The sequence below is a fragment of the Sphingobacterium sp. BIGb0116 genome, assembly GCF_024808035.1.
GTDB classification, from domain to species: domain Bacteria; phylum Bacteroidota; class Bacteroidia; order Sphingobacteriales; family Sphingobacteriaceae; genus Sphingobacterium; species Sphingobacterium paramultivorum.
The window spans coordinates 115343-173013 of sequence record NZ_JANUDT010000004.1; the positions used below are offsets into that span (position 1 = coordinate 115343).

A 57671-nucleotide genomic window follows, 5' to 3' on the forward strand; every position below is an offset into this window, starting at 1 on the left:
GCTCCTGAGCCAGATATGTATCTTTTGTATCATTGATTTATAATGGTTAGTTTAAAATTTACTTGCGTTCTTTACTTTCCCTTTCTCGTAAAGAATATGAGTTTAAAATAGGTCTGCTTCAATAGGCTTGGATTTTTAATTTAAATTTTGTGATACATACTATCTCATTGCTGCAAATGCATGCGCAATGCCGATGGCAAGACTTCGTTTTCGTTCTTATTGACGAAACCTAAAATTCCGTTGCGCCTTGCTATTGATTTTTGTAAAGTTCGGATTACCCTGCGTGAGCCTAATCACGTGGTCGGGAGGAATTTTCATACACATATTTTGCTTTTTTAAAATTGGTTAAGACAAAACTATAATCATCACCAATTCGTAGGGTTCGTTTTTGTACGAAAATGGTTTGATTTTGTACAAAAGGCAAAAACATGTGTTTTTCGCTGTAAAATGGAGGTTAGAAGCGCTTTATTATTCTTTTTTTATACACATTAGATGATCTAGGATAACGGTATCGCTTGGTTGCACATCGATAGCTTCACCCCGACCTTTATAAATGATATCGCGGAAACTGGCCTGCGAGATACCTTTGGCTTTTATAGGTTGATGACTGATTAAATTTCGTACAAATAAGCCCTGCACATGCTCGCCATACTCGACCACCAAACCTTGTTTTGCTAGCGGACTGATGACCATATTCTCGATAAAAACATGACTTATACGGAGCTTACCCACAGGCATAATCCGTATGGATCGGTGTGAAATTGAATAGAAGTCCTGCCAGTTCTGGAGATAAATAGTTGAAATGTTGTCGATTTCGCCCCTATAAATCGAACCACTTACCACATTTACATTTTCTTCACCTGCTCCCACTCCGGTATCTGTCAACCCTATATTAATAAAGTCGTCACCGCTTTTACCTTTGCAATTCGCAATAATAATATTTTTACAGCCAAAACGTATGCCCATGCCGTCTTGGTTCAAAATCTGTTTGTCTACTCCATCAACAGTTACTGCCTGCCTTACGTTAAAAGTAATATCGCTTACCTTACCGTTTGTACAGCGTTCCAATACCAGTCCATGCCCATGATAATCCTTTAATGTAATGCCGCTAACCTCAAATACATCAGTGTGAGCCAATATGATGGCGTGGTTCCGCCATCCACCTTTTTGGTTCTCTCCGGGCTTACCTGCATCTGTACCATAAGATTCTCCAAATCCGCTGGGATTTAAGGACAAGATTTTATTATGGTCACCGGTAGCTCTGGGATGATCAGCTCCTTCTAAAAGAACATTTCCTTTTCCAATAATCCGGATATTCTTTGTGGGTGCTATATCTTTAATTGCCAGCCCTGCATTTGCAGAACGGATAAAATTATCCCGGCATTTATCCGATAGCTTAATGGTACAGTTATTCAATTCAAGTTCAAAATCGCCCGGAAGCAAAATGGCCTGATCGATGAGCCAGACACTTTTTTTTGTTACCGCATCGTATTTAGGGATCACTACTTTCCCAGTCGACTTTTTTGCTTCATTTATGGCTTTTTGTATACGTTCTGACTGGGAACCACTCTTGTATTTATTGGGGCTGATCGAAGTCTCATCTACCTTTTGGGCGACAGCCGCTGTCAGATAAATTACGTTAAACAAGCAAAAGCAATATGTAAGCAGAAGCGTTTTTCTAAAAATTGTCATTTTCATGATCGTTAGTATTTCAAAAATATAGAATGGCCTTTCACCTATCTGAAAGGGTATATCGGTCAACTATTGGCTGTATTTTTATTTCTTTCCACTCGAAACCTTTTTCTTAAACTCTGAAGGGCTCAGTTCAAACTGTTTTTTGAAACAGACGCTAAAGTATTTGGCATTGTTAAACCCGGTTTGGTAAGCAACTTCCGCTATCGTCAAATCCGATTTTTCTAACAGATAAGCACTTCTTTTCAGCCGCATATTCAAAATAAATTCTTTGATGGACATTCCCACAATATCATGTATTTTTTGATAAAGAATGGTTCTGCCTACGTTCATATCAGCCACAAAATCTTCTACGGAATAACTGGCATTGTCAATATTTTCTTCAATTACCTGAATGGCCTTAATCAGCAGTTCCTCGTCCATGGAGGTAACGGTTACATTGGAGGGATCTACCTGAATGTGTTTGCTGTATTTTTCTTTTAGTTCCCGCTGATTTCTTAGAATGGTTTCCGTCTGTTGCAACAGGTAGTCGACATGAAACGGTTTATCAATAAACACATTAGCGCCATATTCCAATGCTTTTATTTTATGCTGGTTGTCATCTCCCGTACCCGAAATCATAATAATAGGAATATGGCTCGTCTTAAAATTTTGTCTAAGGCTACGGCATACTTCCAAGCCAGTGCGATTTGGCATGATCAAATCGGTAATAATAAGTTGCGGATAAATTTTTTCGGCTTTAATTAAGCCCTCTTCCCCGTCACTCGCCGTGTATACATTATATTTTTCGGCCAGACGCTGCTCCAGATAGACACGCAGCTGTTGGTCATCTTCAATGAGCAGGATATTATCTGTCTTTTTTATAGGGATCGATCCTGTTTCTGGGGCTGCAGTATCCTGCGTAATAATATCGTCGATTTCAGAAACGGTGTAATCATACACATTAGGCTGCATGTCGCCTGCCCCGGCCTGTTTCCTTAACGGTAGTGAAAGGGTAAATGAAATTTTATCGGTCTTATTGACCATCCATATTTTACCCTCCAGCACATCTACCAGTTCTTTCACAATAGCAAGTCCAAGTCCTGAACTTTCTTCAAAAGTTGGCCGATGAGAAGATAAGCGGTTGAAAGAAGTGTAAAGTGTCGCGATCTGTTCTTCAGAAAAACAATCACCGGTATTTATAACTTCAATGGAGATGTATTCGACTTCCGTTGGATTTAACGAAGGAAACCGTTCTTTTTCTTCTGCTGTTGCACTATAGATACGTACGCCCACATACCCATTATCTGGTGTATATTTTAGGGCATTGGAGAACAGATTAGTCAATATTTTTTCGATAACATCGTAATCAAAGGCAACATATAAATTGTCCTTGTACGCGGAAATATTGGTTTCAACACCTTTTTTATTGGCATAGAGCTCAAACAGGCTAAATATATCCCCTACAAAATTGATAAAATCACCGACCTGCGGATTGAGCGTAATTTTTTGGCTTTCTATTTCGCGAAAGCGCAGCAATTGGCTAATCATCCGCTGTATTCTGGATACATTTTTCTCTATTAAATCCATGTATACCAAAGCGGTATCATTGGCCACAATAGTGTCTTTGAGTTGTTTAAGCGGCTGTAAAACCAAGGTTAGCGGTGTTTTTAAATCGTGTGAGATATTGGTAAAGAAGTCGGTACGCGCCTGGTTCAGCTCTTGCATATTCTGTTCTTTTAAACGCTCGAGTGCTAATCGCTCTTTAAACACTCTTTTATTGCTGTAATATCTCATTATGAAAAAGAGCAGAGCAGAAACAAGTGCTGCATAGCAGCAATAAGCCCACCAGGACAAGAAAAATGGTGGATCGACATGGATATATAATCGTGATATTTGATCGCCCCATAGCCCATCATTGTTGGAAGCCTTGATTTCAAAGATATAATCTCCGCCAGAAAGGTTGAGAAACTGTACAGATTTCTGGTTGGCATGACTGATTTGCCAGTCTTCACCAAGCCCCAACATCCGGTAAGCGAACTGGTTCTTCTCTGCGGATAGATAACTATTTGCCGAAAACTTAATTTCTACATTGGACTGGTTACTGGAGAGCCTTATCTTGTCTTCTTTTTGATTGGAAAGACTGCCAATGTCTTTCGTTAAAACTGATGAGCCATCCGCTGGTTTCACGAGTTTATTGTTGACCAGAAATCCTGTAAAAAAAACTTTGGGTTTTTGCAGATTTTTATTGAGGTACGCCGGATCGAAAAGTAGAAATCCATTGGTACCACCAAACAGCATTTCACCCCTAGAAGTTTTGTAAGCGGCATGAATATAAAATGAACCAATGTTATTTTCCTGATAAAATCTGGCTTTCTCAAATTTACTGGATTTCCAATTGAAACAAAAAAGACCATCACTGGTACTTAACCAGATATTTTTCGTGGCAGCATCTTCTAATATGCCAAATACCATTTTCGCCGGGAATCCGTTACTTACACTATAGTTGACATATGTCCCATCTCTTTTGAGTACATTTACGCCTTTACCCAATGTCCCCAACCATACTTCGCCATTTGAAGTCACTGTATAACTACACAGGTAATTTGCTGAATAGGAAGCATCTTTGAGCGCGTAGTGTTTCAATACCTTTAACGTATGGGGATTTACAACAAAAAATCCTTGATGGCTAATTAAACAGAGCTGATCTTCGTTATTCACATATAATGCTTCGACTTCGAGTTTCATTTTTTTGCCCTGCGCATCAAGGACGCTCACCATCTCTATAGGACCTAGCGGCTTCTTTCGATATAAAAATGATTTATCGGGATCTGTCATCCACCAGATGCCTTCCTTATCGTTTACAAAATCATAAACGGTGAGTGGTTGCTGGCTCTCCGGAGAGCGGAAATTGAAACTGCTGAAATGCTGATTGTCCACATCATAACTACCAATACCGCCGTTATAGGCTGAAATCAACAGTTTTTTGCTCGTTCGGTCAAATTTCAGGCGTTTAATCATATGGGGACTCGACGAACTACCCTTCGATTTTTCTGGAGGGTTAAACTGATCCTTTTTTCTATTCCAGTAATTCAGGCTCCCCCCCTCGGTACCGATCCATATATTTCCCAGATGATCTTCCTGAAAACTACTGACTATGGGGTGATTGAGTCCCCCTGGGCTGGGCTTGAAGTAACGTACTCGGGAATCGTAAAGCGAGCAATAAGCTATTTTACCACCGTAAGTACCTATCCAGGCCCCTTGGTCCGGATCCTGATAAATTGTCCATATCGAGTTATTCGGTAATGAATAAGCATCGTTCAAGTTCATTTGCAAGGCGCTGCTGCTTTCATTGGATGGATCATAAAGATACAATCCAGCTTGCGTAGCCACCCAGATCACCCCGGTTTGGTCCAAATATAATTTTTTGGTTAACACGGCTGAATTTCCCATTATGCTTACTGGGATCTTCTGTTTTAAGTTACCTGTTAAATCTGTTACATGGATTCCCCCTCGTTGTGTTAAAAAGTAATATTCCCCCCCGTACGCGACCGCATCGTTCACCTGATTTGTCGTACTACCAAAATCCGCAAACTGGATTAGGCGTTTTTTCGTCATTTCAACTTGATACACGACAGCGCCTTGGCTTAGAAACACCTGATCTTTAGCACTCAATATATTTTGGAAAGACTTGTTTTTGGGCAATAAAAAGCTTTCTGTCTGTTTATTTTGCGGATTATAGCGTAGTATGCTATTGTCTGACAGCATGTAAACCTGACCATCGCTATGTACACAAAGCGAACGGATCATTCCGGGAACCACGACATGAAAAGAAAACCGTTCGTAATCGAATTTTAATAAGCCTTGCCCAGAAGCTAGAAACAGATTTCCCTTTTTATCCCGAATTAAAGAACCATAACCCCATTTTTGCGTTGGTTTGATCGCAGAGACGATATCATTTAACTGATAAAAACTATTGCCATCGTACATGAAGAGCGCATCGGGCCCCGTGTACCAAATACGCCCTAAACTATCTTTTGCGATGCTCTGTATACCGCCATAATAGGAAGTTTCGGGCATCAGATGAAACCTATACCTCGAAAGATCGATACCGAGAACACATTGTCCCCAAAAAACGACGAAACAAATTATCAGACTGTATTTATTCATTTACCGATGCTACTAAAGCTGTTTAAATTTCTATCCAAGATTTACGCGTGCCAGGTTCAATCAAAATACCCTGCTGCTAATTGTTGATCAGTGGTTCTATAACCTTCGATTATCATACTATTAGGCAATGAGCTTCGTCGAAATTCTGGCCTTAGCTCTTTTTCAGCTGTTCAGATCCATGCGAAGCCAACAGTACCAATTTACTTAAAAACAGGCGTTGGGGACAAACTTATCTTCTTTTGCTGATTATTTTTGAGTTCGAAGATTACAAGTTCATTTTTTCCGGGTATTAAATCCTCCGAAGGAATTAATATCGACTGCTGTTTTTCTTCCTCCCAGTAAGATCCCAAATATTTTTGATTTAACCAGACCTCGCCCATTCCCCATCCTGTCATATTAAGATACTTGTTTCCGGACAGATTGTGTTCGAAGTGACCTTTGTAAAAACCGGGGCTGTCATTAACTGATCTTTGTTCAAAAACCAAATCCTTCAGTGGATAATTACGCACCGTTAAGGGGATCATTTTCCAGTCTTGAAGGTCGTTTCCGTCTAAAGTAATGGTGCCAAATATCCCTTTTGAATTATCTGTAATTTCTGGTCCGTAAGTGATCCGGCCAATATTCTCGACATAAAATTGAAGTAAGTGTTTGCCTGGATGTGTTTTGATGGCTAGTTTTTTACTCTTATCTGTCAGGCTACCCTGTACCTTACCGTCGACATAGACCACGGCATAATCGCGTACGTTTTCCAATTCCAGCTCTTCGCTTTCGGCATCAGTGTTTATCTCGGTCTGATAAAGTACATAGCCCGATTCGATGTCCAAATCATTCAAAGATAATGCATTTTCCGCCTCGACAGCCTTATTATAAACCTGGTTTACAGACGCTTTCTCTTCTAACCTAATTTCCTGTGCCATGAGGGGCTGCCCCCAAAAAACAGTCATCACAGATAATATCATTGTTCTTACCATTGTGTAAATCTTTCTTATTTCTCTAAAAATGATTGAATAAAAGTTTCGTCCACGGCCACTTGCGGCGAGAATTTCTCACTTTTTACATAATTATCGATACTGTACAACAATTGTTGGGTAGCGGGACGGTTATCCATATCATTTTTGGTATCCAATGCCAGTACCAGCAATTTCCCGCCGTGCAGTTTGGCTTCGAAACCTATACCCAATTTCTGGTTGTTGTCGTAGCTGTCGATGACCTGTATAAATGGACGCAGTTGTTGTGGTGCATGTTGCATTTCGATTACTTTTGCATGGTTCAGGATATCCCACCACTGCCAATCGGTATGGTATGAAGTAAGAAAATCATTAAACATGGCCTGCTTATGATGAACCAGGTTGCCGATGGTCATCGGTGCCCATGCAAACATAATGGGGTTCCAAAAATGATTGTGAAACAGTGACTTTCGACCTTTCACCTGGTCTGGAGAAGGATAAAGAACCACGGTTTTACCCTGGGCCAACTGCCTTTTTGCAACATCATCGTAGACATCGGTGTACAATACATTAGCTGTAGACTGCATCAGATGTTGATGTTTTGGGTATACCCAAATGTCCCAGCTATTCTTAATGCTATCGTTCACCGCAAGATGAACCGTAACTTTTTGGGTGCTGATGTTTTTTAGGGAAATCTCAAATTCACCTACCGGCGATACATTTTCGTTGGCAATGGTTTGCTTTTTCAGTGTTCCCTTTTTCAATACGTTGCCAGCGGTATCGGTCAACCACCATTTAATTTTCGCATTTTCAAGTGCAGAATTGCTAAAGTTATATACCTCGGCTTTTCCCCTAAATGTTTCTGTGTTGAAAAAACTGCTTTTATCGTAGCGCAGTAGAGCGACCGTTGGCGCGCAAAACTCGCTGAATTTTTCTGCTGTAACCAATCCTTTCGAATCCCAGAAAGGATCGAAGATCCCCACGGGCGCGTACCCTTGTCCCGGAAAGTCATTCATCGACAAAAGCTGAAATCCGGCAGATTTACCTGATCGCAACAGGGCTTCGATCACGGCTTTGTACTCCAGCACGGTTAACGCACCAGATGCTCTGAAGAAATCCTTTGCTTGGTCCAACATGCCATTTTTTTGTAATAGATCGCTAAATACTTCAAAATTGCGGGCCTCTACGGGACTGTTGGCATATTTCTTTATTTCATCAAAATTTGGATAAATACAGCGTTGTCCTGACTCGTGTGAAATGACGGGCACATCTACATCAGATTCCAAATTCTTGTCCCAATCGGTACCGGGCAGACCTTCGTACACCTTCACCGGTCCTTTATTGGTTTGCTGCGAAACGTAATATTGATCCGATTTAACCCGTGTTCTTGCCGTAGAACCGCTATAAAGATGACGGGGATCAGCTTTTCTGCCTTCGGCAGTCAACTCCTCGATAAAGTCGAAATTCCCAGTAATTTCATTTCCGTTGCAGTACAGAACAAAAGAAGGGTGGTTGCCATATTCTTTTAAAATAGCTTTAATTTCCCTACGGAAGAAGTTATATCTAGACTCGTCGGGTTCGGCATCTTTGCCCCACATAGGCATTTCCACTTCAAAATATATTCCATGTTTGTCTGCCATGCGAAAGGCCGCCGCCGGCGGGCACCATGAATGGAATCGTAAATGGTTCATGCCATACGCCTTCATCAGCACCATGATTCGTTCCCAAGAGGCATCGTCGAGCGGAGCATGGCCTGTTTTTGGAAACACTGCATTTTCTACATTGCCTCTTAAATGGATGGGACGATTATTGAGCAGTACATGGTTTTTTCCTTGTTTTACTTCACGCATACCAAAGGTTGTCGCTTTTTCATGTCGGTAGCTGTTTTTGTCGTCGGAGGTATTCAGTTGACAATTTATACGATAGAGGTTTGGGTTAAACTCATCCCACAATTTGATATGCTTACCTAATGGAATAGTGGTCTCTACGAAGGTCACCGAATCGGTACTTACCAGTGCAACTTCATCCTTAAGACTGTAGTTTGTTCCCTCGATGACGAAAGACACTTTGCCCTTTATCTGTTTTTTGGTCGCATTATTTACCCGTAATTTTACTTTTATGGACTGATCGGCTATATTTGGATATACCTGAAGATCTTCCAGATAAACTGGGTCTATGGCCAGCAGTTTTATTTCTCCTAGAATACCGTTCCAGTTAATCTGCGTAAATTCAGTATGCGCATGGTTCCATTTGTGTGTATTATACTGAAACCGGTTATCGATACAAATGGTCATGCGATGCTTCTTTCCGGGCTTTACAAATGAGCTCAGATCGTGGTTGTGGGGCACACTTACATAATCGATACTGCTGACTTCCTTGGTATCTACAAAAACTGAACTCAACCAGTGGGTACGCTCAAAGTATAGGAATATTTTTTTCCCTTTCCATTCGGCAGGGATTTCAATATCACGTTGGTACCATGCCGGTCCCATGTATTCGTATTTTCGGGTCAGGCGATCGATATATTTATAGGGATTTTTATATCCTATCTGATAATCATCGGTAATACCGGGAAGCTTAATTGTTTCTTGCAAAAGATGATTATAGCGGGGGGACAGCGATCCTCTACGGAAATCCATCACGTCCGTCTGGAACCCCCAAGTGCCTGATAAATCGATAGCATCTTGAGCCTTTAACAAGGATGCCAGCAGGAAAAACCCCATTAGGCACATCATTTTAAAGTATTTATAGATGCTTGTCCTGTATTCATCCATTTTGTGTTTCGATAGTTTAGGTGCTTTCATTCTTTTCAGTATATTATTTTTGTAGGCATCGAAAAAATAGTGTCACTGTGATACTCCTCTTTAAGCTCGGTTTCGTAATTGAAGTCTTATTTATTATCATAATAATGCTTCATCAGAAACCAGGCTTTCTTTCGGTAGCCTTGGTCTGAGATCAATCCTTTGCGGTTCCAGCCATCTTGGTTGGTCGGATGAAAACGGAACGGCGAACGGAAATCAAATAGCACCCAAGGTGAAGTTCCGCGCAGGTTTGGAATATGCTTAAACATTTCGAGGTTGTTTTTGTACAAAGTCGCTTGGTAATCTTCACTCCATGAACTGACGACATCCTTTTCGCCCGTTTTGCCATACAGCGCCTCGCCTCCAAATTCAGAAATAATTAAGGGCTGGCCTTTTGCCACATCCCATACTGCTTTATCAGGAGAAACTGGCCAGGAATGGTACCAGCCTAAATATTTGTTGACAGCTACGACGTCCAATTCTTTCGTAAAAGGATCATCCATAACAAAGGTTTCCTTCTCCTTATTGAAACGAACAAGATCAAAAGCAGCGGTTATAAGCCTGGTCGTGTCAATGGCTCTGCATGTAGCAATCAAATGCCTGATAAAAGCATTTCTAGGCTCGGATGGTTGGGTTTCATTGGCTACGCCCCAAAAAGCGAGTGCGCAACGATTTTTGTCTCGAGCAACCATTTCCCGCATCATTTTACCGGCTTTCTCTTTGGTCGATTCATTTTCAAAATTGATGCCTTGCCAAATGGGAATTTCTTCCCACAACAAGAAACCCATTTTTTCGGCCATTCTCACGATATATTCATTTTGTGGATAATGTGCCAAACGAATCATATTACAGCCCAAAGCTTTCGCTTCTGAAAGCAGCATCACTGCATCTGCCTGTGAAAAAGCACGACCTCTGCGCTGAGGTATTTCCTCATGAAATGAAATGGACTTAAGAAAAATAGCTTCGCCATTCAGGAAGATATCTTCCCCTTTTACCCAAATATTGCGAAAACCTATTTCCTCTTCTATTTGATCGTCGCGCGTTGAAATCTTCACGTTATACAGTTTAGGTGAAGTGGGCGACCAACGTTTGATTTTTCTCGATAGGAATGAAGTTTTTACTTCCCCCTGAGCATCTGTTTTAAGCGTTTGTTTTAGTTGTAGTTCCGGTATTTCGATAGTTACCGAGGAATTGGCCATCGTTTCCGAAAGTTTGACCTTCGCATTGATTTTATCGGCTTTGGTTTTGTCCAATTGAACAAAATAATCGTCGATAAAAACTTTTGGCGTGCTTACCAAAAAGACATCTCGGGTGATACCGCCATAGTTCCACCAATCAAAGGCCATTGCCGGAATGGCATCAACCTGCCGGCTATTATTTACCTCAACTGCCAAAAAATTATCGTTTTCTTTAGCTGCATCTGTTATTTCAATCTGAAAGGGGGTAAAACCACCTTCATGTTGTGCAATCTCTTGTCCATTGAGATATATGCGACAACGGTAACTTACCGCAGCAAAATACAAGAACAACCTTTTGTTATTTTCTTTCACTACATCGAACTTACGCCCATACCAGATGGTACCTTCGTAATATTTAAGTTCAGGCATTTGACTGTTCCAATCTGAAGGCACATTTAAACGGAGACCATTCTCGAAAGCGTATTCATAAAAATCAGTCTTGCTTTCGGCTTTTTTATTCAGGTAGATTTGGTTTTTTCTTCCCTGGTCGTACAAGTCTACAATAGCGTCCCACTTTCCATTTAAGGATTGAGCTCGCCTACCATACACATTGGCCATATTTTGCTGTGCAACAAGGTTGGAGGTTATCAGGCTAAAAAAAAGGGACAATATCAAAGATAGATTGATCAGCTTTATCATAATAGGTGTTAGTTGTTAATAAAATTTTCTATTTTACCTGTAATGCCGAAAGCTTTGTCCAACCCTGAGCCGTCAAATCTCCATCAAGAGCAAGTTGAATTGCAGGCTTATTTTCCTTGGTCGTATCAACAATGGCGACTGCCCAGCTATATATCCCTGCAGGTAGATCTACTTTTGCATTTATTTTATAACTCGCAGCAGCACCTTTCAACCAAGCAGACGGTTCACTCTGACGATCTACAAAAATCTTTTTAACATTCCCTTTGGCATCTAACAGTGCAAAAGCAACTTTATATTTGTAGTTCCATTGTGGAATATTATTAGGTAAGTAGCCCCAGCCCATATTCTGCCAACGATGGGCGATTTGCGCTACTTTTCCCGTCTTGATATCTTGAGGGAGGTTGATTTGGTCTGGATATACACGGTACCCCCCTTCTGTAATAAACCGTTGAACCAAATCAAAGGACTTAAACCAGGATTCAGTTTCTCCCCCCGCTCTAAAGTCCATCATATTGACATGGGCTTCGGCCGACAGGTCCAACTCACCTTTCCTCACATCCTCATCATGACCTTCTCTATATTTTCCACTGGGGTCTGTCCAATAACGGTGCTTACCTGGAGCAATAATCCAGCCTCCTTCCATGATGATAGGACGCTTAAAATTCCATTTCTTGGCAAAATCCTTTTCCCAATTCTGGTAATAGCCAGTCATGCCAAAAGCATCTTGGCGAAGGCTATACCCCTTATCAATAGCTTTATCCAATAAGCGTTCACTATTCGGGTTGACTGCTCCCCAACTTTCGGGATGACCGACCAGACGATGGTAGTTGATAACCAAAGGAACTTTTGTAAATGTGTTAGCATATAAGCTGGTCACCCATTCAAGGGTTTCTTCCTTTATTTTTTCAGTACTTTCGGGTGTTGCCATTTTAGGATCTTCATAGACAACATAATGTGCTTCGCCCCATTTCCCCAAGCCATAGGCATCAATAAAAGAGGTCTTTTCAGGATCATTAAATTCCTTGGCCAAAGCTGTGATAAATTTGGTATAGTATTTTCTAAATACCGCATCCTGAGGATAAGGTGTTTGCCTATCGGGATGATTTTCATTTTCCAAATAATATTTGGCTCCGAGGTCGAACACAAATTTGGGTGTATTTTGACCTTGGTCGCGACCATCTACCACAATACGGAGCGCTATGGGCAACCCTTTCGTTTGTGCGCCTTTAAGGAGTTTTCCTATTTTAGAGTTTGGATCATCCCAGGCATAAACACCGTCACTGGGATTCAGCGAAGACCAGCTCGTGCGTACATAACATGCCGAAGCATAATCAATGACCTTTACCTTTTTACCCAATGCTGGCACAAAATATTCGATATCCCAATACGTATCATCGGCATTACGGGGAGCATACATTACCCAACCATTTAAAGGATTGCGCAAGACTGAATGACCATCGTATTTTGGCTTTAATAAAATATACCCGGTGTTGCCCGAACCGCTTTTCCCTTCATTTTTTTGAGAAAAACCAAGCAATCCAGAAGTGCACAATAAAAGCGTTAAAAAAAAATTTATTATCCAATTTGAGAATAGCTGTTTGTTTATCATTTCGTATTTGAACATATTTTCAAGTCTATTGGTTATTGGTTATTGTATTCTATACTATATTGGTCTTATTTAAATCAAATTGATCTAATGGGACGACACAAAAATAACCACAGCAGATTTCCGCTATGGTATTGATTTGTTCAAAAAAGGTTCGTTTTTGTACAAAAATTAGGATTTAATCCGCTACGAAGGACGATGTGAATAAAATCATTCACTTATGGAGACTAAGTGATAAAGAAACAGATCTTCCTTCTTGGATTTATACCGTTTAAATTATTAGGGAGGTTTCTTATCAGATTTATAGCAGTCTACTTAATGCAAAAAGCCCGATTGTTGTCGGGCTTTTTAGGTTCATGTTCCATACGATCCTCTTCATTCGAAAGAAATGAAAAACGCTATCACATCTGGCGTATGCCAAATTTTCAGAAGTATTACTTCAACTTCTGTAAGCGCTCTTTCGCCGCGGGCACGATATCATCGTTTTTATCATAATTGTCAATCACACTTTTCAAGGTACTCTTCGCCTGGAAAGCATTGCCTTTACGCGCATAGGCATCAGCAAGCAATAGGAAGCTCTTGGCAACCCAATATTCTTGTGCTTCCCTATTGTTGATTACATCAAAGGCTGTTTCCAGCGCTTTATCATATTCCTTGTTATCATACTGTAGCTGCCCCACACGATACCGCGCTTCTGCGCCGACTGCCGATTGGCTTTTCAGCGCGGCCAGGTTGAATTCTTTCATGGCAGACGCTACATTCTTTTCTTTTAGCAAGGCTTTTCCACTATACAGATGCGCTTTCGCTATTTCTTCCTCCGTTGCTCCGTTGTAATTCTTGACCAGGCTCACGTACTTAGCCATTTGCTCCATATCGCCGAGTTCGAAGTAACACACCATCAGGTTCGTTACCGCATAGCCATAGTTCTTTTTATATTCTTCGTTGAGCTCCAATTTTTTGAGGTGCACAATGGCTTCATTGTATTCTTTAAGATCCAGATATAGCGCAGCAACCGTCAGCAAGGTATTCTCTGAATATTTGCTCGTCCAGTCGTTCAATATGATATTCAGATCGTGTAGTGCTTCCTGTGGATGCCCAGTGCGGTACGAACTCACCCCACGGATGTAACGGGCAAATTTTTCTTGTCTGGGTTTTGGAAATTTATCAAAATAGGCATTGATCGCTTCTACAGCCGCTCCGTATTCTCCCCTGGCGAATAGCGACTGCGCAGCCTGGAAAGCCATGTTATCTAGCTCTGCAGGACTCAGATTACTGACATTGGTACCGACAGCATAACGGATATAGCTTGAAGCATCCCCCTGATCGAGGTAAATATTTTCGATGAAACGCATGGCCTGCTCGGCTTCAGCAGTTCGGGTATATTTCTCCACCACCTTCTGAAAAGTCGCTTTCGCCGCTTCGGGCTCATCGTTATTGTACTGCACGAGCCCTATGGTCATTAAAGCGCGCGGAATATAACTGCTACGGGGGTACTTTTCGACCATTGCTTGCAATCCTTCGATAGCACGACCATAATCACCCATCGTGAAATAAGTATAGGGAATTTCAAAGGCCGCATCATCCGCATAGTTCGAAGATGGAAATTGCTTCAAAACGGACCGCAGCGTACTGAGCTTGGTTTCGTTGTTACCTTGCAGACCAAATAAGATACCGCGCTGGAATAGGGCATAATCCTGATTGGGCGCTTTGCTGTCGATCAGCTGATCATAGTACTTATTTGCCCGGCCGTAATCGCGCAGACACAGATACGAATCGCCTAGGCGTGCAATGACATCATACCGTATATTTTGATCCACCGCATTTCCTCCAGCAGCCAAAAAACGTTCAAAATAATTGGCCGCCAGTTCAAAACGGTTGTTTCGGTAAGCCGCATACGCCAACCCATAATTTGCATAATTATACAGGTCGCTATTCCGAGCGACGGGCAGGCTCAGAAACTGGGAGAAGTTTTCTACGGCTTCACCAAATTTGCGCACTTCATACATGGCCTCTGCTTTCCAATAGGTTGCAAGAGCGGCCATTTCAGCATTGACCGGAAACTTTTCAGATCGCATAAACATGGATATGCTATTTTCGAAAGCGCGCTCGTTATAAAACTCCAGTCCGCGGTAGTAGGTGACCTTTTGATAGATCGCATTGACCTCCCGACCGCGCTCTTTTAGCGATTCCAGCATACTAACACCGGCATGGAAGTTGGTGGTCCCACGTAGAATTTCAGCGGATAGTGTTTCGGCACTTTCCTTTCTTTTTGAACCCGGATCGACAGGTTTCACTTCTTGGGCGATATATTTTTCGAGGACTTTTTGTGCCGCTTGGGTGGAGTCCATTGCAAACAAGATTTTAGCATAGTTAAATAGCGCATCGGCTTTCACTTGCTGGTCTAAATCCAGTTTTGTCGCTTTGACAAAAGCATTTCGTGCAGCTTGCTTGTCGCCAGTCTCCAGAGCGATGTGGCCTAATGTCATGATCGCCCCCTGATAAAAGGCATCCGAAGGTTTTATGGCCTCCAGCATACCGCTCGCTCTTTTGTATTCGCCAGCGCCATAAGCCAGATAGCTGATGCGATAATTATCGATATTACTTTGCGAAGCGTCTGGGTGCCGTTTCATCAATTCGTGATAATAGGCCTGTTTATATTTTTGCTGCGCTAAATAGGTGGCTGTGGCAATCTGGCGTAGCTCTGTCTCGATAGCATCGCGGTTGATATGCGTCATATCCGGACTGCGGCGTACCTTGACCGCATCGGCCAGCATAGGCCGGTAGTCGCGTACGACATCAATGGAATCCATGGTTTGAACCTCTCCGCCGCCACCTTGCACACTATGTTGCTGTTGCTGTTGTTTCTCTTTCTTTTCTTTCTGTTGTTTCCCCACTTCCTGCGCATAACCTGTAACCAGCAAAGCCGAAAGCGTACCAGTAAACAGGTATTTCAGGTAATTGTGACCGATTCTTTCTTTCAATATCATTGTTCGTCCGTATTTCTGAATTGTTCCAAACGTTCCTTTGCCGAGGAGACATAGGGTTATCCCTAACTAGTGTATTCAAAACTAAAGAATTCCAAGCACATTCGGTAATTCACACCTCATAGTTGCTTCGTTTCAACGATTTAGAACAAAACACGCTATTCCATTGCTCTATCGGCAACTGAATTTATACAATAATGGAGCCAAGAAGAAAAAATAAAAGAGTGGTTCTTACTGATAGGAATGGACTGACTTGGATACCTGCCAACTGCCATTCTCATAAACTAAAGTCACTACGTCAGTCATGCTAAAGCTGTCAAATTTCAATACAATTTTTGCAATCATATAATCTGTGGATTTTTCGACAATCTTGATATGCGTTTTACAGTTCAGAATTTCTCCCTGCTGTTTTTTTAAAGATTTAATCAAAGCCTGGCGTCCGTAGTAGGTCTGTATAGTGGAAGCCTGGATCCTTTGGCTGAAATCTTCCGCAAATAATTGCTCTAAACCCACAGATTCTCCAGCCGTCGTTACAGCAACATAATGCTGCAAAGCGAAGTCTGCTGTGGAAAGATTAATGCTAATTTTTTCTGGTTTTGATGCTGGCTTTTCAGTTGCCATGGCAACTGACGATAAGCAGATTAAAGCTGCTGCCGTGAATGTTTTTACGAATGCTTTCATACTATCTTTTTGTTCTATTGTGTTAGTCTATATACCCTTACTTGTTGATCCAAAACTAAAGTTCAATATATCGCTGGCCTATGGACTTTAGACCAACGGTATTTGAATATCGGTGAATGGCGGAAATGTAAAGGTGAATATAACAACCATCTTAGCTGCTGCATGCCAAATACTATACCAGTGGCTACAATAAAAACATTTGTGCCTCTCAGCACATTTAAAGGCATTTTCAAGAATCTTTACGAAAAAGAAAATGTGCGCATACGAACAGTTTCAAAATAGATTGTTCGCATGCGCACACCGCATAAAAAGCCTAGCAAAAGATTAATGATTACTGTCTGCTGACCAAGTTGATTTATTTCGTTTTCTTAATTGGTGTATCGGCTGATAGCGCAAAAAAATCGTCAGGAAGTTCCCTCGCTTCTATCTTTTGAGCTACCGATTCCATTTTAAATTGCCCGTTATCGACCACAATTTTCAATGGAACAGACTTGGCTTTTGATAAATAGTAGTTCCAGTTTCCATAGCTGTGCATCTGAAATTTGGTAACGTCAATAGGATACTTTGATGTGTAGAAATAGGTTGTCTGCCCACCTTGCGTCTTTAAAATCAAGGCATCACAATCTTCCCCCAATATTTTCTCTTTATTCTTAACGAGCTCATAACTTATAACTGCATCTGATTTCACATCGGCATCAAACCAATAAAGTGTGTCGGATCGGCTCGTCTTATTGTAAAGTCTATTGGTTTCACCAATATATAACTGCATTGTTATACCGACACCATTTGTGCACGATTTATAGTTCCCCGATTTAATAAAATATTCTTGCTTATCACCTAGAAGAACCTTCATTTGTTCACTAGTAACGCTTGAATTCTTACTTTGAAAGCTATTTTGATAAATAATTTCCCCTTCAAATGCCTCTTGAGCATAGCCTTTCAATGTGACGGATAGTAATAATAAAAATAACAATAATCTATTTGCGTTCATTTGATATTAATAAGCTTTTTATGCTGTAACTATTAAAGTGGGAACTTCAACCGAGTGTCTAAACTAAATTGAATCACTTTTTGAATATAATACAGGTTAATGCCGCAAACTTAAGAATATTAGTCGTATTTCATTGATTTCACTCAATTAACCGATACACCACTATTGATCAAGATTTAGTTAAAAAAGAGAATTTTTAATGAAATAGCTATGCTTATTCCTTGCTGATTCTTTGCCGTTTCTTTGGTGTTTCTTTGGTGTTTCTTTGCTCTTTGTTCGGGTCTTCTTTGGGATTGGCTTGGGCTTCGTCTGCTATTTCTTTTGTGTTTCTTCGGTGTTTCTTTGGTGTTTCTTCCGTAAAAAAGCAAAGAAACACCAAGAGAATACGTATCTATAAGATAACTTGGTTCCTGCCATAAGTGAGCATTTGTCCCGAAAGAAGCAAATGATGATTAGCAAATTCACGTATAACGATGCTGAATGTTAGCGCACGTTTCGTAAGTTAGAGTTAGAAAAACGAACTGTCCGCAATAACATAAAAAAGCCACATCTCCTGATGTGGCCCTACAACCTATATATTGAATTAAAATGACTCCTATTTATACGAATTGATCGATTTGGAAACTTTCCAGTCATTTCCTTCACGGACAAAAGTCACTAGATCTGTCTTGCTGAAATCCTCAAATTTCAAGGTCACCCTGGCCACCATATAATCTGCTGATTCTTCAAGTACATCTGTACTCACTGTACAGTTAAGCTTTTCGCCTTTTTGTTTTTTCAAGGACTTAACCACTTCACTACGGCTATTTGACTTCAGTTTTGCCGTTTGGACCTTTTGATTAAAATCCTCAGCAAACAATTGTTCTACACCAGCCGATTCACCTTCAGTCATTACAGCAACATAGTGCTCTAAAGCAAAGTCTGCTGTTGATAGGTTAACGTTTGTTTTTGCTGATTTTGATCCGGGACCTTCAGCTGCCATAGCACATGTTGAAATTGCGATTAAGGCTGCTGCTGCGATTGTTTTTACTAGCGTTTTCATAATATCTTTATTTTATCGTGTAAGTTTTTCATCTAAATAATTTGTTCTTCAATTGTGATGAAGCTATCATGAGCATTTCCATCGATGCTCATGATGGTTTTTGTTCTTATTTGTTGATTCAAAATTACTGCTCTAGATGCTTCTTGCTCACAGACTTTAGATCAACAACCGGTAAAACTCGGTGAATGACTGAAATGAAAAGGTGAACTTCAAAATGCATAAAGAACATAATATCAATTTTATTAGCTCCGTGCCAAATACTATACCAGTTGTCCTGTGAGTTCAATAACGGCTTCTATGGGCTTTTAAAGCATATTCCATATCTTTTTCAGAAAAAGTAGCTGTACGGAAGCGAACAGTTTATAGCGATATTGTTCACATGCGTACACCCTATTAAATGCCAGCTAAAAGATGAATTGAAGCCATAAGATGTGAGCTGGCTAACTATGTAATCATTCTCCGTTCGCAAGCGAACAGTATTGTTCACAATCGAACAATTTAATACGGTTAAAAAAACAAACAAAACACTGAATATCAAAAACTTAAAGTTTAGGCAAAACTATTGATGCGTTTAAAACCAATTGATCTCAAGCATGTTGTATGAGATAAAAATGACATGAAATGCAATGAATTTTTAAGATTAAAATTAGGAAATCATGTATAATTACTTAAAAGTCGGTTGGCGGAAATTGTTCAGAAACAAAATCTTCTCCTTAATCAATATACTAGGATTATCGTTGGGCCTAGCCGCATGTTGGATTATCCTCTTATTTGTGAATGATGAATTGAGTTATGATCGTTATTTTACGCAGGCAGACCGTATATATCGCGTTGTTTCTCACGGAAAATGGGATGGCGGTTCCTTTGATATAACAGGAACTGCAGGTCCCCTGGCAAATGTTATTAAAGATGAATTTCCCGGCGTAAAAGAAGCCACGCGATTCGATATTGAGGGCGGAGGCATAATTACCATTGATAACCAACAAACAAAAGTCAACGAAATCTTCCTCGCAGACAAGAATTTCTTCAATCTATTTGACTATAATTTTCTTGCTGGCAATCCTGCAACGGCATTGGCTAATCCCCAATCTATTGTACTGACAGAAGACTTAGCCGTACAATTGTTTGGATCCGTAGAAACAGCAGTCAATAAAACGCTTTATTTCAATAAATCTGAACCCAGTCTTGTCACGGCTGTTATACAAAATGTACCTCAAAATACACATTTCAGCTTCAGAGCTATCCGTTCCTTTTCAAAAGACTTTAATCCTGATTGGAATCAACTTTACCTTTATACTTACGTACTATTAAAAGATCAGTCATACTTGCCCCAACTTCAAAAAAAACTTCCTTACATCGTAAAAAAATATATTCATGGACGGGATCTCGATTTTGATTATAAAATCGAATTACAACCAATTACGGATATCCATCTGCATTCTAATCTAAGTTATGAGCTCGGCAATAATAGCAATATCAAATATGTTTACATCTTTTCCATTGTCGGTGCATTAGTACTCTTAATTGCGATCGTAAATTATATTAATATCACGACGGCGCAGGCTTCAATAAGGATAAGAGAAATTGCCGTCCGGAAAGTAATCGGATCCAGCACTTTAAATCTAACAAAGCAGCTTCTTGTTGAAACGTCTTTAATCATCTTTTGTGCAGCATTGTTAAGCATATTGCTGGCCTCAACTTTTCTTCCATGGCTAAACCAAATGATCGGTAAGCAATTGGATTTATGGCATTTTGGAATAGGGAAAACCTTACTGTTTGTACTTCCATTTATCGTATTTTTAGTATTCACTACCGGTATTTATCCAGCTTTAGTACTTGCAGGACTAAAGACTATTCCTTCGCTAAAAAATCAGATCGGAACACATGGCTTCCAACATCTACTGAGAAAATCACTTGTGGTTTTTCAATTTGTAATCGCAGTATTGCTTATTGTATCCACCATGGTGATTTTTCTACAATTGAACTTTATGACTACAAAAAACCTGGGTTTTGACAAAAATCAGGTCATGGTTTTCCATCTGGACAATGAATCCACGCGCAATAAAGGCGACGAGCTCAGGAATAGCTTACTTGAAGATAGCCATATTACAGAAGTAGCGTTCGCCAGCAATCCAATTGGGAAAAACGACATTGGCGTGGGGACTTTCAATGTTGAAAATAATGGAAAAATTGATCCCAACTTTACACTCGCCAATACCTTAAAAATTGACCCTAATTTTATCCCAGCAATGCATATTCAACTGGTTAAGGGAAGAAATTTCGACAGTACCATGCCAACAGATAGCGCCTCTGTCATTATAAACGCAGCATTTGCAAAAAAACAAGGCTGGACAAACGCGATAGGCAAAAGGATCGAATTTGGAAGAGACACAACTGGAAAATCCATCCTGAAATCTGTTATCGGGGTGGTCGGCGACTTTCATATTTATTCGCTTCAGCACAAAATAGAGCCTCTTATCCTAGAACTTCCAGCTAATAAAATGGAAATGGACAATATTTATATTCGCATGAAATCGACAAATGTAGAGCATACAATTTCGCATATAAACAAAGTTTACAGTAAATATGTACCCGATTATCCTTTAGAATACACATTTTTAGATAAGACCTTTGAACATCAATACAATTCGGAAATAAAACAGGGTCAAATTCTCTTAATTTTCGCCTTATTGTCTATCGTTATTGCCTGTTTAGGACTATTTGGTGTAATCACATTTGCTATTCAATTGCGAATAAAAGAAATTGGTATACGCAAAACATTAGGTGCAACATTAAGCAACCTCGTTTATCTTCTGTGCTCTGATATGGTTAAACTGGTCGGTATAGCCCTGTTGATTGCACTGCCGCTCGGATGGTTATTGATGAACCAGTGGCTGCAAGAGTTCGCTTATCGCATTTCGGTCAGCTGGTGGATACTTGTAGTTGCCGGGATCATCGCACTGTTAATTGCTATTCTAACCCTATGTACCAGAGCAATAGCCGCTGCAAAAGCTAATCCGGTCGACAGCTTAAAAGTGGAGTAAGAATTTGTATCCACTATACTTTCGAGCTATCCTCTTGCTCAATCACGCCATTCTACTACCCGTATTGCTGTCGCGGGAGCATCAGCGAGTCCCTCAGCATCCTTTTGCACTGTAGACTGCACAAATAAAGCAACTTTACGTTTCTTTTGCCACAACTGGGTATCATATGTAGGTTCCCAAGCCCCTACGGACTGCTCACAAAGATCAATAATGTCATTTGCCTCTTGATGCATGCCATTCAACCTCAGTATCGAAGGTCGGTAACCGCGCTCCTGATCCCGAAAAACCAGCGTCAACATTATTTTATTGTCTTTTCCGCGAACCAACACCTGGGGCCTGGCGATTGGAATATCCTTTGTTCCACCACCACTCAAACTAAAAGGTGTTTTTCTAAAATCAAAAGACCGGATCTTCCATTCACCCTCTTGTAAATAGATTACCTTATATTGCGGGATCTGTGTTCCTGCATCACGCCAGTAACTAGCGATAAAAGGATTCCCTTTTTCATCCGCAGCGATAGAGGTTTGATTAATCAATTCGTGCTGCTGGGGTATATGGGCCGCATACTCGACCGTAGATTCTTTCATGGGCAAATCGTACCGCATGCCATTACTCTTTTGCCAGGTTAATCCGCCATCTTTTGAACATGCATAAGCCATATCATGATTGCTTTCCACGTTGGGACTCTCCCGCCAGACCCAAGAAAGATGTATCGTCCCCTGACGATCCACATAACTTTGCCAATAGGCATTTCTGCGTCCCTCGCCATCAATCAGATTGCTATGCATCCGCTCCCATTTTTGCTGCTTACTATCGTACTTATTGACCACAAGATTACCATGACCTGATCCGCCGTCACGATATAAAAACAGTAACTCCCCACTGGGCAGCTTTAAGAATTCGGGGTAGGTTACCTTTGACTCATTTTGTCCCAGCATGGCTTGCTCATAACCCAGCACAAGACTATTGGGGTGAAGGGTACGTGCATATCTCAACTTGCTGTCATGCTGATCCCAACAAACGTGGAGATATCCAGCCTTATCCACCATAATACTAATCACATTATGAGCATCCTTCACATGCCCAGTATAGCCGGTACGTCGCAACTTCCATACCTTGCCAGAAAGTAATCGCTGGCCTAAAACTACATATCCAGCTTCATCATAATAAGCGATATATTGGTATTTACCATTGCTGGTTAATGAATTTTTACGAAATACGGTTGTGTTGACCGTGTTCTTTGCCCAGCCATTTCCGACAAGCGTATTCTTAATTTTCTGCCCTTTTGCATTGTAAATAAACAAGAGACACGCGCAAGTGAGCATCCCCACTCTTACTAGTTGATTTAGATATTGCTTCATTGATTTTTTTATACACTTGTTGAGTCCACTAGGTCCTTTTGAAAGGAGTCTTATTCCCGGAATTTGGGGTTATTGAATGGCTTTACCCTGATCTTTATGCCAGTCCTGTCCTGACCAGATACGCCGTGAACTCCAGTCGCTCGCTTCACTTGTCCAAAAAGAATCTCCGTCGGGTAATCCCAAAGGCAAAAAAATTACTGAACATAAATAGGGGCTCCCCTGATTATTGTATGGATCACCCAAGCCCGGCTGATTACCATACATACCCAGTGTCAACCAGCCATTTTCATACGTCTTTGGGTTTTCGGTCGATTTTTTCAGTACTGCAGACAGGGCAGCCTTCACCTGTCCTTCGCTGAATTCCCCAGGGAGTCGTCTCTTGAACGCCATATCTGCAAGATGATGGAAAGCTGCCGCGCGATAGATTACGGACCTTCCTGTCGGAGGAAAGCTACCGTCGGCATTGATCAACCGTTCCTGAATAATGGCATAGCGCTCATTTCGGAGCTTGATTTTTGCAAACATCCCATCATAGTTTTTAGTTTTCAACTGTATGAAATCCATAATTCCGGCCAAGAAGGGATGGATAACATAACTATTATAGTAATCAAATGCATAATGCGGACCATCCATATACATTCCATCTCCAACATACCACTGTTCCAATTGCTGCAGCGCATAATCAACACGCATCACATCCCAATCATCTGAATATTTCGCTAAAAAAACTTCATTCATTGCTGAAAAGAGTAACCAATTTGAATAAGCCGGCCGAAATTGGCGTGTAATTTTTATGGATGCTACCAAATTCTTTTTTGTCTGATTGTCGATATGATCCCACAGCCAAGGACTGCGCATAAATCCCAAAGCGATAAAAGAGGCATCAACAAGCTGTTGACCACCGAGATCAAAACGCATAAAATCACGCGCATTGCTGTCCAAAGCATTTTTAAGTGCTTGAACAGTCCATGCTCTGTATTGATCGCGTAACTTTATCTCTTCAGCCGAACCGCCATCCAAGGAAAGCCAAGGTGCTATGCCTGACAATACCCTTCCCAAGACTTCAACATATTGTACTTTGATGCGTTGTTCCTTATTATCCACGTGTATAGAAGTCATTTGTGGCATAGTTAACCGCAGGCTATCATGAGCCAGACTGCGGAGGACGGGACGCAGCATATGATCCATTTCTTTAAGCCAAAAAGCTCTATCCGTCTCTTTTGTTGATGCAGGTTTCTTCTTCAAGCCCTGTCCAAAGACAGTATGGCCTGTCAGAAGAATAACAAAGAACAATAAAATCTTATTTTTCATTTTCAAATCCAGTCTATTTTTTAGCTAAATAACGATACATTTCCGAGCCGGCTAATAAAAACGCACCTACACCAAAAGGAGCTGTAGAGTTGGTATCCACCACCTGTCCGGGGATAGCTTTTTCACCGATAGGTTGTATATACCCAATTCTGCCATCGGGTTGTAAAGCGATCTCACTAAGATATTTCCAGCCTTTAACCGCAGCATCTTTAAATTTAAAATCGCTTAGCAATCCATTATTTATTCCCCAGAGCAGTCCATAAGTAAAAAAAGCCGTTCCGCTTGTTTCCCGACCGGGAGCATGCTCGGGATCTAACATGCTTCGAGTCCAGAATCCCTCCTGCTGTTGGCAATTAATGATAGCGGCCGCCATATCCTTAAAGCGCTCCTGATAGTAGGTATAATGTTTATCCTCCTGAGGTAGATCTTGAAGAACCTTTGCAAATGCAGCGAACACCCAGCCATCGCCACGAGCCCAAAAATCCTTTTTGCCATGTAAGCTCTGGTGTTTGGGGAAGACATATTTTGCATCGCGGTAATACAATTTCTCTTCCCGATCAAACATGATACTATCGGCATATTGTAAATAAGCATACATCTTATCTAGATAAAGTGAATTTCCTGTCAATTTGTACATTTTAGCCATCACGGGCATCACCATATACAAACCATCGGCCCACCACCAATAGTCCTGTTTATTGGAGTGGATCTGATATTCCATGACTTCCTGAGCACGTGCAATCTTTTCAGGGCTTGGCGATAAATGATAGAGATCGATATAGGTTTGGAAACAAATTTGCCAGTCACCAAAAAGAACGTGTTCGTCTGTTTCCCCATAGTTGTATTTCCAAAGTTGCGTATTGGTAGACTTGGCACCTTTCCAATCATTGTATCTGGCCCAATCCTCAGCATATTTTAAGTCGCCCGCTGATTTTGAAATCTTATAGAATTCCATATTTCCGGTATGATAAGCTGCCTGATCCCAAAAAGCCCAAACCTCGGGCTTATGATGAGACTGCCAGTATTGGTTTGCCTTACTTAGCTGAGCAAGTACGGCTTCTTTGTTCAGTTGCTGTCCAAATGAAAAATGTCCTACAAACAATAGACATAAGATTAAATTGATCCGCATATATTTAGATGTATAGTATTTTTTGATAAACCAGCAAAAAAGCTACTTTAAATTGGTTTGTACACTATTTTAATGGAGACACTCATTACTTTCTTCCCGATTTTTTTTGCTTTATAAAGCAAAAATGTTAGCTGTAATACAGGCCTCTTTAAATAAACGTACAATATACACTTATTTTAAAAAACAATCGTATCTTTAGCCATACAATCTTCAAATTGACTGTTTCCGATTGCAACAAGTCGTTTTCAAGATAATAACCTATGATAAGGATGAATCGATAATTTTACCTGATATCGGAAATACCAGACGAACAAAACTGCTAACATGCCTAGTTTCAACAGACTCCTATATTCTCGTCAGGCCTTGATCCTGGTACTCGTTCTCATCCTTGTTCACTCAAGTATGCTGACCCTAGCACAATTTCCCAAGGAGATGAATAGAGGTTTGTCCAATAGTTCGGTGAAATCCATATTTCAGGATAGTCAGGGCTTTATGTGGTTCGGTACCTTCGACGGGCTTAATAGATTCGACGGTTACGATATAAAAACCTATAGAAACCAACTAAATAACGAAAATAGCATTCCGCATAATTATATCTATTGTATAGCAGAAGACCACAATAAAAAATTGTGGATAGGAACCGGTCAAGGGATTGGAATCTACGACCGAAATTTTGATACCTTCTCCCGTTTAAATTATAGAGACCAAAAATCGAAACGGTCATATCATCTCAACGCCGACACGAAATCCATTCAAATCGATAGTGACAATAATATTTATATAGGCACAAACGGCTGGGGGCTATTTTACAAAAGCCATAAAGAAGCATATGCCATGCAAATCGCTTTTAAAGATTATAAATCGAACCTATCCAGCTTATACTACCATGTATCCGCCACGCATATTGATACGGCAGGCCGAATATGGGTTTTTATAGAGGGAAGCGGCTTATATACTTTCGATAAAAAAACACAGCAGTTGCATCTTGTATCAAAGGTCATTACCAGTGCAACCTGTATGGCTAGTACAAACAGTGGTGAACTCTTTATTGGTAATTACGAGGGACTATTTGTTTTGAAAATCAAAGACGGCAAGCTTTCGACATTGTATCCGCAGGAGCTTAAATCGAGTCAGATCAATATGCTGACGCTGGAAGGACAAAACAAACTTTGGATAGCCACCCAAAACAATGGCATTTTTATACTTAACCTATCTCATGGAAAAGCAGAAAACAAAAATGATCTACAGCCCGTTCAATTTTCACTGAATAGCAAGACCATTTATACGGTTTACATAGACTCTCAGCATAAAATATGGATCGGCACCGGAAAAGGCGGCATTGAGACGATTGATAACAACGGCTATAAATTTAATTATTTACAGCAGAAACATTATACAGGCTTTAACTTAGCGCACAAATTTGTCCGTTCTTTTGTTGAATATGATAACAAGATCTGGATTGGTACCGAAGGCAATGGTCTTTACGTATGGGATAACAAGACCAATCAGGTTCAGTCTTTTCAAAAAGGGCCACAGCAATTGCCAGACAATACGGTAAACCATCTTTTGACTGGAACTAATGGAGGACTATGGATAGCAACCGAAAGGGGCATTGCGCGTTACACAAAGGGTTCGGGATTTAAATATTATGTTTGTAGAACCCCAAATGGGGTTCTAAATAACAGTGTACAGTTACTTTTTAAGGATCAGGATGAGAAGCTCTGGGCAGCGACATTTTCTGAGGGAAGAGTATATACATATAATCCGACAAGCGACCAATTTGAAGTATTCAGCGAAGACATCTATGATATCAATTGTATGATTGATGATCAGAAAGGTAATATCTGGATGGGGAATTACAATGAGATCATACAGTTAAACAAGCAGACGAAAAAAATCTCGAGATATTTAATCGGAAAACCTGTTCGTGCCATTCAGCTCGGAAAAAATAACAGACTTTGGCTGGGAACAGAAGGAAAGGGACTCTTGGCATTTGATATCAGTTTAAAAAAGATTGTCGAAAATTATTCCACAAATGAAGGATTGAGCAACAATGCCGTACTTAATATTTTGGAAGATAAAACCGGAAAATTGTGGTTAAGCACCTTTAATGGGCTTTCGAAGTTCGATCCTTCCACTAAAAAATTTGTACGGTACGAAGAAACTGACGGACTTCAAAGCAACGAATTTTCCTATGGGGCAGCTCTTAAGCTCAAAGAGGGCCATCTTCTTTTCGGAGGAAACAACGGTTTTAACATCTTTGACGCCGATAGCATTAAACTGAAAATTTATGAACCTGCCTTAGCTATCACTAGCCTTAAAATTAACAATAAAAAGATTGCAGACCAGAGCGACCGGGTCGATATTGGAACAGATCATAGCATTCACAAATTGACGCTCCCCTACAATCAATCCACTTTTTCGCTGGAGTTTGCAGCCCTGGAGTTTGATTCCCCACAAAAGATAAAATACAGGTATCTATTGGAAGGATTGGACAAGGGATGGAACGATGCAGGGTCTACCCGATCAATAAATTACAACGGTCTGCATGAAGGAACTTATATTCTGCATATTCAATCGACCGACTCGGAAGGCAACTGGACGAATAAACAGATTAAGCTCGAGATTCAAATTCTTCCGCCTTGGTATAGAAGCTGGTGGGCCTACCTGCTTTACACGCTGGTTATTGCCTATATCGGACTATGGTATCTGCGCTATCGGAGAAGGCAAATCGCTTTAAATTACGAAATACAGCTTTCAAAATTTACCATTCAGAAAGAAAGAGAACTCAATGATAAGAGGCACGCATTTTTCACGAATATATCGCATGAATTTAGAACACCACTGACCTTAATTATTAATCCGATTAAAGATCTGCTTAAGACCAAAAACGAGTCCAAGGACAACGCTTCCCTTCAGGTTGTACATAGAAATGCCAAAAGACTGTTGAGCTTGGTGGACCAGCTGCTTGTATTTAGAAAAACAGAGGACGGTGCCGAACAGCTCAAAACAAGTATTTTTGACTGCCAAAGCTTTATGAAAGAAATATTTCTATATTTCGCTGCTCAGGCAAAATTGCAAAAGATAGATTATCAGTTCCAGGAGAATTCCGATCCGATTTATGTCAATGCCGACAAAGAAAAAATTGAGATCATCTTATGCAATCTCATATCAAATGCCTTTAAATTTACGCCTTCAAATGGTGCAATTCATATTGCCTTATCGCAACAGGGTCGGGAATTAACCATTCAGATCAAAGATTCGGGAAAAGGTATCCCCGAACATCTTGGCGATAGGATATTTGACAAATATTTTTCGGATCCACTTAATGGTCCCAAAAAACAAACAGGATTCGGGATTGGGATGTACCTTGTCAAAACTTTTGTTGAAATGCACGCCGGAACAATAAGTTACACGAGTTCAGCAACAGCGGGAACAACATTCGACCTCGTTTTGCCTATCTTAGCACAACAAACCCCAGCCCAAGAACCATTGGCAGATGTTGCGCTCCACAATGAGTCGGGGATTCAAATGCTATACGATTCGCAAGTAGTGACGGAAACCGTTCCCTTATTCCCGACAGCTATATCAAGCAAAAAATTCAGTGTCTTATTGGTCGACGACGACGATGCTATCCGCAGCTATCTTAAGGACATTTTTAAGGTAGAATACACGGTCTATAATGCCCGTAATGGTGTTCAGGCACTCGATATGATCAAGGAAAAACAACCTGATCTGGTGATAAGTGATATTATCATGGAAGAGATGGATGGATTGTCACTTTGCAAAGCCGTAAAATCTAATGCTACGCTCAACCATATTCAAATCATCCTACTTACTTCAAGTACCTCTGAAAGCACTAAATTGGCCGGAATTCAATATGGTGCCGATGATTATATCCATAAGCCATTTGATTCGGAAATATTGTTGCTCCGGGTAAAAACATTACTACAGAACAAAAAGAACCTGCAGGACTTTTTCTTTAATGCGATTACGCTACAGTCCAATGAGCTAAAGATACCGATCACAGATAAGTTATTGATAGAACGGTGCATTGAGATTATTGAAGAGAACCTGTTAGAAGAACTGACTGTAATAAGTCTTGCCGAAAAAACAGGAATGAGTCATTCTTCACTCTATAAAAAAATTAAAACTATTTCAGGCAAATCGATCAATGAATTTATCAGGTCCGTACGACTCAAAAAAGCAGCAGAAATGCTCATATTGACGGATTCAAAAATTAATGAAGTAGCTAACTTAACAGGTTTCTACGACCAACGCTACTTTAGACAGCAGTTCAGCAAATTGTTTGGCCATACGCCATCCGACTATGTCAAAAAGTATCGAAAAGCGTTTCAGAATGAATTCCATGTCGATCGGCCTTAGTCTGAATTGTCAAAAATAAAATAAGCCCTGTATAACAATTACGCGTGTTTGTTGCTATACAGGGCGTTATATTTATTCGACTGGTTTTATGATAAAGGAGAATGTATAATCTTTGTAAGGCAATGTATATTCATTCAGCGGCCATGCTCCCCAACTATTGATTCCACCCACGCCCATTTGTCTGAGGTCAATATTAAGTTGCGTTTGCTTTCTTTTAACAAGGTCAGCTGCATGACGTTGTTGTCGCTTGAGACCATCGTCCAAATCTTTGTCAAAGTAATGCAAAGCGCTCATACTAAATGTAGAGTCAGACGTAAAGAACAATCCCCGACCTTGTTTATTTTTTATTTCCATCCATCTGATATCGGTCTTATTGCCGGTCTCCTGTGGCATTACATAGGGGAAATACTGTTGATCGACGGTCTGTTTATAAATTCCGACATGTGATGCAAAATTACGATCGATGTAGTTCTCCTGTGGTCCCCTACCGTAGTAATTAATCGCCTCAAAGCCAGACGGCATAATCCATTGCATACCCAAACGTGGCAGAACTGCAACCTTTTTTGTGGTGTCGGCAAAGAAGGACTGAGAAACACGCATTTCACCCAATTGATTAATGCAGTATTTCATTTCTAGTTGCCCATATACCTGAGGCATCTGGTAGGTCGCATATACATAGGCGAGGCTATCGATTAATTCGGATCTAATTTCAAGCAGTTCAATCGAATCTGTAACCAGTTTCCAAGATTTCAGTTTTTCCGGCGTATTGGCACCGAAATCGTTATCATTCGGCGCACGCCAGAAATTAGTCTTAAATAGCGCATGTTCATCCAAAAAATCCTGTCCTTTATAATGATATTTCGCCAACCATCCTGATTTAAGGTCAAACTCCATCAGCAGCTGTTTTGCCGAGACAATCAGATTTCCATCTTTTCGCTCTGTCTTGATTTTGCCCTGTGCCAAAATGGCTGTTTTAGGCTGAAAAGCCCCCCCCAGAGGCAACTGTTCAGTTGCAATAATATGCCCTATGGGAAGTAAGGCCTCGGCTTTTTTCAATCGATAAGTCAGATTCAGAAATTTTTCCCCCGGAATATCTGCTTTATAAGGAATCGACAGTACAGCAGATTGTTGAGGCAACACATTCAAATGCTTGATTAAACCAGATTGCGTTCTTTTTCCGTCAACAATAAGCTCCCATTGAAGTTCAACATTTTCAAGTCCAGTAAAAAAACGTTCATTGTAAACCTGTATCTTTTTCTCGTTCAATAGGCTACTATGGATATCTTGATATACTTTTTTCATTTCCCAAGCATGTGGATAGGGTGTTCTATTGGCATAAAAAATTCCTTTGGAAGCATAATTCCAGTCCGTTATGGCTTCTTTAGGTTCATAATCTCCGCCATAGGTATATACCGTATCGCCTTTAGCATTGGTTTTAACAAAACATTGGTCCACAAAATCCCAAATATATCCGCCTTGAAATATTCCTTTGTTTGCCCGAATGATGTCCCAATAATCCTTAAAGTTTCCCAATGAATTCCCCATGGCATGTGCATACTCACATTGAATAAAGGGTCTTTGAGGCTTTGGGTTACGCGCTGCATAATTTTTCATTGCAGATGGACTTGCATACATAGGTACAATCAGATCCGTATTCCAGTCAAATCTTAATTCCCCATAATTATTCACAGCCCTTTCGTATTGTACAGGGCGACTTTTATCGAGCTCTTTCATCCGGAGGTAGGCCCGATAGAAATTGTAGCCATTTCCGGCTTCGTTGCCCATACTCCAAATAATTACGCTAGGATGATTCCGATCGCGCTGAATAAGGCGTTCAACACGGGCAACATGTGCTTTCTCCCAGGTCGGCCTATTGGCCATCGTATAGGACAGGTCATAACCCATGCCATGTGATTCGATATTAGCCTCATCAATTACATACAAACCATATTGGTCACAGAGCTGCAACCAATATTCGGCATTGGGATAGTGGCTGTTACGAACAGCATTGATATTGAATTTTTTCATGAGCTGTACATCGCGCAACATACTTTCTTTCGAGATCACATGACCAGTAACGGGATCTGTTTCGTGCCTGTTTATTCCCTTGACAAGTATGGGCTGTCCATTAACGAGCAACTGACCTTCTTTGATCTCAACCCTACGGAAGCCCACTTGCAGGGGAACGATCTCGCTGAGTTTGCCCTCTGAGTCTGTAAGTTTAACAGTCACCTGATATAAATTGGGCATTTCGGCCGACCATAGTTCAGGATGGTCTATGGTCTGTTCAATATCCATTTCCTGTCCGTCGACTTTAACAGTTTCAATTGACACAAGCAGACCGTTTCTATGAAGTGTAACCTCTGCCATTAGATCCCCATGACTGGCCTGGTTAAAGATCAGCTTAGTATTTAACTGTCCTTTATCAAAGGCATCATTGAGGGTCGGCGACAATTGAATATCGCGTAGATGCACTGGTTGCCGAACCAGCAGATAACAGTCTCGCGTGATTCCACTAAGGCGCCACATATCCTGATCCTCCAAATAATTTGCGACTCCCCATCGCATGACACGCATTGTAATTAGATTTTTTCCTTTTCTCAAATATGCTGTTATGTCAAACTCGGATGGTAATTTGCTATCCTCCCCATACCCGACATATTGACCGTTTACCCAAACAGATAGATTTGATTTGGCTGCCCCAATATGGAGAATTACGGGCTTTCCTTGCCAATCCTCGGGAATGACTACCTCACGGCGATACACAGCTGTAGGGTTGAAATCCATCGGCACAATTGGTGGATTTGGTTTCCCAATTAAATAGGTAAATTCAAAACCTGAGGTAGTATACATCGGGAAACCGTATCCATTGAGTTCCCAGTTTGCAGGCACCTGAAAATTATCCCAATGACGATCGTCATAAGTTAATGATTCAAAGTTAGCTGGTAGTTTTGAAGGGCTATTTACCCATTTAAATTTCCAGGAACCATTCAAACTTAAATACGCAGAGGATCCACGCCAATCGCTGTTGATGATCTGAGACTCCTGCGGAAAGGTCACAAAATCTGTATGCATGGGCAGCCGATTTTCTTCGGTAATCGTTTCATCCAACCAAGGGATCCCTTTTCGGACAACAGTATCTTGCTGTTGCATTTTATTCCGCTCAAAAGTCAAGGTAACACTGGATTGCGCATACCCGAAAGTGAAGACAAAACTATAGAACAGAATAAGCACTAATTTATTCAGAGATTGCATTTTTTATTATTTATCGATTAATAAATCATTTCAAAAAAGATTGATTTGTTTAACTGAATCTAGGTTGAGTCCGGACATACGATCGAATTAGTGAAATACACTTAAATCCCACTGATCCTTCCAATTTATCTGTACTTTTTCATTCTGGAGATCAACCGGAAGCCAGATGTATCTGCTATCCATAAGATCTTTGGGATTCCAGCGGTCGGCCATAAAGATAAAGGAATCCTTTTTTCCTGCGACAGGAAGGATAAATGTCGATTGACCACCATAAGTCAACGCCGAATTCGGTCCTTGCATTGGATCCCCAAGGGATTTCCAAGGGCCAAAAAGGTCTGTAGCAACATGAAGCTCTGCACGATTTGGATCCCAGCCAGTGCATCCGCTGGTGATCAGATAATACTTATCTTTGTACTTGAATAAAGCTGGGGCTTCCCTATGATTCCGGAAGAGTAAGGAATCTTTCGCCGTCACATGCAGGTAATCATCGGTTAATTGAACCAGGCGTAAGGCATAGTTTTCATCCGATGAATAGATTTGGTAAGCCTTGCCATCGGTGTCAACAAATAGGCCCATATCGCGTGACATATTGTTATTTGGCCGGAAGCTATGGACAAACTGAAAAGGCCCAAGCGGAGAGTCACTGGTAGCAACGGCGGCCCTGGCTGCTGCATAGCCTTGCCCTTTTAGCTCGAGATGGAACCACATCACATATTTCTTTAGCTGCTCGTGATAGATAACCTTTGGTCGCTCCATAATACAGCCCCAAGCAATATCGTTTGTAGAATCTGTGCTAGGTGTGAGAGCCAATCCTTCAAACTTCCAGTTATACAAATCATTGGATGAGTACACATTGACTCCCTGGGATGTAGTTCCGCCACGTTTCTCACCGTACCAATAATATTTTCCATTTTGATGAAGTACGCCGCCGCCGTGCGCATTGATCACATGACCGGACTGGTCTTTCCATATTTCCCCTGGCGTAAAACTATGCATCTCAGCATGCTCCATTTTTTGATAAACCCGTACATAATCAATTTCATATTTTGCAGGAAGTAATTTATCAGCTATCGTGCCGCCATTTATTCCGCCGAGGGCCAAATTTAACAGGAGATAATGCGGTTGGGTAAATGGATTGAATCCGGTACCATCCCGATTGACCAGTTGATCCATAGGAACGTGAAGCATTTCCATATTGTCCACATAAAGCGTAATAGCGTCTTCATCCCAAATCATTCGCCAGGTATGGAACTGATCTGCCCAAGCCTTTCCGCCAAGATCTTTGACTGCTTTCGTCTTACCAAACCAATGTGCTTTCCAGCGTTGGTCAGTACCGGTTGCAATATTGGCCAATATATTGCCTCGGTAATATTCCATGATATCTATTTCACCATTGGATGGCCATTCTTTAGTGGTGCCTAACGTCCAGAATGCAGGCCAAAGGCCCTCACCAACTGGGATACGTGCCCGGATTTCAAAAATCCCGTATTTCCAACTCTGCTTTCCCAAAGTATTTATCGAAGCCGAAGTATAGGTTATCTTTTTACGGCCGGCAATCCAATCATGACTGCCCTGAATAAAACCCGGATGATTACGTTGTTCTTTTTTTGCTTCAATAACCAACAGGCCATTACGACAGGAAACGTTTTCCTTTTGATACCACTGCTCTTCCCGGTTACGTTTGAAACCTTCTTCATAACTCCATTTAGTCGTGTCGGGTGCACCATTATAATTAAACTCATCCGACCATACCAATGTATACTGTGGTGGGACGGGCTGTTGACTATATGCAGTAAAACAACTTGACAGCAAACTAAGACAGACAGATAAAAGTTTTTTCATGATTTAGTTTAAGTTTCTTTGAGCTAACAGTTCTTGATGATCAGTAAACAAAAATATCCCCCTTTTTCTGCGTGATCAAGGGGGATATTGAGTCAAAAAGAGGGATATATTCGTATTTGTGTAATAATGAGATGACACATATCCATTTTCATATTTTCTACAGTCCGGTTGGGGCAGTTCCACTGATAAGTGACCATCCTGGATTTTGATAAATAACAGAATTTTCTGCTGTTCCATCATCCGAAGCCAACTGGAAATGTTCTATGGCAATGGGGGCGAGGTAATGTGCCATGGCAAATTTTACACCGGTATAAGACAGTGCATTGCTTCTGATCTCCAATGGTCTGAGGTATTCACTCCGTGCGGGATCCGAAACGACAGATTTATCATTGGTAGCACCATAAATCAGCTGTTCGGGTTTATACCAATCTTTCATCGGTCCCCAAAGTTTAAAACCTTCAAAATGGTCTGCTGTTGTAATCAGCTGATCCATCGCACGCCAGCGCTTGAGATCCATCCAACGTAGACCTTCCGCCATGAGTTCGTTTCTGCGTTCGCGACGTATATTGTACAATGTAGGTGACACAAACTGTCCTGCAGAATACGCACCCCAATCTTTCTTCTCTTTCTCCATTTGTGTTGCCGCAATGGTTGCATTGAAATCTTGGTCGACCTTAGCACGTGTACGCAATGAGCGCCAATAGGCCTGCGCCTTCGTATCTAAATTTTGATTCTTTTCATAACAAGCCTCCATATAATTGAGGTAAGCTTCGGTAGCTCGGAAGGTAATGCTACCCGTAAATCCCTGACCGTTGAGCGTTTGTAAACCGTCGTATGAAATGCCTTTACGAATTGTATAACCTGTTGTGTAACGTCGTTCCCAATCGGTATCGTATACCGTCGGGGTGGGCTCTATGAGCGTGTAGTGCGTACCTTGTCCAATATTGACCAATACATTCTTTTGGCCAGGCTCTTTTAAAAACAATTGTAAACGACCATCGCGATTCTTCCGAACATCTGCGATGTAATCATCGCCAGCATAACCGCTGCCCGAAGCGTAAATAGGCAGTCCATTGGACATCAGGAAGCTTTCAACAAGGCCGCGTGTCAAACCAACCGCATAATTGCCACGCTGTGCATATACCGGTACATTGTGTGTCACCAGGCTTTGATTATATTGTCGCCACAAAAGTACTTCGCCATAGCTGGACATATCCACGGCACCAAACATGCTGAAATATGGATTCTCGTTATTGGCAGATTCTATTATCCCGGTATTGCTCACCAGCGGCACATTGTCAGCAACCGCAGCTGCCGATTCCATGGCCTGCGTTAAAAAGTAGTCGATCTCTCCAGTAATACTTCCAGTCGGGAATGCGTAATTGCTATTGTATGATTTTGCAGCCCCCGGCCATCCTGGTCCTTTAGGGACGAATGCGGTTCCGCTGAAGTATTTGAGCCATGTACCTTCGTACAAAGCTACTCGGGACTTGAATAGTTGCGCGACATTTTTTGAGATCCGCTGTTTTTTACCATCAGGAGAACTTTGGTTCAGCAAGGTAATAGCCGAATCCAAGTCAGAAAGAATAAAACGAGCGACTTCATTTCTTGGCGAACGCTTACTTGCTTCTACCAAAATATTCTTGTCCTTATCCGACATCACATTGCGAATAATAGGAAAATCACCCAAGGCCTGCAATTTCCCAAAGTAAACGTAGGCCCGTAAAAAATAGGCTTCACCGATATAATGTGATATATTACTGGAATTTCCGAGAATACGATTTTCTTTCCATTTGGGAACCACCGTATTTATAAAATAATTCATTTGATAAATACTTGAAAAATCCCAGTCACCGCCATTCGATCCTACGCGCCATTGGCCCGGAATAAATTTGTTATCGAGTGTTGGAATAGCCATATTGTCTGTGTTTCCGTCGATGCCGAAAGTGCCAAATGACCAGTTGCCGTGCGAAGGAAATAGTCCAGCATATTGATTTACGGTATAGGCAGCAAGTTGTGATTCCTCATCCAGATAGGCTTCAGGTATAATGGACGAAGGGGGTGCAATATCCAAATATTTATTGCAGGAAGCTAGACCTACCAAAGCGACAAGGCCCAATTGCATCAATCTAAAAATAGTACTATTGAATTTCATAATGAATCGACTTAAAATGTAACACTTAAACCTGCAGACCAGACTTTAGTCAATGGGTAAACGGTTCCGTTGCTTCCGCCATCAATAGTTTCGGGATCAAACATTCCCGCTACACTTGAGCCGGTCCAGATATTTTCTCCAGAAACGTATACACGTAAACGCTCTACACCGAAACGTTTTGTTGTTTCTTTCGGCAAGGTATAGCCCAGCTGAATATTTTTTATGCGGATGTAGGCTGCGTTCTGCAAAAAGCGCGTCTGCGTCTGCTGGTTTTTAGCAGTACCAAAAACAGGGCGTGCGTAATATGCTTCAAGATTTTCACCCAGGGGATTATCTGCAGTACGGAAATAATCAAGATGATCGACCAAGCCCGTTGACCACCATTTTGAAGTTGCTCCCCAAAAATAGTAGCCCCCTTGCCAATAATCGCGTTTCATGACACCTTGCATGAAAATGCTAAAATCAAAATTTTTGTAGTCCGCATTCAGATTCAATCCAAAGGAGTAACGCGGTGTGCTGTTACCAATCACACGACGATCACCCGGATCGGCCTCTGTATTGCTTCCACCATCTATTTTTCCGTCTCCATTAAGATCAGCATACATGATATCTCCTGCCCCCCATTGTGTTCCTAATGCATTTTGTCCACCATTGGGCAAGCTCGCCAGATGCTGGCTCATTTGTTCTTCTGTTTTGGCAATACCAAGGGTTTGATACCCCCATATTTCACCCAGCTTTTGACCTTCACGATAGTTTGATAATGACCCTATTGCGTTAGGATAGCGTGTTACTGTTGTGGTATAATCGGACAAGAGGAACTTTGCTCCATATGCAAAACCACTGGCAGTACGGTCATTCCAGCCCAGGGTAGCTTCAAATCCTTTTGTTTTTAAATCGGTATTGTTTGTTTGAGGAACTGTTGTGCCTAATGTATTTGGCAACTGCGGAGCTGGGCCGACCATATTAAATGTTTTCCGTTCGAAGACCTCAAAAGATCCAGAAAGACGGCTATTTAAAAAGGCAAAATCGACACCTAAGTTTTTCGTATTGATAGATTCCCAGGTCAATAAAGCACTTACGAGGCCTGGAGCCGATGCAGAATTTGGTCGCGCATTATTGATCAGCCAAGCACCATTGGCTGTCCCCGTTGGTTGGGTGACATAAGTCGGATACCAGACATCGGTATTTTGATTGCCTAGCTCTCCGTAGGAAGCTCTTAATTTCAGCATATTAATAAATGGTGCCGACTCTACAAGGAAGTTTTCTTTGGCGATGTTCCATCCTGCGGAAACTGAAGGAAACCAGCCCCAGCGGCTATCGCTACGGAAACGTGATGAACCGTCATAGCGCAAATTAGCTTCCAATAGATATTTTTCAGCATAATTGTAATTCAATCGGCCGAAGAAACCCGCTGTTGCCCATTTTTGATATTCGCCAGAGACGGAAGGCACTACTGCTTTTCCATTGATATCTGTGCCGGAAGTCAGATTCAATACCGGTTGATCCGGGATAATGATTCCATCACGTTGCACACCGAGATTGCGATAGGCCGTGTGTTCAATCTGACCACCGACCATAACTTTAAAATGATGGTCGCCCCAGCTTTTATCGTAATCAGAAAAGATATTGATGTTATAATAGTTTTCCTTTAAACCAAATTCGTAGACGTTTGAAGAGTTTTTATACAAATAAGGATCACCATTTACGTCATGATTGTAAAGACGCTGCGAATCCCAGTGACGAAATTGAGTTGTGGTCCTATAGTTAAAATTACCGGTTGTACGCCATCCTTTAATTGGTTCAAGGATCAGTTGTAACTGTTGATAAATGTAATCCTTACTGGATTTATCCTGTCCGCCTTCTTTCATGGCAAGTGCAGGTGAAGGAGAACTGAACAAGTATCCATTCGGATCATAAAGTGGCAGCGTTGGCCAGCCCTGTCTTCCTAAATCATCATAGAAACTATTGGTCAATGCCGCAGGACGGTCGTAGTCTTCACGTACCAACCTAGCGTTGTAATTTACCTGAAAGATGTCAGATACTTTAGAATTGATTTTAGCCGCAACAGAGTAACGGTCGTAATGGTCTGTATTGAAGGCCATCAATCCTTGTTGCTTCATGAAATTGCCAGAAAGGTAATAGGTTGTTTTTTCGGTTCCACCATTGAGACTTAGGTTGTGTTCCTGGGCAAAAGCCTGATCCCGGTACATGACATCGAACCAATCGTTATTGTCGTTACCATAGGCATATCCTTCAGCCCAGTACAACTTATTATTCGGATCGACAATGGTCGAATTTTTCAGGCTTCCGTTTTGATAATCCAAGATGCGCTGCAGATGCTCCGCGGAGAAATGTGGTGAACCGCCTGCATTGACTTCGGCCTGATTGAAGTATTGAGCAAAAGTGTAAGAATCCATCATCTTAGGCATCAATGTCGGTGCGTTCATACGAAAGCTATTATTATAATTTACCGAAGTACGTCCAGCCTTTCCAGATTTTGTTGTGACCAAAATAACCCCAAAAGCGGCTCTAGAACCATAGATTGAAGCAGCACCGGCATCTTTCAATACAGACACACTTTCGATATCTTGTGGATTTAATGCCGCCAAAGATCCTTCAGAACCGTCAATTAGGACCAATGGTGCCGAAGAAGATGTTCCGATTGTACCTGTCCCCCGGATATTAATGGATGGATTGGTTTCCATCGTTCCCGAGTTTTGGGAAATATTTAGGCCGGGGGCCAGTCCTTGCAGTGCCTGGATAGCATTTCTTACAGGTCTATTTTCCAGCTGCTTGGCATCTACCACCGCAACAGAACCAGTCAGGTTTGTTTTTTTCTGCGAGCCAAAACCAACGACCACCACTTCATCCAAAACATCTCCTTCGGAAGCATCAAGCTGCACGTTAAGCTCGTAGTTTCCTTGGCTGATCTGTTTAAGCTGACTGAATTCAAAGCGCTGTTTCGCATAACCTAGAAAGGTAAATTCTAATGCCGTGACTGTCGCAGCACTGAGTGTATATTTTCCCTGTGTATCTGTTTGCGCCTGCATTGTGGAACCGATATTTTTAACGGTCACTCCAGCAAGTGGCCTGTTATTTTCGGTAACCTGGCCCCGTACAGTTATTGACTGTGCATAAGTCTGCTGTAAGCTTAAAAGTAAAAAGCAGATACAACAAAGCCAGCGCTGTGTTAATACTATTTTCCTTTTCATAAGTAAAACTGTTTAGTGATTAAATAATATTTTGATGAAGAGTAACATGGCAATATGAGGTAGCAATATTGCGTTCCATTAGGAATTCAAGGATCAAACAATCCACTTTTGATTGGTAAATTCATCATAATTAAACTTGGTTATTTAGCTGTTTTTGAGTTTTAGCCAACTTACTTTCCCCCCACCTATTTTTTATGTGATTTGGAGCGGGTATTCATCTAATCAGGCAAACACTCTTGGTTATTTAACATCGTCAATACAATAAAACGTCATATTGACACTTGCAATATTATCAAAAACGTTACAGAGGAAGGGGGGTAGAATCTTCTTATTTTAAGGGGTAAATTCGTCAATTTAGGCTTTTTGACCTTGTTAAAGGATATTCTGGTTAAGGCAGACAAAAAAAGCCACATCTCCCGACGTGGCTTCTAAACTAAATTTATAAACATGTTATTCACTAGGGATCAGCTTTTGGTATAACTGAACTGGCCCCAAAATTATGAGCTTCTATTTATAGGAATTGATCGATTTGGATACTCTCCAGTCTTTACCTTCACGCACTAAGGTAACAAGATCGGTTTTGGTGAAATTTTCAAATTTCAACGTAACCCTGGCCACCATATAATCTGTAGACTGTTCAACTACATCTGTGCTAACCGCACAATTCAGGTGGATATTTTTTTACTTTTTCAAGGATTTAACCACTTCATAGCGGCTATATGACTTTAAGGTGCCCGTTTGTACCTTTAGATTAAAGTCTTCAGCAAACAACTGTTCTATTCCAGCCGACTCACCTTCAGTGATCACGGCGACATAGTGCTCTAGCGCAAAGTCTGCGGTTGATAGATTAATGCTGACTGGGTTTGATTTTGAACCCGGTCCTTCAGCTGCCATAGCAAATGTTGATACGGCCATTAAAGCTGCTACTGTGAATGTTTTTACGAGAGTTTTCATACTATCTTTTTTTTGTGTTTTTTTTACCTTGCTTATCTGTTGACTCAAAATTATCGCTCCAAATGCTTGTTGCCCATGGATTTTAGATCAATAACCAGCAAAAGTCGCTGAATGGCTAAAATGGAAAAGTGAACTTCAAAATGCATAAAGAACATACGATCAATTTTATTAGCTCCGTGCCAAAGACCATACCAGTTGGCCCCAAGGTTCATTTATGCCTTTTAAAGCCCATTATGGGCGATCTAAGCTCTTCTTCAAAAAACGAAATGTACGTATGCGAACAGTTATTAACCGAATTGTTCACATACGTACAGCACATTAAAATGTAATAGAAGTTTAATTTTCTGTGCATTTTGAAGTGAATGACGATATACAGTAAAAAAGAAACGTACTTATTTGCCTGATCAGAAAGATCAGGTGCCAATTTTTTTCGGGGGGTACAAACGGGCTAGTAACAGGGTACAAGCTCGCTAAAATAGGTTTAGTTGGTCGTCTGCGACGGAATATATCCGAATTACAAACTCATTCCCAAGGTAAACGCGACGCCTTTAGATTCCAGGTCCACATTTCCGTAGCCTATCCCTGTCAATGGCATTTTAACAAAAGGTTTTACACCGATGTTAATTTTATCATTGATTTTCTTCTCAATGGAGATCGAAAAATCAGCAACACCGAAGATATGCTGGTTCTCTCCATTCACTTCATAGACGGCACTTTTCTGAGATCCACCGTAGCTACCTCCGTTTTCATAATCAAAAGTGTATTTTTCCTTTAGCATAAAATAACTCGAAAGTCCTGCGCTAACATTAAACTTCACTTTTTTACTTTTCAATACCGTATAACTTGCTGTCAATGGTACATCAATAACATCACATACAGCACTCACATTGCTTGGCAATTGCGTCATTTCCGGCGGATTTGATGGCGCATAAAACTTATAAGCTGACTTATAATTCTTTTTAGCATAGGTGGCTCCCACAGACACACTTAATCCTTTTGTGAGGGGATAAGAATAAGCCAAACCGATATTCTCACTAAGTGAGGATTTGCCTGCTCCACGCACGCTTGTGAGATCTGGTCCCGCCAAGAAACTTACAACCGACCGTTCTCTTTCCTGTCCTTCGGATCCGATACCTTCTTTAGGCTGATAGATGGCTGCCAGACGCTCCCCTAGCCCATCGACCGATTCTTCTCTTAACTTGAAATGAGGCAATCTCGGATTGTTATACTCCATGCGTGGAATTGTAAATTCAGTATTCAGTTTTCCTTCTTGCACGCCTATCGGATATGCATCGGCTATCTTTCCCAAACGAATATCCTGCAGTACTATAGTTTCATTTGAAATCTGTAATGCACGATTCGTGCGTTTGATCGGCTGAAACGCAATCCAACTCTGATCCCCTTTGGCCTCGTCTACCGAATTTTCCTTAGGTTGAACAGTTTTGATCTCCCGAACCTCTTTTTTGGGCGAAATACCGGCCTCATTTATTTCACTTTGTGAATTATTCGATTTAAATAACGCGCTATTCCAAATAAAAAAGACCGTTAAAACCGCAGCGAGCGTGGCTGCAAGGGTCATTAAAACGATGATCTTTCGTTTCTTTACACGCCTTTCATTGTCTAACCGCGATTCTATATCTTGCCAATGTGATTCATCAAAGTCAAAGTTAGTATCACTTAGGCCATCCTTAAATAGCTCGTCAATCTTGTTCTTATCCTTTTCCATCATCTTTTCTCTTCCGTTTTACCAAATTTTACCCCTTGAACTTCCACCATTTCTGCCAGTCGGCCACGTGCCTTATGCAGATTAGATTTTGATGTTCCAATGGCAATACCCAACATGCCACTAATTTCTTCGTGTCCATAACCATCGATCGCATAGAGATTGAACACTGTCCTATAGGCAGGTGGAAGCTGCTGCACCATGGCCAATAAATCTTCATAGTTTAACTTTTGACTGATGCTATCATCTTCAACAATGGTATGCTCATACATGGAAACATCGACCAAGATGCCCTGTTTAATCTTTGCTCGATAAAAATCAATTGCAGTATTTGTCATGATTTTTTTGATCCATATAGAAAAAGGCTTCTGAAAATCATATTTACTGATATTTTTAAAAACCTTGAAAAAGCCTTCATTTAAAATACTTATGGCATCCTCTCTGTGATTAGCGTAACGCAGACATATCCCTAAAGACATAGCGTAGTAGATAGTATAAAGATCTTTCTGAGCCCTGCGGTCCTCATCAATACATCCTTTAATAATATGGATAGATTTTTCGTCAACTTCTGTTATCGCCACTCGCTATTGCTTCTTTCTTTTGATAAATATAGTATTAAGTCTATTACGAGTAGATAATCGAAAAGGTTGCCTGCAAAAAATATTTTTTTTCAGCGCGATTTCAAAGCAACCTTTACGCTGACCTGATCGTAATATCAAGACATTATTTTAAAACATACAATTATGAAATCAAACCAAAAACAAGTCAAATTAACCTTTATAGGTGGTCTATTGGCCTTAGCGATGTTTTCTGCATGTTCAAAAAGCGATGGTGAGCCTGGCAATGTCGAAAATAAAAACAAGGGCGTGCAAATGTCTGCCAATACACAGTTTGGCAATATTCTGACCGATGCCGACGGTAAAACACTCTATTTCTTTTCGAATGATACAAAGGGAACTTCGACCTGCAGCGGTAATTGTATAGCCACTTGGCCGGTTTATTACAGCAGCGAAACAAGTACAGACCTGAAAATTGACAAAAGCCTGCTCGGTGAAATAACACGTGAAGATGGTTCCAAACAAAGTACATATAAGGGCTGGCCTCTTTACTACTATGCAGGCGATAGTCAATCTGGTCAGGTGAAAGGAGATGCTGTCAATAAAATATGGTATGTGGCCAAACCAGATTATTTACTCATGGTGGCCAATGCACAACTTATTGGACACGATACTAAAAACTATTTAGGTGACTACATCGAAGGAACCGGAAAAACAATTTATCTGACAGATGATAAGGGCAGAACGCTGTATGCTTTTAAACCCGACAAATTCAACAAAAACAATTATACTGCTGCAGATTTCAGTAATGATGCGACCTGGCCTATCTTTCAAAAAGAGACGGGAGCTCTGCCTTCCCTTGTTCGTACAGCTGACATTGCTGTCATTACCGTCTATGGAAAGAAACAATTAACTTTCAAAGGATGGCCCTTATATTACTTCGGCCAGGATATACAACGCGGAGACAACAAAGGAATAAGTTTCCCACGCGTTGGTGTTTGGCCAATCGTAAATGACAACACAGCCGTTGCTCCTGCTAACTAAGTCAAGACTAACTATTCAAACTTATGGAACAAAATCTAAAAACGACAAATCCTTGCCTCAGCGCACATCGTTACTTTGTTATTTCACTCTTGACCTTAACGGTTCTCTCGTTCTCGGCCTGTACCAAAAAGCAAGCACAAGAACTTACGACCAATCCAGATAACGGAACTGAAACGGTGACAGTCCAGAATGTGTCCTATACGAATTTTTCTAAAGCACTCTTTGAAACGAAATGTAGTTCATGCCACGCAGCAGGACGTTCGGCTAGTGGACGATGGACGTTCAGTGGTTATACCTCTGTCAAAGACAATATTGCAAAGATCAACAATGCAGTACTGGTGACCAAATCCATGCCACTGGGCGGCTCACTCACAGCAAAAGAAATAGAACTGCTGGATGCATGGATTAAGAGAAATTCACCTGAAAATTAATGTTATACCTATGAACAAAATCAACATTTATATAGCGCTCTTCATGATGCTCATTAGTATGAAGACATTTGCGCAACAAAAGGCTTCCCTTGTTTCAAAAGAGACCAGCATCACCTTTTTCAGTAATGCACCATTGGAAGACATCGAAGCCAAAAGTATCTTAGGCGCTTCAGCGATGAACCTCCAAAGCGGAGATATCATCTTTCGGGTAAAAAATACATCTTTTCAATTTGACAAAAAGCTCATGCAAGAGCATTTCAATGAAAATTACATGGAAAGTGATCGATATCCCCTATCAGAATTTAAAGGTAAAGTCGAAAATGCAGACAAATTAACAAAGGACGGCAACTATACGCTGAACGTAACGGGCACACTTCAGATCCATGGGGTTACCAAACCTTACAGCACGAAGGCTGCATTTATTGTTAAAGATGGGATATTAAAAGCTGTTACAAGTTTTCAGGTAAAACTCGCCGATCACAAAATTACTATTCCTTCCATCGTCGGAAAAAAAATTGCTGAAGTAGTAAAAATCACCGTTGATGCGACCTACAAACCATAACTACTCGAATTCATTGCAAATGAGAAAAACACTATTTATACTCCTGTGCTTTACTTTCACAAAGTTATTTGCACAGGAAGACCTTGATAAATTAATCCATATCGATGGGGTTAAAAATGAAAAAGTCACTGCAACCTTTAAATCCGGTAACCTGATCAACCTTAAGACGACAGAAACAATTCACCGACATGAAATGGACTTTAGAGTAGATCACCGTTTTGGCGATATCGCAGGCGCCGCCGGTGGAGGGAAGAATTTCTTCGGCCTCGATAATTCGACCGACATCCGAATCGGTTTTGATTACGGTCTATCAGATAATCTAAACATTGGAATCGCCCGCACGAAGGGCGCAACAGAGGTTAGACAACTCTTTGAGGGTAATGTGAAATACCGATTTATCGAACAAACGGTCGACAATAATGTACCTGTTTCCGTTGCTTTTTTTGGAAGTACAACCCTATCTGCTATGGAAGCCAGCTCCGATAAATCTTCGGCAGCAAGCTTTGAAGACTTCAATGATCGATTGAGTTATGTGATGCAGCTCATCATTGCCCGTAAATTTAGCTCAAATCTATCGCTCGTTGTGGTCCCAACCTTTCTTCACCGGAACTATACTGCTTATAACGATCAAAATGATGTATTTGCTCTTGGTATTGGCGGGCGGGCCAAGGTCAGCAATAGGATCGCATTAGTAGCAGACTATACATTACCTTTCCGAAAGTCGTCGAACAAAAAATACCGTGAAGATGTAAGCGGACAGCGTTATTATAATGCATTAGGTGTCGGTTTGGAAATGGATACCGGAGGACATATCTTCCATCTCAATTTTACCAATGCAACCGCAATACAAGAATCTCAGTTTATTAGCGAAACAAATAGCTCCTGGGGTAAGGGACAATTCCGTTGGGGATTTAGCATTGCTCGCCGTTTCAATTTTAATAAAAAATAAAAAAGCAATTGCTCCATCTTGGACTTGGAAAGAAAAGAATCTATCCAAAGCAATAGGAATTCAAAATGCTCAAAATCCTCATGAGTGATATGGCCTTAAATAAAAAAAGCGGATAACAATGCTGTTACCCGCTTTTTTATCACACAATTCTAAACCTACAAGTCATTTAACCACTTATTTACCTCATCTTGTGTTTTACCGGTCTTCTTTTGAAGTTTACCTACCAACTCATCTTCTTTGCCCTCGGCATACAATAGATCATCATCAGTAAGATCTGCATATTGTTGTTTTACCTTACCTTTGATTTCGTTCCAACGGCCTTTCCATGTTAATTCGCTCATAATTATTTCCTTTCGTTGTTTACTAATAGAACAGTATCGTACAGCTAATCGTTTAAAAAATAATGTTATAAAATGTTAATTCTATAACATTCACCTGGTAAACAAGCACTTTCTATTCTTCATAATATTATTTCCGGTTACAATTGGCCGTCCATACCTTGCTGTCTTTTGTATAACCAATTGTCAATTTACCGGCATCAATACGGATAACTCCTGTACCTGCCGAACCAATGTTGACCAAGACGTTATCCTTTTTTTCAAAATCTACGCCGTTGAGATTTGGAATCCCATTTCCAAAAACGAAATTATAGGTATCGCCAACTTTTGTTACGGTAACTGTTCCTTCTGCAGCGGCAACATCATTGTCATTGTTATTCATATCATCATACGAGATAGTGCCTTCATATTTACCAACAAAAAGATCGTTGTCGGCCGGATCATCGTCTTTGCTACATGATGTAAAGCCTACTAAAACCGTTAAAATAAGCATACCTAGTCCCAGTGTTTGAATTAATTTTTTCATACGTTGATGTGTTAATGTGAATACTCTATTTTATTACAGCTGGGTAAAATTCAAACTTTATGCCAGTCCAAATAGAGTCTTACAAACACCCGTATCAAATACACAAGAAGGGGTATAAATACCGACCTAGCGAATAAATACACAACGATCGTATGCAGATATCCGTTAAATACCCCATTTCTATTAATAAGTCATTATGATTTTTTTGTATTTTTAAGACCATAACTGGTTTTTCCCACCACATTGGAGTAATCTAACTCCAATGTAGTGGGAAAAACCTCCGGTATAATGCATGATTAGATCCCATATAAAAAAACAGACTTATTTATGAAATTATTTTCCGCCCTTCTATTTTTTATTGCCCTCCAGTCTTGCACCGTTCAGCGGATAGAAAAAAAAGAAAAAGGCTCTTTGTATATCAATACATCAATCCCCGCACATAGTTCCTTAGCCATCTCAACCGAAGATGCCAGTCCATTTTCCATTACAGCTAAAAAAACATCGACCGGTCGGCTAAAAATTTTGAATGAATCAGAGGAGATTGAGATGGAGAAGAACAAAACATACACACTGAATGTCAACCAGAAAGGGAACATCGTATTCCTAAATCAATCCAATCAAGGAACTAATATCCAATTGAGAGTCTATAACCATACGTCGAAGATCATTCAGAAAACAAATCTCATCCACTAAGAAAAGAGGCAAAATATTTTTTAAAAAACTTGCAGCGAAAGCGCATTATCGCTAAATTCATTTATTCCAAGCCTACACTATGGAAATCAATTATGCGCTTATCGTTCGAAGATTCGAGGAATATTTTGACCTATGGAGTTCCAAAGTATATCAATATGCAGTCCATAAAACCAAATCTTCTTATCTAGCCGAAGAAACTGTACAGCGTGTATTTATCAAACTCTGGAAAAATATGAGTGACAAAAATATCGATGCCACCATAGAATCCCAAATTTTCTGTATCACCCGAACAGTGGTGATCGATCTGGTCAAGGCAGAGTATAACCGCAAGAAACTTCTGGATCACGATCAGACATTTGTCTTGCGCCATAGCCCCCAGGATGATTTTTATGCCAAACAACTTACATCCACACTCCATGAAATTGTCGATAAACTACCGGAGAAACGCAAGGAGATTTTTATGCTAAGCCGATTTTCTAATCTTTCGCATAAGGAAATTGCGGACAAGCTGGCCATATCGACAAAAACTGTGGAGAACCAATTGACACTAGCACTAAAAACCATTCGAAAGGCTTTACTGTTCAGTATGCTGGTGCAAATTATTTTTTAATTTCTTTTTGGGGGGTACCTCATTTTCAATCGTAATCTTTATACATGAAGATTACAAAAACACTCATCGACAAATACCTAAGCGGTAAAGCCAGTACGGAAGAAATTGCCGCAGTAGAAAATGCGCTGGCCAATAACGAGTTTTATTGGGAGGATTTTATGCCGGAAACGGAATGGCAAGCATATGAGATGGATTCGGATTTTAAAAACCAAAAGGAAATAAAAGCACGTATTTTCAAACAAATAGGACAAAAAAATAAAGATCGTTTCAGCTGGTTAAAATATGCGGCTATTATCTTCTTCATTGGAATCGGGGCTTGGCTGGGATTAAACCAGATCGATTCTCCTAAATATAACACCGCATACCGTAGCGCGAAGAAAGTCCAGCCCACACCGCAGGAGCAAACAAGTAATTTATATTATATCAATTCAGGTAATACCATTCAACAAATTGCCGTCCCAGACGGGTCTACTATCGACCTATACCCCAATTCTGAAGTAAAATTCAGTTCAGATTTCACAACTATTAGCGCGCGAGAAATCCAATTGAAAGGTAAAGCCAAATTTACGGTAGCAAAGGATAAGACAAAGCCTTTTCGCGTTCATACGGCAGATTTGACAACAACCGCACTTGGCACTGTTTTCAGTGTAGAAGAAGGTGGTAGCGCGATTACGAAAATAAAGCTCTATGAAGGCCGTATTGAAGTCAAAAGCAATCAGCGTCCTGAAAATAAACAGACCTTAAATCTACAGTTTCAACCCAACGAAGAAATCAGCATTGATCGCAAGCTACAACAGATCATTGCCGAAACCCGAGTCAATACTTCTCAATCCAGCAAAAGGGGGTCTTACTTAAAAACTAGCGGACAGCTGATCTTTAAAAACCTCCCATTACAAGATGTACTTCACATCATCAGTCATAATTATGGCCTTAAACTGAGCTTTGAACCTAAAGATATACAAGATAAATACTATAGTGGAACGTATAAAAATACAGCATTAGCATACGTCAACATGCTAGCTGATATCCAAGCACTCCATAAAATAACCATTCATGTACAAACCGAATAAAATTCACTCACATAACCCACAAATTATGCACAATTATTTACCTTCCAAGCATAGTATCCTGACTATGCTATTGTTGAGATCCAACATTCGAGCCGACGTAAACTGGGCACTGCGTCTTGGCCTCGTGGGGCTTTTGTCAACAAGCTATCTTCTTGCTAATGCCCAACAAAATGCGTCCATTAACGGAGTAATCAAAGATGAAACAGGAAAGCCCATCCCCTCGGCGACGGTTACCATACGTAATGCGACGAACGGAATGAAAAAAACAACAACCAGTAGGCCTGACGGAACTTTTTCATTCGACCAGATTCCCGCTGGACAGGGCTACCAGATCAGCGTATCGTCTATCGGTTTTAAAAGCAGAGAACTGTTGGATTACACCATTACAGACAGAGACAAGCTAGCGATCAATATCAGTTTGGAATCGAGTGCGCAAAACCTACAGGAGGTTGTCGTTACAGCACTCGGTATCAAACGCGAAAAAAAAGCGCTCGGTTATACGGTCGCTGAACTCAAAGGCGACGAGCTGACGCAGGGTAAGGAAACCAATGTGGCGAATGCCTTATCGGGTAAAGTTGCCGGCGTGCAGGTGAGCCGCGCCGCATCCGGTGCCGGAGGTTCATCCAAGGTCGTGATACGTGGTAACAACTCACTTATCGGTAATAGCCAGCCGCTCTATGTTGTTGATGGAGTACCGATTGATAATCAAAACATTTCCTCTCCAAACCAATCTGGGGGAACCGATTATGGCGACGGAATCGGAAACATCAATCCCGAAGACATCGAAACAATGTCGGTATTAAAAGGCCCGAATGCGGCCGCACTTTATGGACAAAGAGGAAGTAACGGAGTTATCTTGATCACAACTAAATCCGGTAAAGCTGGTAAGACCCGTTTTAGCTATGGTACAGATTTTTCATTGGGCAATGGACTGGTCTTACCGGATTTTCAAAATGTCTATGGACAAGGATTTAACGGAACATTTACACATTTCAGAAAAGATGACGGCACCATTGTTTCTATGAGCGAAGCGCTGAAAAATGGTTACAGTGGTATGCCTAAAATGAGTGCCGGACGTGACCGTACGACACGGGCAAGCTGGGGTGCAAAAATGGAAGGCCAGACTTATGAAGATGCTTATGGCAACATCTTACAGTTAACACCAAAACCAGATACCTACTCGTCGTTTTTTCAAACGGAGAAACAGTTTGTCAACAACCTTAGTATCGATGGCGGAACCGACAAAGTAAACTACCGTTTTTCATTTGCCAATACAGATGTAAAGGGTTATATCCCAACCAATACGCTGAAGAGAAACAATTTCGGTCTGCGCACCCAAGCAAAAATAACCGATAAATTTCACATCGACATCAAGGCGAACTATATCGCGCAAAAGGGGCAAAACCGGCCAACACTGGCCGATGCTGCAGACAATCCTGCCTACCTATTTATCAGCCAGCCGCGAAGCTTGGGCAACGACATCATGGCACAGTATAAATGGAACGCACAGGAGATCAGCAGACAGCTTGGATTTTCGGGATTGACGGAAGGATTGGAGAAAACATATGCCACCAATAGTTCCACAGCCAACCCCTTTTGGACCATTCATGAAAACCACAATGAAGATCGTCGGGACCGCATCATAGGGTTACTCCGTCTGAGTTACGACTTTGCTCCTTGGCTTAAGGTCACAGCGACCGGGGGTACGGACTTCTATACCGATCAACGGTTTCGTTACCGTCCAATAAACACCTACCAAAGCTTGAACCGAAAGGGTGATATTCGCGAAGAGGTCATCAGAGCCCGCGAAGACAATTTTGACGTCCTCGCTAGCTCCAACTTCAAATTGACTGATGACATTAAACTCAGTGCCAACTTAGGGGCCAGCCATCAAAGCCGGTATTTGCGTATGACAGGAAATTCAGGTAATCAATTTATTGTTCCGAATCTCTTTGTAATCAATAACACCACGACAAATAGTTACATATTTGACCTGATCGAGTCCAAGATTAATTCGGCTTATCTATCGGGCCAGTTCAGTTACAAAGACTATTGGTTTGTTGATTTCTCTGCCCGTAACGACTGGTCTTCGACCCTGTCAAAGGAAAACAATTCGTTTTTCTACCCGAGTGTAAGTTCCAGTTTAGTCTTATCGGATGCCTTCAAATGGCAATCTGACGCACTGTCTTTCGCCAAAATCAGAGGTTCATGGGCCCAGGCCGGTAGTTCAGGAAACCCATATCAGCTGACAGGGGCATATAGTCTCAACCAGTATACCCATGGTGGTGTACCAATGGCTTCTTATACAGAAATTATTCCTGATCCGAATTTGAAAAACGAATTGACCACGTCTATCGAAGCTGGGGCAGATCTGAGATTTCTAAAAAACAGACTTTCTTTCTCCTTCACCTACTATCAGGCCAAGACAAAGAATCAGATTTTGGACGTACCAATCGCCCCTTCCAGTCTCTATGTAAAAAATAGGATCAACGCTGGAGAAATTAGCAACAGAGGTATTGAATTTGTATTGGGAGCAACACCAATCAAAAGCGAATCGGGATTTGAATGGAATACAACCTTCAATTACAACCGCAACAGAAATAAAGTTGAATCACTCTATCCCGGTGTAGAAAGTTTTTTACTCGCTACAGACCGCGGGATAAATGTGGTTGCGGAGGTCGGAAAACCATTTGGCCAGCTAATTGGGACTCAGTTTGCATGGATCAAAGATGATCAGGGAAATAGGTTGATCGACCCTACCACTGGACTCCCTTTGCGTACAGCCGGACGTGTAGAAACCGATCTTGGAAATGCACAACCCGACTGGCTGGGTGGTTTTGCCAATACCTTTAAATATAAAGGTTTCAACCTCTATGCACTTGTCGATATCCGTCAGGGCGGCGTGATCTTCTCCCAATCCAATCGTGAGCAGATCATTTATGGTACTTCTAAAAAGACCTTGGAAGGCCGTGATGGCACCTACCTTGCCGAAGGGATGGTCGGACAAAAAGATGGATCAGGGAACTGGACAAGTACAGGAACAAAAAACAGCAAGCAGGTTGCCGCACAAGATTACTGGAACATGGTTGCGAGTGACAAAGAAGTCATGGTATCCGAAGAAATGATCAATGATATGAGTTATATTGCCATGCGCGAAATCAGTCTCTCCTATTCTTTCCCTAAAAAGCTGATGCCACATAAACTTGTTAACTCCATAAAATTGGGCGTCTATGGGCGGAATCTATTTTATTTTCAACGGAAAACTGATGGATTTTCACCAGAAGCTTCTGCTTTCAATGTAAACAATAGCTCCATCGGTATTGAATCAACGTCACTTCCAATGATGCGCACATTCGGTATTAATCTCACTGTTGGTCTGTAAACCCTTTATCATGAAAAAGAAACTATTTAAAAATACATTCATCGTCGGACTTATTTCTGTGGCAGGATTAGGTTCATGTACCAAAGATTTCGAACGGATCAATACGCCGCCGACATCTGTCACCACTGTAGACCCTTCCTTACTCATAGCTCGCATTCTACGTGATGGCACTTTTCAGGAATCTGGGGAACTACCCAACAACAAGTTTGGCTCTTGGATCCAACATTGGGCCGGTGGACCGGTAGTGCCTGTTTCTCGATATTTTGAAGGTCCCGAAAATCTTATTTGGTCGCAGCACTACACCCTGCTCCGCAATATCGTTCAGATCAAACAGGAATTGAGCGGCAAGGAAGACAATGTAGAAGGGAGAAGTAAACTGGCTATTGCCGAACTTTATGAAGTATACCTCTATCAGCGCCTTACAGACTTGTTTGGTGACATCCCCTACTCCGAGATCACAAAATCCAATAAGGAAATTAACCGTACGCCCAAATTTGACAAACAAGAAGATATCTATCCGGCACTGGTTCAAAAGGTCGATGCAGCTCTAGCGAGGCTTACGAGCGGAGACCTGTCTTACGGCTCTTCAGATTTCTTTTACAAAGGCAGTATCGATAAATGGAAAAAATTTGGCAATTCGCTCAAGCTAAAGCTCGGCATGCGCATGCGGTACGCCAATCCTTCTTTGGCCCAGAAAACGGTTACCGAAGCAATGACTTCTGCTATAGGTCTATTCTCCAGCAACAGTGATAATGCAGCAGTACCGACCTACAACGATGCTCAAGCTGAAAACCAGAACCCGATTTTACGTCAAATGACTACCGGAAGTGCCGATCTACGTTATTTGGCTAATACGCTGGTTGACAAACTCAAAGAATACAATGACCCAAGGCTTCCTTTACTTGCCGAACCGGTCAATAGCAATGGAGTCGCAACCTATCAAGGTATTGGGGTTTCGTTGACCGATAACCAGCTATCACAACTGATTCGCGCCAACTATTCAACAGCCAATAAGTCGACTTGGTTCAGCCTTTCATTCGCACCGATCCCAAGCTATGCCTTTACCTATTCGGATATCTGTTTTTACAAAGCCGAAGCTGCACTTCTTGGCTGGGGTGCTACAAGTGCAAATGCCCAAACGTTCTTTACAGACGGTGTTAAAGCGGCGCTGGCACTTCCGCCATACAATATGACGGCAATCCCTTCTTCATACGAACCTGTGCTCAATCTAAGCGGCTTGACAGACGAACAGAAAATGGAGAAAATAGCGACACAAAAATGGATTCACCTGTTTGGCCGGGACATGGAAGCCTTTGCCGAATGGCGACGTACAGGATATCCTCGATTAACCCCGGGTCCTAACCCAGGTTCCACCAATGGACAAATACCGCGTAGAGCTATTTATTCAAGTGAAGAGGCTGAGTTAAACGCAGCAAATTTAAAAGAGGCTGCAGCACGCATGACAAATGGTGACTCTTTCCTATCCAAAGTCTGGTGGGACAAGAAGTAACTTCACTTATATAGCCGAGATGACAAACAGAAAAAGCTGTTTACCGTCATTCAAAGAAGTACGAATAAGTAGGGCTCGGATGTTAATATCAGGGCCCTACTTATTTCTTCTCATCTCCAATTCGCGTGGTTGTCAGGTCTTACCAATAAAATATAAGTCAAACGATACTATCGGATCCTCTTAAATATTTCCGTTTTCTTGTGCTGTATAATTTTCAACTCATTACCGCTTATGGAAAATTTTCCGGAGTAATAAATTAAGCTATCTTTACCCAAGTCATCATTCCCCTTTGGAGGGTAAAACAACAGTGAGTCCGCTGAAACACGAAGGAAGATTTTAAGTACTTCAAAATTAGTTCAATTCCAAATCGTCAAGGCTAATTTTCTCTTTCTTTAGTTCAGTAATTTCCTTTTCTAATTTTTTTAAGTTTTCATCAATCAATGCTATACTACCTTCAGGAAGAACTGTCTCCCGGTCATTCGATTTGATCGATTGCGTCGTCACAACTAATTCTAGATCATAATCTGTCAGATTGATTCCTTTGACGGGATAGCGAGGAAAGCTCCAGAGTTTAGGATAATCTTTTTTTTGCTGATTGAAGACTATCGTATTGACACGAGAATCACCTGGCTGGAGCACACTGTCAGATTCGCCAAAAACAGCCTGTTCATTACTGATAATAGTTTGTGAAGAACGTTTTTTCAGCACATACGAAAAGCCCTGACTTCCTTTTAGCGGCTTTTTACCCATATACTTCATAGTCACTATAATTCTGGGAACAGGTTCGCCAAAGAAATCTTCGAGTCCCAGTTCAATAGGTTCCAACTGAAAAACAGCCAGCTCTTTCTTTACCTGTTCAAATTCAGTTTTATGTTTTTGTAGACTATCGATCTCATTTTGAAGATGAGCTATTTTCCTTTCCTGTTGTTTTTGAAGGATGTCATCGGCCAGGTCCAATACTGCAGCATAAGATTTTCCATCGATCATACCCAACGAAATACGATTTATTGATTCCTCATTATATTTTTGAGGTTCGTTCATTTTGAGCCACATCGCTTCGGATAGTGCCACTCGCAAGGCCTTTTCCAAGTTCGCTTTTTCTTTGTCATTCAGCTTCGCTTCTACCTTTTTACGGGAACTGTCAAAGGACGATTCGTCCTTTCCACTTAGTCTTTCGCTACAAGAGCTTATAGATAATGTCAAGAATAGTCCGATCAGTGCGATTTTTATGCATTGTTTCATTTTAAATAGTTTTAGTATACAATATATCGGCTAAGCTTGCATAAAGCTAATGCTTAGGTAACGCTGTTCTTAAATCAATTGAACGTTCTCTTACTGCTTATTCGTTAATATCGTTCAAGCAGAACATAAGAACACAGAATTTAACATTCAGTTTTTTTATGAGCTGATAAAAATATACAAAAAACGTTATCTTAAAAATTAATTCAACACAAAAAGCTACATTTCACAAGGTAGCACCCAACTGACACTTTCCAACTGTCGCTATTGGTAACAGCCCGCTGACTCAGCGATAATTTGTACTAGGTATTTTGGTCTAACACCTTAGAACAATCGGAAAATAAATGAATTCGAAAGGTGAAATTTTATTTTCTCCTGAGTAAAAGATGCAATTTATCGTAATCTTCCCAATCACCGAAACCTGCGAAATTTGGTTTTTCGCTCCATGAAACCATAGCTTTACAATCAAAACAGATCTTAGCGATCCCAATGCATTGCTTATTTTTATAGAACACAAGGATATCTCGAAATTCATAAATACAAGAGGTGTCGACATGATCTGTTCTTGTTTTTAAGAAAAATAGTGAGTCGACAGCACTATAGAGAGATTGATCCAGTGAGCCTCTAACATATCCTATATTCTTCAAATGAGATAAAAGGGAAAGATCCAACTTATCATCTTCCAATACTGATAACAAAAGACGCTCTTTCTCAGATTTATTCTTTTTGTCCTCCAATTCACCTATTTTAAATAAATCAATATCCACAAAATAATACTCCAGTGAATCAAAATTAGATGGTATCGGGACTGAGGGCTCTTTTCCCCGCTGTTCTATAGTATTTCCACTATTCATGCAACCTTGCAGATAAATAGCACTGAAAAGTAGACATCCAATGGTAAAACATATTATTCTTTTCATAGCTGATAATTTACAGATTTTTGAGTGGTTTAGCTATTTTCAAAATTATCAATTTCATATCATAATCTAGTCGAAGAGAAAACCACATTTCTTAAGTACCTCATTACATAGCTGAAAGGGAGCTGTTGCGAGCGCTACAGATGCTAAACTCAGTTGAACAAGCTATGGAAAAATTTATGTTCACTAGAAGTTTACACAGCATAAAATGTAGTAGTAAAACAACTACAGCTTTATGAAAATTAACCGCAACAAAACTTAACTATAAGATTTTTCGTTTACTTTTGTGATAGATATATAATATTATGAAACAGAAATTTTACCTGCCTCTTTTAGCATTCACCTTGACCGCAATTATTAGCTGTAACAAAAACAGTGATAACATTGATGATCCTAAAAATCAGTCTGTTGTTATTGACAATAATGCAAGTCAACTGAATGCACGTTTAGATCATCAAAATGCTGGTTTATTGCCGTTATCTAATCTTTTAGCATCCGGTAAGCGAGCAGCCAATGGTTCGACAGTCACTGCCACTCAAAACCCAGACTTCTCATTAGCTTTGGTCGCACAAGTCGCTCCTCCGGATTATGAAGGCAATAAGCTTCGGGCAACCCATGTTGCTGTTTCGGGCAACTACGCTTATGTAAGTTACAATACCGAAGGCGATCGATATCTTGGTGGTGTCGATGTCATCGACATT

At 40.9% G+C, this 57671-nt stretch carries 39 protein-coding genes (2 of these 39 running past the window's edge); 13 read left to right on the forward strand and 26 right to left on the reverse strand.

Features of this window, described 5'->3' with window-relative positions:
• The 11 genes from M2419_RS11635 to M2419_RS11685 form a co-directional block, all read right to left on the reverse strand.
• Nucleotides 1-33, reverse strand: the 5' portion of a protein-coding gene (locus M2419_RS11635) for a TonB-dependent receptor (RefSeq protein ID WP_259255124.1). 2964 nt of this gene lie to the left of the window's left edge; 33 of the gene's 2997 nt are visible here — the first part of the coding sequence; the start codon lies at nt 31-33; the stop codon falls past the left edge of the window.
• 435 nt (nt 34-468) lie between these two features.
• Entirely contained in the window at nt 469-1647 is a 1179-nt protein-coding gene (locus M2419_RS11640; protein WP_259255125.1) for a glycoside hydrolase family 28 protein, read from the reverse strand.
• 129 nt (nt 1648-1776) lie between these two features.
• The gene (locus tag M2419_RS11645) at nt 1777-5841 is read right to left on the reverse strand and encodes a hybrid sensor histidine kinase/response regulator transcription factor (protein WP_259255126.1); all 4065 of its coding nucleotides are present in this window, start codon (nt 5839-5841) and stop codon (nt 1777-1779) included.
• Nucleotides 5842-6041: 200 nt separating this feature from the next.
• Entirely contained in the window at nt 6042-6812 is a 771-nt protein-coding gene (locus M2419_RS11650) for a hypothetical protein (protein ID WP_259255128.1), read from the reverse strand.
• Between the two features lie 14 nt (nt 6813-6826).
• Complete coding sequence (locus M2419_RS11655) at nt 6827-9592, reverse strand: sugar-binding domain-containing protein (RefSeq protein ID WP_259255129.1); 2766 nt, start codon at nt 9590-9592, stop codon at nt 6827-6829.
• Between the two features lie 86 nt (nt 9593-9678).
• Complete coding sequence (locus M2419_RS11660) at nt 9679-11466, reverse strand: glycoside hydrolase family 2 protein (protein ID WP_182329812.1); 1788 nt, start codon at nt 11464-11466, stop codon at nt 9679-9681.
• A gap of 28 nt (nt 11467-11494) precedes the next feature.
• Complete coding sequence (locus M2419_RS11665) at nt 11495-12883, reverse strand: DUF4832 domain-containing protein (protein WP_259255130.1); 1389 nt, start codon at nt 12881-12883, stop codon at nt 11495-11497.
• Between the two features lie 623 nt (nt 12884-13506).
• Nucleotides 13507-16059 (reverse strand): tetratricopeptide repeat protein, encoded by a 2553-nt coding sequence (locus M2419_RS11670; protein ID WP_159729629.1) that lies wholly within the window; start codon nt 16057-16059, stop codon nt 13507-13509.
• A 228-nt stretch (nt 16060-16287) separates the two neighbouring features.
• Entirely contained in the window at nt 16288-16737 is a 450-nt protein-coding gene (locus tag M2419_RS11675) for a nuclear transport factor 2 family protein (protein WP_259255131.1), read from the reverse strand.
• Between the two features lie 355 nt (nt 16738-17092).
• The gene (locus M2419_RS11680; protein ID WP_182329818.1) at nt 17093-17728 is read right to left on the reverse strand and encodes a hypothetical protein; all 636 of its coding nucleotides are present in this window, start codon (nt 17726-17728) and stop codon (nt 17093-17095) included.
• 595 nt (nt 17729-18323) lie between these two features.
• Nucleotides 18324-18770 (reverse strand): nuclear transport factor 2 family protein, encoded by a 447-nt coding sequence (locus M2419_RS11685; RefSeq protein WP_182329820.1) that lies wholly within the window; start codon nt 18768-18770, stop codon nt 18324-18326.
• A 68-nt stretch (nt 18771-18838) separates the two neighbouring features.
• Between M2419_RS11685 and M2419_RS27505 the strand changes: the two genes are divergently transcribed.
• Together M2419_RS27505 and M2419_RS11690 are read left to right on the forward strand one after the other, a co-directional pair.
• The gene (locus M2419_RS27505) at nt 18839-18955 is read left to right on the forward strand and encodes a zinc-finger domain-containing protein (RefSeq protein ID WP_153847003.1); all 117 of its coding nucleotides are present in this window, start codon (nt 18839-18841) and stop codon (nt 18953-18955) included.
• A 471-nt stretch (nt 18956-19426) separates the two neighbouring features.
• The gene (locus M2419_RS11690; protein WP_182329822.1) at nt 19427-21814 is read left to right on the forward strand and encodes an ABC transporter permease; all 2388 of its coding nucleotides are present in this window, start codon (nt 19427-19429) and stop codon (nt 21812-21814) included.
• A 38-nt stretch (nt 21815-21852) separates the two neighbouring features.
• Here the strand turns inward: M2419_RS11690 and M2419_RS11695 are convergent, their stop codons facing one another.
• The 3 genes from M2419_RS11695 to M2419_RS11705 form a co-directional block, all read right to left on the reverse strand.
• Nucleotides 21853-23175, reverse strand: coding sequence for a BNR repeat-containing protein (locus M2419_RS11695; protein WP_259255132.1), 1323 nt, complete (start codon nt 23173-23175; stop codon nt 21853-21855).
• A 69-nt stretch (nt 23176-23244) separates the two neighbouring features.
• Nucleotides 23245-24486 carry a DUF2264 domain-containing protein gene (locus tag M2419_RS11700; RefSeq protein WP_259255133.1) on the reverse strand — a complete coding sequence of 414 codons (1242 nt, stop codon included), beginning with the start codon at nt 24484-24486 and terminating at the stop codon, nt 23245-23247.
• A gap of 13 nt (nt 24487-24499) precedes the next feature.
• Nucleotides 24500-25615 carry a glycoside hydrolase family 88 protein gene (locus M2419_RS11705; protein WP_259255134.1) on the reverse strand — a complete coding sequence of 372 codons (1116 nt, stop codon included), beginning with the start codon at nt 25613-25615 and terminating at the stop codon, nt 24500-24502.
• A 324-nt stretch (nt 25616-25939) separates the two neighbouring features.
• Between M2419_RS11705 and M2419_RS11710 the strand changes: the two genes are divergently transcribed.
• Complete coding sequence (locus tag M2419_RS11710; RefSeq protein WP_259255135.1) at nt 25940-30001, forward strand: two-component regulator propeller domain-containing protein; 4062 nt, start codon at nt 25940-25942, stop codon at nt 29999-30001.
• Between the two features lie 72 nt (nt 30002-30073).
• On the opposite strand, the gene M2419_RS11715 is transcribed toward M2419_RS11710, so the two are convergent.
• The 8 genes from M2419_RS11715 to M2419_RS11750 all read right to left on the reverse strand — a co-directional run bounded on the left by M2419_RS11715 (nt 30074) and on the right by M2419_RS11750 (nt 43723).
• On the reverse strand, nt 30074-33256 hold the full coding sequence (locus M2419_RS11715; protein WP_259255136.1) for a glycoside hydrolase family 2 TIM barrel-domain containing protein: 3183 nt from the start codon (nt 33254-33256) through the stop codon (nt 30074-30076).
• Nucleotides 33257-33343: 87 nt separating this feature from the next.
• Entirely contained in the window at nt 33344-35098 is a 1755-nt protein-coding gene (locus tag M2419_RS11720; protein WP_182329828.1) for a family 43 glycosylhydrolase, read from the reverse strand.
• 157 nt (nt 35099-35255) lie between these two features.
• Nucleotides 35256-37253 (reverse strand): RagB/SusD family nutrient uptake outer membrane protein, encoded by a 1998-nt coding sequence (locus M2419_RS11725; protein WP_182329830.1) that lies wholly within the window; start codon nt 37251-37253, stop codon nt 35256-35258.
• A gap of 11 nt (nt 37254-37264) precedes the next feature.
• On the reverse strand, nt 37265-40465 hold the full coding sequence (locus M2419_RS11730; RefSeq protein WP_259255138.1) for a TonB-dependent receptor: 3201 nt from the start codon (nt 40463-40465) through the stop codon (nt 37265-37267).
• A gap of 681 nt (nt 40466-41146) precedes the next feature.
• Nucleotides 41147-41419 (reverse strand): hypothetical protein, encoded by a 273-nt coding sequence (locus M2419_RS11735; RefSeq protein ID WP_259255139.1) that lies wholly within the window; start codon nt 41417-41419, stop codon nt 41147-41149.
• A gap of 50 nt (nt 41420-41469) precedes the next feature.
• Nucleotides 41470-41631, reverse strand: coding sequence for a hypothetical protein (locus M2419_RS11740; protein WP_182982727.1), 162 nt, complete (start codon nt 41629-41631; stop codon nt 41470-41472).
• 302 nt (nt 41632-41933) lie between these two features.
• Nucleotides 41934-43148, reverse strand: coding sequence for an outer membrane beta-barrel protein (locus M2419_RS11745; protein WP_182329836.1), 1215 nt, complete (start codon nt 43146-43148; stop codon nt 41934-41936).
• Entirely contained in the window at nt 43145-43723 is a 579-nt protein-coding gene (locus M2419_RS11750) for an RNA polymerase sigma factor (protein WP_120335478.1), read from the reverse strand. The genes M2419_RS11745 and M2419_RS11750 overlap by 4 nt, the downstream gene beginning before the upstream one ends.
• A gap of 162 nt (nt 43724-43885) precedes the next feature.
• On the opposite strand from M2419_RS11750, the gene M2419_RS11755 reads away from it, so the two are divergent.
• The 4 genes from M2419_RS11755 to M2419_RS11770 are packed head-to-tail and all read left to right on the forward strand — an operon-like array spanning nt 43886 to nt 46685.
• Nucleotides 43886-44743: a hypothetical protein gene (locus M2419_RS11755; protein WP_159729657.1), complete on the forward strand. Its 858-nt coding sequence runs from the start codon at nt 43886-43888 to the stop codon at nt 44741-44743.
• A 23-nt stretch (nt 44744-44766) separates the two neighbouring features.
• Nucleotides 44767-45174: a cytochrome c gene (locus M2419_RS11760; protein ID WP_182329840.1), complete on the forward strand. Its 408-nt coding sequence runs from the start codon at nt 44767-44769 to the stop codon at nt 45172-45174.
• A 10-nt stretch (nt 45175-45184) separates the two neighbouring features.
• A complete protein-coding gene (locus tag M2419_RS11765) occupies nt 45185-45736 on the forward strand; it encodes a YceI family protein (RefSeq protein WP_259255142.1) in 552 nt (183 codons plus the stop codon).
• A 19-nt stretch (nt 45737-45755) separates the two neighbouring features.
• The gene (locus M2419_RS11770) at nt 45756-46685 is read left to right on the forward strand and encodes a DUF5777 family beta-barrel protein (protein WP_259255143.1); all 930 of its coding nucleotides are present in this window, start codon (nt 45756-45758) and stop codon (nt 46683-46685) included.
• 155 nt (nt 46686-46840) lie between these two features.
• Here M2419_RS11770 and M2419_RS11775 read toward each other — a convergent pair whose 3' ends face one another.
• Together M2419_RS11775 and M2419_RS11780 are read right to left on the reverse strand one after the other, a co-directional pair.
• A complete protein-coding gene (locus M2419_RS11775; protein WP_046672091.1) occupies nt 46841-47026 on the reverse strand; it encodes a CsbD family protein in 186 nt (61 codons plus the stop codon).
• A gap of 127 nt (nt 47027-47153) precedes the next feature.
• A complete protein-coding gene (locus M2419_RS11780) occupies nt 47154-47549 on the reverse strand; it encodes a hypothetical protein (protein ID WP_259255144.1) in 396 nt (131 codons plus the stop codon).
• A gap of 327 nt (nt 47550-47876) precedes the next feature.
• Between M2419_RS11780 and M2419_RS11785 the strand changes: the two genes are divergently transcribed.
• The 5 genes from M2419_RS11785 to M2419_RS11805 all read left to right on the forward strand — a co-directional run bounded on the left by M2419_RS11785 (nt 47877) and on the right by M2419_RS11805 (nt 54814).
• Complete coding sequence (locus M2419_RS11785; protein ID WP_259255145.1) at nt 47877-48242, forward strand: hypothetical protein; 366 nt, start codon at nt 47877-47879, stop codon at nt 48240-48242.
• 79 nt (nt 48243-48321) lie between these two features.
• Nucleotides 48322-48852, forward strand: coding sequence for a sigma-70 family RNA polymerase sigma factor (locus M2419_RS11790; protein ID WP_120335467.1), 531 nt, complete (start codon nt 48322-48324; stop codon nt 48850-48852).
• Between the two features lie 44 nt (nt 48853-48896).
• Complete coding sequence (locus M2419_RS11795; protein WP_182329850.1) at nt 48897-49922, forward strand: FecR family protein; 1026 nt, start codon at nt 48897-48899, stop codon at nt 49920-49922.
• Between the two features lie 25 nt (nt 49923-49947).
• Nucleotides 49948-53304, forward strand: coding sequence for a SusC/RagA family TonB-linked outer membrane protein (locus tag M2419_RS11800; protein WP_259255146.1), 3357 nt, complete (start codon nt 49948-49950; stop codon nt 53302-53304).
• Nucleotides 53305-53314: 10 nt separating this feature from the next.
• A complete protein-coding gene (locus M2419_RS11805) occupies nt 53315-54814 on the forward strand; it encodes a SusD/RagB family nutrient-binding outer membrane lipoprotein (protein WP_259255147.1) in 1500 nt (499 codons plus the stop codon).
• Nucleotides 54815-55165: 351 nt separating this feature from the next.
• Here M2419_RS11805 and M2419_RS11810 read toward each other — a convergent pair whose 3' ends face one another.
• Together M2419_RS11810 and M2419_RS11815 are read right to left on the reverse strand one after the other, a co-directional pair.
• A complete protein-coding gene (locus tag M2419_RS11810) occupies nt 55166-56056 on the reverse strand; it encodes a DUF6694 family lipoprotein (protein ID WP_159729681.1) in 891 nt (296 codons plus the stop codon).
• Between the two features lie 362 nt (nt 56057-56418).
• A complete protein-coding gene (locus M2419_RS11815; RefSeq protein ID WP_259255148.1) occupies nt 56419-56973 on the reverse strand; it encodes a hypothetical protein in 555 nt (184 codons plus the stop codon).
• 302 nt (nt 56974-57275) lie between these two features.
• Here M2419_RS11815 and M2419_RS11820 point away from each other — a divergent pair, with 302 nt between their 5' ends.
• A protein-coding gene (locus tag M2419_RS11820; RefSeq protein ID WP_182329859.1) for a hypothetical protein crosses the window boundary here: on the forward strand, nt 57276-57671 show its beginning. Its footprint extends 1368 nt past the window's final position; only the first 396 of its 1764 coding nucleotides appear in the window; its start codon is at nt 57276-57278; the stop codon falls past the right edge of the window.

Bases quoted from the DNA above. Each gene is read 5' to 3' on its own strand.
- M2419_RS11735 (WP_259255139.1), bottom strand. From the start codon at position 41,419: ATGAAAACTCTCGTAAAAACATTCACAGTAGCAGCTTTAATGGCCGTA.
- M2419_RS11745 (WP_182329836.1), bottom strand. From the start codon at position 43,148: ATGATGGAAAAGGATAAGAACAAGATTGACGAGCTATTTAAGGATGGC.
- M2419_RS11705 (WP_259255134.1), bottom strand. From the start codon at position 25,615: ATGCGGATCAATTTAATCTTATGTCTATTGTTTGTAGGACATTTTTCA.
- M2419_RS11675 (WP_259255131.1), bottom strand. From the start codon at position 16,737: ATGAAAGCATTCGTAAAAACATTCACGGCAGCAGCTTTAATCTGCTTA.
- M2419_RS27505 (WP_153847003.1), top strand. From the start codon at position 18,839: ATGAGCATTTCCATCGATGCTCATGATGGTTTTTGTTCTTATTTGTTG.
- M2419_RS11670 (WP_159729629.1), bottom strand. From the start codon at position 16,059: ATGATATTGAAAGAAAGAATCGGTCACAATTACCTGAAATACCTGTTT.
- M2419_RS11760 (WP_182329840.1), top strand. From the start codon at position 44,767: ATGGAACAAAATCTAAAAACGACAAATCCTTGCCTCAGCGCACATCGT.
- M2419_RS11715 (WP_259255136.1), bottom strand. From the start codon at position 33,256: ATGCAATCTCTGAATAAATTAGTGCTTATTCTGTTCTATAGTTTTGTC.
- M2419_RS11730 (WP_259255138.1), bottom strand. From the start codon at position 40,465: ATGAAAAGGAAAATAGTATTAACACAGCGCTGGCTTTGTTGTATCTGC.
- M2419_RS11720 (WP_182329828.1), bottom strand. From the start codon at position 35,098: ATGAAAAAACTTTTATCTGTCTGTCTTAGTTTGCTGTCAAGTTGTTTT.
- M2419_RS11740 (WP_182982727.1), bottom strand. From the start codon at position 41,631: ATGAACCTTGGGGCCAACTGGTATGGTCTTTGGCACGGAGCTAATAAA.
- M2419_RS11785 (WP_259255145.1), top strand. From the start codon at position 47,877: ATGAAATTATTTTCCGCCCTTCTATTTTTTATTGCCCTCCAGTCTTGC.
- M2419_RS11775 (WP_046672091.1), bottom strand. From the start codon at position 47,026: ATGAGCGAATTAACATGGAAAGGCCGTTGGAACGAAATCAAAGGTAAG.
- M2419_RS11680 (WP_182329818.1), bottom strand. From the start codon at position 17,728: ATGAACGCAAATAGATTATTGTTATTTTTATTATTACTATCCGTCACA.
- M2419_RS11790 (WP_120335467.1), top strand. From the start codon at position 48,322: ATGGAAATCAATTATGCGCTTATCGTTCGAAGATTCGAGGAATATTTT.
- M2419_RS11770 (WP_259255143.1), top strand. From the start codon at position 45,756: ATGAGAAAAACACTATTTATACTCCTGTGCTTTACTTTCACAAAGTTA.
- M2419_RS11660 (WP_182329812.1), bottom strand. From the start codon at position 11,466: ATGATAAAGCTGATCAATCTATCTTTGATATTGTCCCTTTTTTTTAGC.
- M2419_RS11780 (WP_259255144.1), bottom strand. From the start codon at position 47,549: ATGAAAAAATTAATTCAAACACTGGGACTAGGTATGCTTATTTTAACG.
- M2419_RS11690 (WP_182329822.1), top strand. From the start codon at position 19,427: ATGTATAATTACTTAAAAGTCGGTTGGCGGAAATTGTTCAGAAACAAA.
- M2419_RS11655 (WP_259255129.1), bottom strand. From the start codon at position 9,592: ATGAAAGCACCTAAACTATCGAAACACAAAATGGATGAATACAGGACA.
- M2419_RS11815 (WP_259255148.1), bottom strand. From the start codon at position 56,973: ATGAAAAGAATAATATGTTTTACCATTGGATGTCTACTTTTCAGTGCT.
- M2419_RS11650 (WP_259255128.1), bottom strand. From the start codon at position 6,812: ATGGTAAGAACAATGATATTATCTGTGATGACTGTTTTTTGGGGGCAG.
- M2419_RS11710 (WP_259255135.1), top strand. From the start codon at position 25,940: ATGCCTAGTTTCAACAGACTCCTATATTCTCGTCAGGCCTTGATCCTG.
- M2419_RS11700 (WP_259255133.1), bottom strand. From the start codon at position 24,486: ATGAAAAATAAGATTTTATTGTTCTTTGTTATTCTTCTGACAGGCCAT.
- M2419_RS11805 (WP_259255147.1), top strand. From the start codon at position 53,315: ATGAAAAAGAAACTATTTAAAAATACATTCATCGTCGGACTTATTTCT.
- M2419_RS11810 (WP_159729681.1), bottom strand. From the start codon at position 56,056: ATGAAACAATGCATAAAAATCGCACTGATCGGACTATTCTTGACATTA.
- M2419_RS11665 (WP_259255130.1), bottom strand. From the start codon at position 12,883: ATGTATGCTCCCCGTAATGCCGATGATACGTATTGGGATATCGAATAT.
- M2419_RS11695 (WP_259255132.1), bottom strand. From the start codon at position 23,175: ATGAAGCAATATCTAAATCAACTAGTAAGAGTGGGGATGCTCACTTGC.
- M2419_RS11765 (WP_259255142.1), top strand. From the start codon at position 45,185: ATGAACAAAATCAACATTTATATAGCGCTCTTCATGATGCTCATTAGT.
- M2419_RS11685 (WP_182329820.1), bottom strand. From the start codon at position 18,770: ATGAAAACGCTAGTAAAAACAATCGCAGCAGCAGCCTTAATCGCAATT.
- M2419_RS11725 (WP_182329830.1), bottom strand. From the start codon at position 37,253: ATGAAATTCAATAGTACTATTTTTAGATTGATGCAATTGGGCCTTGTC.
- M2419_RS11755 (WP_159729657.1), top strand. From the start codon at position 43,886: ATGAAATCAAACCAAAAACAAGTCAAATTAACCTTTATAGGTGGTCTA.
- M2419_RS11645 (WP_259255126.1), bottom strand. From the start codon at position 5,841: ATGAATAAATACAGTCTGATAATTTGTTTCGTCGTTTTTTGGGGACAA.
- M2419_RS11795 (WP_182329850.1), top strand. From the start codon at position 48,897: ATGAAGATTACAAAAACACTCATCGACAAATACCTAAGCGGTAAAGCC.
- M2419_RS11800 (WP_259255146.1), top strand. From the start codon at position 49,948: ATGCACAATTATTTACCTTCCAAGCATAGTATCCTGACTATGCTATTG.